Annotated in this window: 46 protein-coding genes (2 of these 46 running past the window's edge); 28 read left to right on the forward strand and 18 right to left on the reverse strand. The window is 72.5% G+C overall.

What is annotated here, in order from left to right; genetic code table 11:
* Nucleotides 1–338, forward strand: the 3' portion of a protein-coding gene (locus IEV65_RS04375; RefSeq protein WP_188428345.1) for a winged helix-turn-helix domain-containing protein. Its footprint begins 880 nt before the window's first position; only the last 338 of its 1,218 coding nucleotides appear in the window; the start codon falls outside the window, past its left edge; its stop codon occupies nt 336–338.
* Nucleotides 339–341: 3 nt separating this feature from the next.
* Here IEV65_RS04375 and IEV65_RS04380 read toward each other — a convergent pair whose 3' ends face one another.
* Nucleotides 342–1,502: a GNAT family N-acetyltransferase gene (locus IEV65_RS04380; protein WP_188428346.1), complete on the reverse strand. Its 1,161-nt coding sequence runs from the start codon at nt 1,500–1,502 to the stop codon at nt 342–344.
* Nucleotides 1,503–1,520: 18 nt separating this feature from the next.
* Here IEV65_RS04380 and secA point away from each other — a divergent pair, with 18 nt between their 5' ends.
* The gene (secA, locus tag IEV65_RS04385) at nt 1,521–4,211 is read left to right on the forward strand and encodes a preprotein translocase subunit SecA (RefSeq protein WP_188428347.1); all 2,691 of its coding nucleotides are present in this window, start codon (nt 1,521–1,523) and stop codon (nt 4,209–4,211) included.
* A 48-nt stretch (nt 4,212–4,259) separates the two neighbouring features.
* Here the strand turns inward: secA and IEV65_RS04390 are convergent, their stop codons facing one another.
* Nucleotides 4,260–4,781 carry an Rv3235 family protein gene (locus IEV65_RS04390; protein WP_188428348.1) on the reverse strand — a complete coding sequence of 174 codons (522 nt, stop codon included), beginning with the start codon at nt 4,779–4,781 and terminating at the stop codon, nt 4,260–4,262.
* Nucleotides 4,778–5,632, reverse strand: a complete 855-nt coding sequence (locus IEV65_RS15570) for a LysM peptidoglycan-binding domain-containing protein (protein WP_229734883.1) — start codon at nt 5,630–5,632, stop codon at nt 4,778–4,780. Before IEV65_RS15570 ends, IEV65_RS04390 begins: the two co-directional genes overlap by 4 nt.
* 128 nt (nt 5,633–5,760) lie before the next feature.
* On the opposite strand from IEV65_RS15570, the gene IEV65_RS04400 reads away from it, so the two are divergent.
* Entirely contained in the window at nt 5,761–6,324 is a 564-nt protein-coding gene (locus IEV65_RS04400) for a hypothetical protein (protein WP_188428349.1), read from the forward strand.
* Nucleotides 6,325–6,353: 29 nt separating this feature from the next.
* Here IEV65_RS04400 and IEV65_RS04405 read toward each other — a convergent pair whose 3' ends face one another.
* Nucleotides 6,354–6,575 carry a helix-turn-helix domain-containing protein gene (locus IEV65_RS04405; RefSeq protein WP_188428350.1) on the reverse strand — a complete coding sequence of 74 codons (222 nt, stop codon included), beginning with the start codon at nt 6,573–6,575 and terminating at the stop codon, nt 6,354–6,356.
* A 147-nt stretch (nt 6,576–6,722) separates the two neighbouring features.
* Here IEV65_RS04405 and IEV65_RS04410 point away from each other — a divergent pair, with 147 nt between their 5' ends.
* The 4 genes from IEV65_RS04410 to pruA all read left to right on the forward strand — a co-directional run bounded on the left by IEV65_RS04410 (nt 6,723) and on the right by pruA (nt 11,073).
* Nucleotides 6,723–7,436 (forward strand): CpaB family protein, encoded by a 714-nt coding sequence (locus tag IEV65_RS04410; protein WP_188428351.1) that lies wholly within the window; start codon nt 6,723–6,725, stop codon nt 7,434–7,436.
* Nucleotides 7,433–8,875, forward strand: coding sequence for a CpaE/TadZ family protein (locus tag IEV65_RS04415; RefSeq protein ID WP_229734884.1), 1,443 nt, complete (start codon nt 7,433–7,435; stop codon nt 8,873–8,875). Before IEV65_RS04410 ends, IEV65_RS04415 begins: the two co-directional genes overlap by 4 nt.
* A 74-nt stretch (nt 8,876–8,949) precedes the next feature.
* The gene (locus IEV65_RS04420) at nt 8,950–9,387 is read left to right on the forward strand and encodes a DUF6912 family protein (RefSeq protein ID WP_188428352.1); all 438 of its coding nucleotides are present in this window, start codon (nt 8,950–8,952) and stop codon (nt 9,385–9,387) included.
* Nucleotides 9,388–9,444: 57 nt separating this feature from the next.
* Nucleotides 9,445–11,073 carry an L-glutamate gamma-semialdehyde dehydrogenase gene (gene pruA / locus IEV65_RS04425; RefSeq protein WP_188428353.1) on the forward strand — a complete coding sequence of 543 codons (1,629 nt, stop codon included), beginning with the start codon at nt 9,445–9,447 and terminating at the stop codon, nt 11,071–11,073.
* Nucleotides 11,074–11,155: 82 nt separating this feature from the next.
* Here pruA and IEV65_RS04430 read toward each other — a convergent pair whose 3' ends face one another.
* Nucleotides 11,156–11,656, reverse strand: a complete 501-nt coding sequence (locus tag IEV65_RS04430) for a DUF2505 domain-containing protein (protein ID WP_188428354.1) — start codon at nt 11,654–11,656, stop codon at nt 11,156–11,158.
* A 61-nt stretch (nt 11,657–11,717) separates the two neighbouring features.
* Nucleotides 11,718–12,176, reverse strand: a complete 459-nt coding sequence (locus tag IEV65_RS04435; protein ID WP_188428355.1) for a hypothetical protein — start codon at nt 12,174–12,176, stop codon at nt 11,718–11,720.
* 141 nt (nt 12,177–12,317) lie between these two features.
* On the opposite strand from IEV65_RS04435, the gene IEV65_RS04440 reads away from it, so the two are divergent.
* Both IEV65_RS04440 and IEV65_RS04445 read left to right on the forward strand, forming a co-directional pair.
* Complete coding sequence (locus tag IEV65_RS04440) at nt 12,318–17,102, forward strand: NAD-glutamate dehydrogenase (protein WP_188428356.1); 4,785 nt, start codon at nt 12,318–12,320, stop codon at nt 17,100–17,102.
* Between the two features lie 32 nt (nt 17,103–17,134).
* Complete coding sequence (locus IEV65_RS04445) at nt 17,135–18,640, forward strand: sensor histidine kinase (protein WP_188428357.1); 1,506 nt, start codon at nt 17,135–17,137, stop codon at nt 18,638–18,640.
* A gap of 30 nt (nt 18,641–18,670) precedes the next feature.
* Here the strand turns inward: IEV65_RS04445 and IEV65_RS04450 are convergent, their stop codons facing one another.
* Nucleotides 18,671–18,919 (reverse strand): WhiB family transcriptional regulator, encoded by a 249-nt coding sequence (locus tag IEV65_RS04450; protein WP_188428358.1) that lies wholly within the window; start codon nt 18,917–18,919, stop codon nt 18,671–18,673.
* A gap of 319 nt (nt 18,920–19,238) precedes the next feature.
* Between IEV65_RS04450 and IEV65_RS04455 the strand changes: the two genes are divergently transcribed.
* Genes IEV65_RS04455 through IEV65_RS04470 form a run of 4 tightly spaced genes read left to right on the forward strand, consistent with a single transcriptional unit; the run spans nt 19,239 to nt 24,043 of the window.
* Nucleotides 19,239–20,447, forward strand: coding sequence for an amidohydrolase (locus tag IEV65_RS04455; protein WP_188428359.1), 1,209 nt, complete (start codon nt 19,239–19,241; stop codon nt 20,445–20,447).
* A gap of 53 nt (nt 20,448–20,500) precedes the next feature.
* The gene (locus tag IEV65_RS04460; protein WP_188428360.1) at nt 20,501–22,396 is read left to right on the forward strand and encodes a polysaccharide pyruvyl transferase family protein; all 1,896 of its coding nucleotides are present in this window, start codon (nt 20,501–20,503) and stop codon (nt 22,394–22,396) included.
* Between the two features lie 13 nt (nt 22,397–22,409).
* Nucleotides 22,410–23,195: a hypothetical protein gene (locus tag IEV65_RS04465; protein ID WP_188428361.1), complete on the forward strand. Its 786-nt coding sequence runs from the start codon at nt 22,410–22,412 to the stop codon at nt 23,193–23,195.
* Nucleotides 23,192–24,043 carry a glycosyltransferase gene (locus tag IEV65_RS04470; protein ID WP_188428362.1) on the forward strand — a complete coding sequence of 284 codons (852 nt, stop codon included), beginning with the start codon at nt 23,192–23,194 and terminating at the stop codon, nt 24,041–24,043. Before IEV65_RS04465 ends, IEV65_RS04470 begins: the two co-directional genes overlap by 4 nt.
* Before the next feature lie 41 nt (nt 24,044–24,084).
* Here the strand turns inward: IEV65_RS04470 and IEV65_RS04475 are convergent, their stop codons facing one another.
* The 4 genes from IEV65_RS04475 to IEV65_RS15575 form a co-directional block, all read right to left on the reverse strand.
* The gene (locus IEV65_RS04475) at nt 24,085–24,903 is read right to left on the reverse strand and encodes a (2Fe-2S)-binding protein (protein WP_188428363.1); all 819 of its coding nucleotides are present in this window, start codon (nt 24,901–24,903) and stop codon (nt 24,085–24,087) included.
* Nucleotides 24,900–27,563: a pyruvate, phosphate dikinase gene (gene ppdK / locus IEV65_RS04480; RefSeq protein ID WP_188428364.1), complete on the reverse strand. Its 2,664-nt coding sequence runs from the start codon at nt 27,561–27,563 to the stop codon at nt 24,900–24,902. Before ppdK ends, IEV65_RS04475 begins: the two co-directional genes overlap by 4 nt.
* 78 nt (nt 27,564–27,641) lie before the next feature.
* Nucleotides 27,642–28,481, reverse strand: coding sequence for a pyruvate, water dikinase regulatory protein (locus IEV65_RS04485; protein WP_188428365.1), 840 nt, complete (start codon nt 28,479–28,481; stop codon nt 27,642–27,644).
* Nucleotides 28,482–28,537: 56 nt separating this feature from the next.
* Nucleotides 28,538–28,819 carry a hypothetical protein gene (locus tag IEV65_RS15575; protein WP_229734885.1) on the reverse strand — a complete coding sequence of 94 codons (282 nt, stop codon included), beginning with the start codon at nt 28,817–28,819 and terminating at the stop codon, nt 28,538–28,540.
* 18 nt (nt 28,820–28,837) lie between these two features.
* Between IEV65_RS15575 and miaA the strand changes: the two genes are divergently transcribed.
* The gene (miaA, locus tag IEV65_RS04490; protein ID WP_229734886.1) at nt 28,838–29,776 is read left to right on the forward strand and encodes a tRNA (adenosine(37)-N6)-dimethylallyltransferase MiaA; all 939 of its coding nucleotides are present in this window, start codon (nt 28,838–28,840) and stop codon (nt 29,774–29,776) included.
* 11 nt (nt 29,777–29,787) lie between these two features.
* Here the strand turns inward: miaA and IEV65_RS04495 are convergent, their stop codons facing one another.
* Nucleotides 29,788–30,447, reverse strand: coding sequence for a class I SAM-dependent methyltransferase (locus IEV65_RS04495; RefSeq protein ID WP_188428367.1), 660 nt, complete (start codon nt 30,445–30,447; stop codon nt 29,788–29,790).
* Nucleotides 30,448–30,670: 223 nt separating this feature from the next.
* On the opposite strand from IEV65_RS04495, the gene hflX reads away from it, so the two are divergent.
* The 7 genes from hflX to fdhD all read left to right on the forward strand — a co-directional run bounded on the left by hflX (nt 30,671) and on the right by fdhD (nt 41,310).
* The gene (hflX, locus tag IEV65_RS04500; RefSeq protein WP_188428368.1) at nt 30,671–32,176 is read left to right on the forward strand and encodes a GTPase HflX; all 1,506 of its coding nucleotides are present in this window, start codon (nt 30,671–30,673) and stop codon (nt 32,174–32,176) included.
* Nucleotides 32,177–32,214: 38 nt separating this feature from the next.
* Entirely contained in the window at nt 32,215–34,920 is a 2,706-nt protein-coding gene (locus tag IEV65_RS04505) for an MGH1-like glycoside hydrolase domain-containing protein (protein WP_308642555.1), read from the forward strand.
* Nucleotides 34,921–35,061: 141 nt separating this feature from the next.
* The gene (locus IEV65_RS04510; RefSeq protein ID WP_188428369.1) at nt 35,062–37,422 is read left to right on the forward strand and encodes a nitric-oxide reductase large subunit; all 2,361 of its coding nucleotides are present in this window, start codon (nt 35,062–35,064) and stop codon (nt 37,420–37,422) included.
* A complete protein-coding gene (locus IEV65_RS04515; protein WP_188428370.1) occupies nt 37,419–38,165 on the forward strand; it encodes a hypothetical protein in 747 nt (248 codons plus the stop codon). Before IEV65_RS04510 ends, IEV65_RS04515 begins: the two co-directional genes overlap by 4 nt.
* 40 nt (nt 38,166–38,205) lie before the next feature.
* Complete coding sequence (locus tag IEV65_RS04520; protein WP_188428371.1) at nt 38,206–38,970, forward strand: slipin family protein; 765 nt, start codon at nt 38,206–38,208, stop codon at nt 38,968–38,970.
* A complete protein-coding gene (locus IEV65_RS04525) occupies nt 38,967–40,433 on the forward strand; it encodes a glycosyltransferase family 39 protein (protein ID WP_188428372.1) in 1,467 nt (488 codons plus the stop codon). The genes IEV65_RS04520 and IEV65_RS04525 overlap by 4 nt, the downstream gene beginning before the upstream one ends.
* Nucleotides 40,434–40,437: 4 nt before the next feature.
* Nucleotides 40,438–41,310 (forward strand): formate dehydrogenase accessory sulfurtransferase FdhD, encoded by an 873-nt coding sequence (fdhD, locus tag IEV65_RS04530; protein WP_188428373.1) that lies wholly within the window; start codon nt 40,438–40,440, stop codon nt 41,308–41,310.
* A gap of 69 nt (nt 41,311–41,379) precedes the next feature.
* Here the strand turns inward: fdhD and IEV65_RS04535 are convergent, their stop codons facing one another.
* Genes IEV65_RS04535 through IEV65_RS04545 form a run of 3 tightly spaced genes read right to left on the reverse strand, consistent with a single transcriptional unit; the run spans nt 41,380 to nt 43,543 of the window.
* On the reverse strand, nt 41,380–41,781 hold the full coding sequence (locus IEV65_RS04535) for a PIN domain-containing protein (protein WP_229734887.1): 402 nt from the start codon (nt 41,779–41,781) through the stop codon (nt 41,380–41,382).
* 3 nt (nt 41,782–41,784) lie between these two features.
* On the reverse strand, nt 41,785–42,024 hold the full coding sequence (locus IEV65_RS04540; protein ID WP_188428374.1) for an AbrB/MazE/SpoVT family DNA-binding domain-containing protein: 240 nt from the start codon (nt 42,022–42,024) through the stop codon (nt 41,785–41,787).
* A 37-nt stretch (nt 42,025–42,061) separates the two neighbouring features.
* Nucleotides 42,062–43,543 (reverse strand): outer membrane protein assembly factor BamB family protein, encoded by a 1,482-nt coding sequence (locus IEV65_RS04545; protein WP_188428375.1) that lies wholly within the window; start codon nt 43,541–43,543, stop codon nt 42,062–42,064.
* 115 nt (nt 43,544–43,658) lie between these two features.
* Between IEV65_RS04545 and IEV65_RS04550 the strand changes: the two genes are divergently transcribed.
* The 3 genes from IEV65_RS04550 to holA are packed head-to-tail and all read left to right on the forward strand — an operon-like array spanning nt 43,659 to nt 47,262.
* A complete protein-coding gene (locus IEV65_RS04550) occupies nt 43,659–45,863 on the forward strand; it encodes an ATP-dependent DNA helicase (protein ID WP_188428376.1) in 2,205 nt (734 codons plus the stop codon).
* Nucleotides 45,860–46,291 carry a DUF952 domain-containing protein gene (locus IEV65_RS04555; protein ID WP_188428377.1) on the forward strand — a complete coding sequence of 144 codons (432 nt, stop codon included), beginning with the start codon at nt 45,860–45,862 and terminating at the stop codon, nt 46,289–46,291. Before IEV65_RS04550 ends, IEV65_RS04555 begins: the two co-directional genes overlap by 4 nt.
* Nucleotides 46,288–47,262 carry a DNA polymerase III subunit delta gene (gene holA, locus IEV65_RS04560; RefSeq protein WP_188428378.1) on the forward strand — a complete coding sequence of 325 codons (975 nt, stop codon included), beginning with the start codon at nt 46,288–46,290 and terminating at the stop codon, nt 47,260–47,262. The genes IEV65_RS04555 and holA overlap by 4 nt, the downstream gene beginning before the upstream one ends.
* Before the next feature lie 92 nt (nt 47,263–47,354).
* Here holA and IEV65_RS04565 read toward each other — a convergent pair whose 3' ends face one another.
* A complete protein-coding gene (locus tag IEV65_RS04565; protein WP_188428379.1) occupies nt 47,355–48,758 on the reverse strand; it encodes a cell wall-binding repeat-containing protein in 1,404 nt (467 codons plus the stop codon).
* 283 nt (nt 48,759–49,041) lie between these two features.
* On the opposite strand from IEV65_RS04565, the gene rpsT reads away from it, so the two are divergent.
* The 4 genes from rpsT (at nt 49,042) to IEV65_RS04585 (ending at nt 54,323) form a co-directional block, all read left to right on the forward strand.
* Nucleotides 49,042–49,308, forward strand: a complete 267-nt coding sequence (gene rpsT, locus IEV65_RS04570; protein WP_188428380.1) for a 30S ribosomal protein S20 — start codon at nt 49,042–49,044, stop codon at nt 49,306–49,308.
* A gap of 230 nt (nt 49,309–49,538) precedes the next feature.
* Complete coding sequence (leuS, locus tag IEV65_RS04575) at nt 49,539–52,451, forward strand: leucine--tRNA ligase (RefSeq protein ID WP_188428381.1); 2,913 nt, start codon at nt 49,539–49,541, stop codon at nt 52,449–52,451.
* Between the two features lie 7 nt (nt 52,452–52,458).
* A complete protein-coding gene (locus IEV65_RS04580; RefSeq protein WP_188428382.1) occupies nt 52,459–53,316 on the forward strand; it encodes a DegV family protein in 858 nt (285 codons plus the stop codon).
* A 44-nt stretch (nt 53,317–53,360) separates the two neighbouring features.
* On the forward strand, nt 53,361–54,323 hold the full coding sequence (locus IEV65_RS04585) for a LysR family transcriptional regulator (RefSeq protein ID WP_188428383.1): 963 nt from the start codon (nt 53,361–53,363) through the stop codon (nt 54,321–54,323).
* A gap of 26 nt (nt 54,324–54,349) precedes the next feature.
* On the opposite strand, the gene IEV65_RS04590 is transcribed toward IEV65_RS04585, so the two are convergent.
* Nucleotides 54,350–56,830 carry a ComEC/Rec2 family competence protein gene (locus IEV65_RS04590; RefSeq protein ID WP_188428384.1) on the reverse strand — a complete coding sequence of 827 codons (2,481 nt, stop codon included), beginning with the start codon at nt 56,828–56,830 and terminating at the stop codon, nt 54,350–54,352.
* A protein-coding gene (locus IEV65_RS15580) for a helix-hairpin-helix domain-containing protein (protein WP_229734890.1) crosses the window boundary here: on the reverse strand, nt 56,823–57,671 show its 3' portion. 144 nt of this gene lie beyond the right edge of the window; 849 of the gene's 993 nt are visible here — the last part of the coding sequence; the start codon falls outside the window, past its right edge; the stop codon is at nt 56,823–56,825. The genes IEV65_RS04590 and IEV65_RS15580 overlap by 8 nt, the downstream gene beginning before the upstream one ends.

The following is a 57,671-nucleotide window of genomic DNA, read 5'->3' on the forward strand; positions in this document are numbered from 1 at the left end:
ACGTGCCCGGTGCCGCACTGCTCAGCCCGTTCGACTCGCTCGTCTGGCAGCGGGAGCGGACCGAGGCGCTGTGGGGGATGCGCTACCGGCTCGAGATCTACGTGCCGGCCCCGCAGCGCGTGCACGGCTACTACGTCCTGCCCTTCCTCCTCGACGAGCGGCTCGTGGCGCGGGTGGATCTCAAGTCCGACCGGGCAGCGGGCGTGCTCAGGGCGCTGTCGGTGCACTGGGAGCCCGGCGCAGACGTGGCCCGCGGCGCCCCGGCCCTGCAGACCGAGCTGGAGTCGATGGCCGGCTGGCTCGGGCTCGGTCGCGTCGACCTCGCCCCGCCACGCTGACGGTCAGAGCGGGGTGATCTCCCCGGCGAGCAGGTCGAAGCGCACCATGTCCTCCACGGTGCCGTCGCCCAGCCGCTCCGCGCGGCGGTCACGGCCCGTCTGGGTCATCCCGACGGCAAGGGCCACCTTGCGGCTCGGTGCGTTGCTCTCCGCGGCGCGGAGCAGGAGTCGGTCCAGACCGAGCCCGCCCGCGGTCAGCGACGTCAGGGCGTAGCGGCAGGCGCTCTGCACCGCGACGGTCAGCAGCCCCCGTCCCCGGACCTGCGGGTGCGCCAGGTAGCCGACCTCCGCCTGGCCCGGCTGCGTGCCCAGCCCGAAGAGCGCCACCGACCCGACGCAGACGTCGGCGCCGGTCTCGGTGACGCACCAGGCCAGCTCGGTGCCGCGCGCGGCGCTGTCCCGGACGCGGTCGACGTAGGCCATCGCCTCGCCGATGCCGTAGGGCCGCGGAAGCGCGGGCAGGTATCTCTGGGACACCGGGTCCTGGCAGGCTTCGACGATCCGGCCCGCGTCCGTGTGGCGCCAGGGCCGCAGCACCACGCCGCCGGCCTCGAGGGTCGGCACCACGAGCCAGGGGTATGCCGGGGTCCGCGCCTCGTCGTGGCGCAGGCTGGCCACCCAGCCGTCCCTGGGTCGCCGCTCCTGGCCGTGGCCGGGCAGCAGGCCGCGCACGGTCAGGGGCGCGCTGAACCCGAGCCGCCAGGCGACGCGGCGCGAGGCCCAGTTGCCCACCTCCGCCCGCCAGCGGGCGGTGTCGACGTCGTCCTGGGTGAAGGCGTGCTCCAGGGCCAGGTCGAGGGCGCGCACGGCGACGCGGTTGTCCCGGAAGGCGGGGTGGACGGCATACCCGACCTCGGCCGCGCCGTGCCCGTCGGGGCGGTACTCGACCGTCCCGGCCGCGCGCCATACCCCCTCACGCAGCACCTCGACGACCCACTGCCGGGGGGAGTAGGGCAGACGCTCGGACCATCGCTCGGCCGCCACGGCCGTCCAGCTCCGCGCCTGCGTGGGCGCGCCGGTGGGGGAGGCGTCCCCCCAGCGCAGGCACTCCTCGTCCCGCCCCAGCTCCACGAGCATCTGCTCGTGCGCCGGTGCCGGGGCGACCAGCCTGAGATCACCCGACACGAGCCGGGGAGCGGCCGTCGGTGCGGCGTGCGCGGACATGGCGGTTAGCCTAGACGCGTGCCCAAACTCTTCGAGAAGATCCTGCGCGCCGGCGAGAAGACCGCGCTGCGCCGGCTTGAGACGATCGCCAAGCAGGTCAACGCCCTGGAGCAGGACTTCGAGGGCCTGACCGACGCGGAGCTGCGCGCGGAGACCGACACGTTCAGGGCGCGGCTCGCCGACGGCGAGACGTTGGACCGGCTCCTGCCCGAGGCCTTCGCCGCGGTGCGCGAGGCAAGCAAGCGCACCATCGGCAAGCGTCACTTCGACGTGCAGCTGATGGGCGGCGCGGCTCTGCACCAGGGCAACGTCGCGGAGATGCGCACCGGTGAGGGAAAGACGCTCGTGGCGACCCTGCCGTCCTACCTCAACGCCCTGACGGGCAAGGGCGTGCACGTCATCACCACCAACGACTACCTCGCGCAGTACCAGTCCGAGCTGATGGGCCGCGTGCACCGTGCGCTCGGCCTGGAGACCGGCTGCATCCTGTCCTCGATGACTCCGGCGCAGCGGCGCGAGCAGTACGCCATGGACATCACCTACGGCACCAACAACGAGTTCGGCTTCGACTACCTGCGCGACAACATGGCGTGGTCGCTGAGCGATCTCGTGCAGCGGGGCCACAACTTCGCGATCGTGGACGAGGTCGACTCGATCCTCATCGACGAGGCCCGCACGCCGCTGATCATCTCCGGCCCCGCCGACCAGGCCACCAAGTGGTACACCGAGTTCAGCAAGCTGGTCCGCCGGCTCAACCGCGGCGAGGACGGCCAGGGCGACTACGAGGTCGACGAGAAGAAGAAGACCGTCGGCGTGCTGGAGTCCGGGATCGAGAAGATCGAGGACTACCTCGGCATCGACAACCTCTACGAGTCGGCCAACACCCCGCTCATCGGCTACCTCAACAACGCCATCAAGGCCAAGGAGCTGTTCGACCGGGACAAGGACTACGTCGTCATGGACGGCCAGGTCATGATCGTCGACGAGCACACCGGTCGCATCCTGCCGGGCCGCCGCTACAACGAGGGCATGCACCAGGCCATCGAGGCCAAGGAGGGGGTGGAGATCAAGAACGAGAACCAGACCCTGGCGACCGTGACGCTGCAGAACTACTTCCGCATGTACGACAAGCTCTCCGGCATGACCGGCACGGCCCAGACCGAGGCCGCCGAGCTCCACCAGATCTACAAGGTCGGCGTCATCCCGATCCCCACCAACCGCCCGATGGTCCGTCAGGACCGCGCCGACAAGGTCTACCGGACCGAGGAGGCGAAGTTCAGCGCCGTCGTGGACGACATCGCCGAGCGGCACCGTGCCGGGCAGCCCGTCCTCGTGGGCACGACCTCGGTCGCGAAGTCGGAGTACCTCTCCGAGCAGCTGCGCCGACGGGGCGTCAAGCACGAGGTCCTCAACGCCAAGCACCACGAGCGCGAGGCCGCGATCGTCGCCGAGGCCGGACGCAAGGGCGCCGTCACCGTGGCCACCAACATGGCCGGCCGCGGCACCGACATCATGCTGGGCGGCAACCCGGAGTTCCGTGCCGTGGCGGCGCTGAAGGCGCAGGGACTGGACCCGCACGAGACCCCGGAGGAGTACGAGGCCGCCTGGGACGGCACGCTGCGTCGGGCCGAGGAGTCGGTGGCCGTGGAGCACGAGGAGGTCACCGCGCTGGGCGGGCTCTACGTCCTGGGGACGGAGCGCCACGAGTCCCGACGCATCGACAACCAGCTGCGCGGCCGCTCCGGGCGCCAGGGCGACCCCGGCGAGTCCCGCTTCTACCTCTCGCTGCAGGACGACCTGATGCGGATGTTCAACGCCGCGATGGTCGACCGGGTGATGTCCATGACGGGGCTGTCCGACGACGTCCCGATCGAGGCCAAGATGGTCACGCGGTCGATCGCCAGCGCCCAGTCGCAGGTGGAGGCCCAGCACTTCGAGACCCGTAAGAACGTCCTCAAGTACGACGACGTCCTCAACCGGCAGCGCGAGGTCATCTACGCCGAGCGGCGCCAGGTGCTGGAGGGTGTCGACCTGCAGGAGCAGGTGCGGGGCTTCATCAACGACGTGGTGTCCGACGTCGTCACGGCGTTCGCAGGTCAGGGCCTGACCGACGGGCTCGACCTCGAGTCCCTCTGGAGCGAGATGGGCCAGCTCTACCCCGTCGGGCTCACGGTGGACGAGGCCGTCGCCTCCGCCGGCGGGCGCGGCGCGCTGACCACCGAGCACCTGGTCGAGCTGCTCACCTCCGACGCGCAGCACGCGTACGACGCACGCGAGGACTCCGTGGGCCACGAGGTGATGCGTGACGTGGAGCGCCGGGTGGTGCTGCAGGTGCTGGACCGCAAGTGGCGCGAGCACCTCTACGAGATGGACTATCTCAAGGAGGGCATCGGTCTGCGGGCGATGGCTCAGCGCGAGCCGCTCGTGGAGTATCAGCGCGAGGGCTACCAGCTCTTCCAGGCGATGATGGAGGCGATCAAGGAGGAGTCCGTGCGCTTCCTCTTCAACGCCGAGGTCAAGCCGGCCGAGCAGGCCGAGCCGGTGGAACCGCCGGCGGCCCAGCTGACCTTCGTCGCCCCCAGCGAGGACGGCGGCGCCGAACGCCGCCCGGTGCGTGCCGACGGCAGCCTGCCCGCCGAGGAGACGGCGGCGCCGGCGGCCACCGAGGGCAACCGGGCCGAGCGCCGGCGCGCGCGCCGCAACACCTGAGACGTGCCAGAGCCTCGGGGCCGCCCGGCCGTGGGCGGCCCCGAGGCGCTAGCCGAGCTCCCAGGCCGTGATGAGCCACCGACCGTCGGTGCCGCACATGCGCAACGCCAGGGCCCGGACGCGGCCGTCCGCCCAGACGACGGCGGACACCTCGCAGACCCCTTCGGCAGGCAGACAGGTGAGGATGGTCTTCACCACGGGCGGTCGGTGCGCGCGCCTGCCCCTGCGTCTGGCCAGCTGACCCCGGCGTCGGATCCGCTCCTTGATCTCAGGTGTGACCCAGCGGCCGAGCTGGTCGGCGGGTCGGGTCCCGTCGGAGGCCTCGAGCACGACCTGGATCATGCCGCGCGCCCACGCGCCAGGCTCCGGGAGCTGGACCGTCGGCGTGGCCTGCGGGCCGAAGAAGCTGTCGTCCCCGGCCCCCCTGAAGTCGACCGCCAGGCTGCCCTGGACGTAGCGCTGCGCGGGCGTCCGCGCCGTGGTCTCGCCCCAGTCAGGCCCAGCGCTCTCCGGTTCGCAGCGGGGCGCGGGCAGGAGCCGGAGCACCTCCGGAGCGGCGGCGGCGCTCACCGGTGCGCCTCCGGAGCCGGCGCCACGAGCTGCTGACCCGGCCGGAGCAGGTGCGGGTCGTCGCCGATGACGTCGCGGTTGGCGGCATACCAGAGCGGCCACTGCTCGGCGACGTCCTGGTCGGTGGCCTGCTGCCCGAGGTGACGCGCGGTGATGTCCCAGAGGGTGTCTCCGCGGTGCACCACGACATGGTCGAGGGGCTCCTCTCCGTGCGTGGTCGCGCTGACCAGACCCACGTCGGAGGACGGCCTCGGTGCCGTCGGCACGGGTGTGGGCGTCCAACCTGGCCGGGGCAGGGTGCTCCCGATGCCCTCAGCGGCGTCGGAGGTCGCTTCGGCCGTGGTCCCGGCGGCAGTCGCTGTGACCTCGGTCGCCGTGATGTCCATCGCGTCGACCTCGGTCGCCGTGGTTTCCGTCGCCTCGACCTCGATCGCGACGACGGTCTCCGTGGCACCCGCGACGACGGGCGCCGCCAGGAGGGCGCCGACCGTGAGCAGGCCGGTCGCGACCTGGCGCACCACCGGCGACGGACCTCGTCGGGTGGTCCTCCCCGTGGTCGGTGCGGCGACGACCGAGTCACCTCCGAGCAGAGCCTGGTCGGTCAGCAGGCACAGCACGGCCCTGGTCAGCAGCACCGCGACCCAGCCGCTGGAGATCGCAGCGGCCCCCGTGGTGAGGAAGCCCAGGCCGTCGGCGACCTGGGCCACCTGCCAGCCCGGCCACTGTCCGATCGCCCACCTCGTCAGCACCACGGCGAGGGCTCCAGCGCCCAGCGAGCCCACGCCGCCCAGCACCAGGGCGGCGCGCGCCCCGCTGCGGGACCGGCGCGCGTCCATGTCGTCCTCCGTCATCGCCCCTCCACGGATCATATGTGTTCGTTTGCGTGCGTTTGCGTCACTCTACGAGTGATTGCCGCGCGACGGCAAGGCCCTGTGGACAGCTGGGTGACGGGGATCCTGGGGCTGGCACGATGGGCCGCATGCGGTGGCACCGGCTCTTCGACGACCTGGAGGCTCAGCTCGCCCGTCAGGCCAGGCAGGAGCTCGAGGCCGAGATCGTCGAGCACACCCGGGCGGAGCGGGGGCAGGTGACCCTGACCGACCGGCTCACCGCCGGGCTCGGGAGTGCGGCGCGCCTGAAGGTGTGGGGTCTTGGCTGGCTCGACGTGCGGGTCGTCGACGTGGGGGACGGCTGGCTCCTGTGCGAGGGCGAGGGAGGTGTCGTGGGGCGGGCCCGTGAGCTGCTCGTCCCGTCCGCCGCGGTGCTCGGCGTGGAGGGGGCGGCGGAGGCCGCGGACACGCGGCGGTCGGTCGCGAGCCGCAGGTTCGGGCTGACCCACGCCCTTCGGGCGATCAGCCGGGACCGTGCCCCGGTGAGGGCGCACGACCGGGCCGGGGACCACCTCACGGGAACCATCGACCGCGTGCTCGCCGACCACCTGGACCTGAGCCGGCACGCCGACGACGAGGCACGCCGCGCCGTGGCGGTGCGCGGTGTGGTCAGCCTTCCCTACGCCGCACTGGCTGCGGTGCGCCGCCTCTGAGCCGCCGCGGACGGTCAGAGGCCCTCCCCTCAGTCGAGGTCGGTCGCGCCCTGTCGGATGCTCTCGCGCGTCTGCGCGTACATGCGCTGGATGTAGGCCTCCAGCTCGCTGTCCTCCACGCGCCACACGCCGCGGCCCCCCAGCTTGACGCCGAGCAGGTCACCGGAGCGCACGAGCGCCTTGACCTGGGACAGGGAGACGTTCAGGACCTCCGCCACGTCGGTGAGCGTGAGGAAACGGGGAGTGGCCACCGACGGCTCCTTTCACAGGGGGATTACCAAGATTTTACGCAATCCTGGCCCACTCTTGACCTGCCTGTGGACAAGATGGGGTGCCGGCCGGCGGCGCGGTAGCGTGTGCGCGGGCGGGACAGATCACGCGGCAAGGGGAGAACACACATGGGGACGTCGACGCTGACGACGCGAGCGGTGCCCGCTCGCGCCACGACCGCGGAAGGGACGCGTCGGGCTCGGCGGCTCGAGGCGCCGAGCTGGCGCGACCTGCGGCTCGTCGTCGGCGCACTGCTGGTGCTGCTCTCGGTCGCCGGCGGGACCCGCCTCGTCGCCTCCCTCGACGACACCACCCCGGTCTATGCAGCGGCCCGAGACCTCCTCCCGGGACAGCCCGTCCGTGAGGGGGATCTGGTGCCGGTCGACGTCCGCCTCGGCGACACCGCGGTCAGCTATGTCGACGGCACCTCACCCGTCCAGCCGGGCACCCATCTGGTGCGCCCCGTCGCCGCGGGTGAGCTGGTGCCGGCCGCTGCGCTCGGCACCGCCCGTCAGGCCCTCGACAAGACGGTCAGCGTGCCCGTGGACGCTGTCGCGGCGCGGTCGCTCGTCCAGGGCTCCGTCGTCGACGTCTGGGTGAGTCGCCGCGACGACGAGGGGGTGGGCGAGAGCTACGAGGACCCCGAGCTCCTGCTGGAGGGAGCCGTCCTCGACCAGGTCCCGGCCGAGAACGGCGGTCTCGGCGCCGGGCTGGGCCGCACGGCCGTGCAGGTGGTCGTCCCGGCCGACCGGGTGGGGGACCTCATCGCCGCGGTCGACCAGGAGGCCAGGGTCACGCTGGTGCCCGCACCCCGAGCCGTGCCGACGGAGGGCCGCAGGTGAGGCTCCCTGCGCTGACCGCGGTGGCCCCGCGCTGGGAGGTGGACCTCGTCGCGGCGCTGGCCCCGTCGGACCACGTGCACGTGGTCCGCCGCTGCGCGGACGTCGCAGAGCTGCTCGGCGTGGCGGCGGCGGGTCTGGGACGCGTCGCCTTCGTCTCCTCGGACCTGCGCGGCGTGGATCGGTCGGTGCTCGACGCGCTCACCCTGCGCGGGGTGATGGTGGTCGGTGTCCACCCGCCTGACGACGACGCTGCGGCGCGCACGCTGACCCGCTGGGGCTGCCCCGTGGTGGTGCCGGCGGACACCTCGTCGCCGCAGCTGGACGATGCTCTGGAGGAGCTGCTCCGTGGGGCGGACGCCCGCGAGCGGTCGGCGTCTGCCGGGGTCGGCGCCGTCCAGGAGGAGGGGCGGTCAGGACGCGGGCCGGGTGTCCCCGGCGCACCGGCCAAGGACCGGCCCGCCGGCCTCGACCCCGACGGCCTCGACGAGGAGCTGGAGCAGCTGCTGGACGAGGCGGGCGGAGGCGCCCGGGGTCAGGGGCTCGGCCCGGACGCCTCGCTGGACGATCAGGGCGGCGGCCGGGAAGGGGAGGTCGTGGTGGTCTGGGGCCCGACCGGCAGCCCCGGCCGCACCACGGTCGCGGTCAACCTGGCCGTGGAGCTCGCCGACCCGCTCGGTCCGGTCGTGCTCGTCGACGCGGACACCTACGGGGCGAGCGTCGCGCAGCATCTCGCGGTGCTGGACGAGGTCCCCGGGGTGGCAGCGGCTGTGCGCGCCGCGGACCAGGGCACCCTGGACCGCGTGAGCCTGGCACGCCTTGCCCCGGAGCTGAGGCCCGGCCTGCGGGTGCTCACCGGTCTCCCACGCGCGGACCGCTGGCCCGAGCTGCGGGACGTGGCGCTCGCGGATGTCCTCCAGGCCTGCCGGTCGCTGGCCCGGTGGACGGTGGTCGACGTCGCCGCCTACCTCGAGCAGGACGAGGAGCTCTCCTTCGACACGCTCGCCCCTCGTCGCAACGGGGCCACCCTCACGGCGCTGGAGGCTGCGGACCACCTGGTCGTCGTCGGCTCCGCCGACCCGGTGGGGCTGCAGCGCCTCGTCCGTGGCCTCGACCTCCTCCGCGAGCAGGCGGTGGACCCGACGCTCATCGTCGTCAACAGGGTCCGGTCCGGGGCCGTCGGCCCTGAGCCCGGGCGGCGCATCACCGAGGCCCTCCGTCGCTTCGCCGGGGTCGAGCCAGCCGTGCTGGTCCCTGACGACGTCGACGCGATGGATGCGGCGATGCTCCAGGGGCGGGCCCTGGCGGAGGTCCGACCGCGGAGCACGGCGCGGACCGCCCTGGTCGACCTCGCGAACCAGCTCTCCGGTCGTCCGGCTCAGGGGTCGGGTCACGGCCGTCGGCACTGGCCGCGACGCCACCGACGCGCCGCCCGGACCTGAGCGTGCCGCGGGCGACATCTGGGACGATGGGCTCGGGCGCGCCAGGTGCCCGTCCTTGCACAGGAGGCCTGTTGATGACCACCGTCCGCTGCTACGTGCCGATGACCCCTGACCGCCTCCGGACGCTCCTTGAGGAGCGGCGTGTCGCCGGGCCGCTGTCGGCGACCACGGTGACGGCCTCGGTGCGCGCGGCGGACCCGGCCGGCGAGGTCGAGGAGTGGGAGCACGCGGCGCTGCAGGCCGCGGCGCAGGATCAGCTCGAGGCCGGTCTGCCGGTCGTGGTGGCCGCCGTGGATCTCACCGAGGACCACGTGAGCGCCGACGACGGAGCATCACCCGCCGTGACCGTCGGTGACGTGGACCTCCCGCGCGTGGCCGCTCTGCTTCTGGGCGACGACGTCGTCACCGGGGACCGGACCGACCGCCCCTCGCCCGGTGAGGAGGTGGAGCTCTCCTGGTACGACACCACCGAGCTGGCCCACGTCGTGGAGCTGACCAGCCGAATCGGGTGATCGGCGGTCGGCGGCATACTCTGGATGGTCGAACCCCACAGTCACGGACGGAGAACCATGGACGCCATCGTCGACGTGCCCACGCCGCTCAACGAGCCGGTGCACGGCTACGCCCCCGGCAGCCCTGAGCGGGCCGAGCTCGAGTCGGCCCTCGCCGAGATGGCAGCCACCGCGGTGGACCTGCCGCACATCATCGGCGGGGAGGAGGTCACCGGGGCGGGCGCGGAGATCCAGGTCGTGCAGCCGCACGCCCACGGCGAGGTGCTGGGCACCCTGCGGGACGGGACCCGGCAGGACGCCGAGGCGGCCATCGCCGCCGCCCTGGCGGCGGGGGAGAGCTGGCGCGCCCTGCCGTTCGAGGAGCGGGCGGCGGTCCTGCTGAAGGCGGCGGACCTGCTCTCGGGGCCCTGGCGCGCGCGCATGAACGCCGCGACGATGCTGGGCCAGAGCAAGACGGCCCAGCAGGCGGAGATCGACTCCGCCTGCGAGCTCGCGGACTTCTGGCGCTTCAACGTGCACTACGCCCGACAGCTGCTGGCCGAGCAGCCCATCCGCAACGCCCCGGGCACCTGGAACCGCATCGACCAGCGTCCGCTGGAGGGGTTCGTCTACGCGGTCACCCCGTTCAACTTCACCGCGATCGGGGGCAACCTGCCCACCGCCCCCGCGCTCATGGGCAACACGGTGCTGTGGAAGCCCGCACCGACCCAGCAGCGCGCCGCGAGCCTGACCATGGAGCTGCTCCACGCGGCCGGGATGCCGGCCGGGGTGCTCAACATGGTGACCGGGACGGGCCCGGCCATCAGCGAGGCGGTGCTCGACCACCGCGACCTCGCCGGCATCCACTTCACCGGCTCGACCGCGGTGTTCAACATGCTCTGGCGAGAGATCGGCGCCAACCTCTCCCGCTACCGCTCCTACCCGCGGGTCGTGGGGGAGACCGGCGGCAAGGACTTCGTCGTCGCCCACCCGAGCGCGGACCTGGACGTCCTGCGCACCGCCCTGGTCCGTGGCGCGTTCGAGTACCAGGGCCAGAAGTGCTCCGCGGCCTCGCGCGCGTACATCCCGGCGTCGCTGTGGAAGCAGCTGCGCGAGCCGCTCGTCGGGGAGACCGAGTCGCTCACCGTCGGTGACGTGCGCGACCTGTCCAACTTCATGGGCGCCGTCATCGACGAGCGCGCGTTCGCCAAGCACAAGAAGGTCATCGACGCGGCCCACGACGACCCCAAGGTCGAGATCGTGGCGGGCGGGACGTACGACGACTCGGTCGGCTACTTCGTCCGTCCCACGGTCGCGGTCGTGGAGGACCCGTCCCACGAGATGGTGACGACCGAGTACTTCGGCCCGATCCTGACCGTCCACGTCTACCAGGACGGCGACTGGTCCTCGATGCTCGACCAGATGGAGTCGGTCGCCCCCTACGCCCTGACCGGTGCGGTCATCGCCCAGGACCGCCACGCCGTCGTGGAGGCCACGGCCAAGCTGCGCTTCGCCGCTGGCAACTTCTACGTCAACGACAAGCCGACCGGCGCCGTCGTCGGGCAGCAGCCCTTCGGCGGTGCCCGCTCCTCCGGCACCAACGACAAGGCCGGCTCGGCGGCGAACCTGCAGCGTTGGGTCAACACGCGGGTCATCAAGGAGACGTTCGTCCCCCCGACGGACTACCGCTACCCCCACATGGGCTGAGCGAGCACCCGCGGCGCTGCCGCGGCCGAGGCGGGGGCATCCGTGCGGATGCCCCCGCCTCGCTGCGTGTCGCGGTCGCGGGTCAGCGGGTCGAGAGCCACTCCCGAGCGACCTGCGCCTCCAGCTGGACGACCTCGCGGATCTGAGGAGCCACCGCCTCCTCGATCTTCCTGCCGAGCAGCGGGATGTTGGCCTCGAGGTCGCCGTCGACCACGTGCTCGGTCGCACCCGGCTCGGCCGCCGAGCGCAGGTGCACGCCGCCGAGGAAGTGCACGGGCGTGCCGGGCATGTCGATGGACATCGCCCCCTCGCGCTCACCGTCGGCGTCGGCCGGGCCCCACCGCACAGTCTCGACGACCAGCAGCTGCGGACCGACGAACGCCCGTGCGACGTCAGGCAGCCCGGTCGTGGGCAGGTGGCGACGCACGGTGACCACGGTCGCGTCACCCTCCTCCTCGACGGTGACCGTCTCGTCCGTCGCGCCCGAGCGCTCGCAGCGCAGCTGCTGGTATCTGGGATCGCGAAGCATGTCGAAGGTGCGCTGGAGGTCGGCGGGGTGCACGACGGTCTCGGTGATCCTCATGTGGGTCAACCTACGCCCAGGGCGGCCACGGGGACCGAGACGGGCCGGGCCCGCCAGGTCGTCAGGTCAGTCCGTGGAGACGTCGCTGGAAGGAGAGCAGGCGCCGCACGACCACGCTCTTGGCGCCCGGCCGTAGCCTGCGCAGCCGCTCCTGCTCGACGCACTCCTCCAGCAGGTCGGCGAGGTCCAGAGCGACCTCACCCGCCCCCGGTGCCCAGCTCGTCGATCCTCGGAGCAGTGCCGCGCCCGTCCGGCGCAGCGCCGACGACGCGGTCCGGCAGGACGCATGGTCCAGAGGGCCGTCCGGCCCACCGATCGCCCCGACGACCTGGGGGTGCGGCCCAGGCTGAGGGCGCTGAGCCGCGGCATCCACCAGGAGGTGGGCCAGGCTGTCGATGAGGGCGTCGACCAGACCGTTGGCCTGGCTCCACCCAAGATCGGCGGCCGTGCCCTGGAGGTCGTCCACCAGTGCGGCGACGGCGGCGCTGGTCGGCGTCGTCGGCTCGCGGAGCTGGGGCATGGATCAACTCTAGAGGTGTCTGGCAGCCGAGACGGCAGTTGTCCCCAGCCGGTGAGGAGCACCCGTGCGCCGCGGGTACTGTGAGGTCGGCGCACGAAGGGGTGCGCGACCGGCCACGACACACAGGAGTGCTTGATAGCGATGGGGACCCCCGACACGCTGATCGACCGCTTTTTCCACCACGCGACGGACGAGACGGCCCGACGCGACCCCGCCCAGCTCGCGGCCATCGCCGGCTCGGTGGCCGAGCTGGCCGCGACGCGCGTCCCCGGACGGGCAGCGGTCCGGGTGCTGAACCCCTCGGCCGACACGCAGGGCTGGTCCAGCCGGCACACCGTCGTCCAGGTCGTGACGGACGACATGCCCTTCCTCGTGGACTCCGTGCTCGGAGAGGTGGCTCAGCACGGCCTCACCGTGCATCAGCTGCTCCACCCCCAGCTCGTCGTCGACGCGAGCGGCGAGGTCCAGGACCTCGACCCGCGGGAGCTCACCGCTGGCCAGCGGGCCGAGTCGTGGATCCTCGTCGAGGTCGACCGGGTGCGTCGACCCGAGGACCGGGAAGCCCTGCAGGCCGGTCTGCAGCGCGTGCTCGAGGACGTGCGGAAGGCTTACGAGGACTGGGGGGCGATGCGTCAGCGGGCGCAGGCCATCATCGCCGAGCTCGAGCAGTCGCCGCCGTCGACCGTGGACCCGGAGAGCGTGCAGCCGGTCGTCGACTTCGTCACCTGGCTGGACGACCACCACTTCACCTATCTGGGCTACCGCTCCTACGACCTCGTCGACGGGGAGGAGCCGGGCACGGCATACCTGCGCGCAGTGCCGGGCAGCGGGCTGGGGATCCTGCGCGAGGCACCGGGCGAGGAGGCCTCGATCAGCCCGCTGCGTCCGGAGGCCGTGGAGACCGCGCGCGAGCCTCGGCTGCTCACCGTCACCAAGGCCAACACGCGCGCCACGGTGCATCGTCCGGTGCCGCTCGACTACGTCGGCATCCGACGTTTCGACGCCGAGGGCCGGGTGATCGGGGAGCAGCGCTTCCTGGGCCTGTTCACCCAGGGCGCCTACGCCGAGTCCACGACCCGGCTCCCGGTCGTCGGGGCCAAGGTGAACCGCATCCTGGCGGACAGCGGTTTCGCCCCCGACAGCCACTCCGGCAAGGACCTGCTCAGCGTCCTGGAGGCCTTCCCCCGGGACGAGCTGTTCCAGGCCCCGGTGGAGCAGCTGGAGGAGACCGTCTTCGACGTCCTCCGTCTGCAGGAGCGACCTGCCTCGCGGGTCTACGTCCGTCGGGACGAGTTCGGCCGCTTCGTCAGCTGTGTCGTCTACCTGCCGCGCGACCGCTACAACACCACCAACCGGCTGCGCATCCAGCGCCTCCTGGAGGAGACCTTCGGCGGCGAGATGGCCGACTACGCCACCCGGGTGGGCGACACCCCGCTCGCGCAGCTGCACTACACGATCCGCCTCCCCAAGGACCGTCCTGCACCGCAGGTCGACCTCGAGGCGCTGCACGCACGCCTGGCCGCGGCGACCACGACGTGGACCGAGAGCCTGACCAGCGCCCTCTCCGAGCACCTCGACGACGAGTCGGAGGTGGGCGACCTGGTGGCGCGCTTCGGGCCCGCCTTCCCGGAGGCCTACAAGGAGGACTTCGACGGGGAGACGGCGTATTTCGACATGACCAGGCTCGCGGACCTGGAGCACGGGGCTGCACGCCCCCGCCTCTACCGCGCCGAGGGCGACGACCCCGAGGAGCGGCGTCTGAAGGCCTACCGCTCGGAGGAGATGTCGCTGTCCGACGTCCTGCCGGTGTTCTCGCACCTCGGGCTGGAGGTCACGGTCCAGCGGCCCTACGAGCTCGACGGGGCAGGCAGCGGCCGGAGCTACATCTACGACTTCGGGCTGCGCGCACCGTCGGAGGCCTTCTGGACCGGCGGCGAGGCCCGGCCGGAGGCAGAGGTCGCGACCGCCTTCGAGGACGCCTTCACGGCCATCTGGAGCGGCGCTGCCGAGTCCGACTCGCTCAACGCCCTGGTGCTCACCGCAGGGCTCGACTGGCGTCAGGTGGTCATCCTCCGCACGCTCGTGCGCTACGTCCGCCAGATCGGCACCTTCAGCCTCGAGTACATCGAGGAGGCGCTGGTGGCCAACCCCGCGATCGCCGGCCTGCTCGTCGAGCTCTTCACCGTCCGCTTCGACCCGGACTCCACCCTCACGGGCGAGGAGCGCGGCGCCCGCGAGGAGGAGGTGGCGGCCCAGGTCACCACGGCCCTGGACGAGGTCGCGAGCCTGGACCAGGACCGCATCCTGCGCACTCTCGTCGCGGTGGTGCGCGCGGGCCTGCGCACCAACTACTTCCAGCGCGACGCCGACGGCCAGCCCAAGTCGCACGTCTCTCTGAAGCTGCTGCCGCGTGAGCTCCCGATGCTCCCCGAGCCCAGGCCCGCCTTCGAGATCTGGGTCTACGCCCCCAGCGTCGAGGGTGCGCACCTGCGCTTCGGCGCCGTCGCCCGAGGAGGACTGCGGTGGAGCGACCGGCGGGAGGACTTCCGCACCGAGGTGCTCGGCCTGGTCAAGGCCCAGATGGTCAAGAACGCCGTCATCGTCCCCACCGGCTCCAAGGGCGCCTTCTTCGCCAAGCAGCTGCCTCCGGCCACGGACCGGGCTGCGTGGCTGGCGGAGGGCAAGGCGGCCTACACCGTCTTCATCTCGGGGCTGCTGGACATCACGGACAACCGGACCACCGACGGGGTCGTGCCCCCGGCGCAGGTCGTGCGCCACGACGGTGACGACCCCTACCTGGTGGTCGCGGCGGACAAGGGCACCGCCACCTTCTCGGACCTGGCCAACGGCATCGCCCGCAGCTACGGCTTCTGGCTGGACGACGCCTTCGCCTCGGGCGGTTCTGCCGGGTACGACCACAAGGAGATGGGCATCACCGCCCGCGGCGCGTGGGAGTCGGTCAAGCGCCACTTCCGCGAGCTGGGCCTGGACACCCAGACCGAGGACTTCACGGTCGTGGGCATCGGTGACATGAGCGGCGACGTCTTCGGCAACGGCATGCTCCTCTCGGAGCACATCCGGCTGCTGGCCGCGTTCGACCACCGGCACATCTTCCTGGACCCCGACCCCGACGCGGCGGTCAGCTTCCGTGAGCGGCAGCGGATGTTCGAGCTGCCCGGCTCCAGCTGGGCCGACTACGACACCAGCCTGATCAGCGAGGGCGGTGGCATCTACCCGCGCAGCGCCAAGTCCGTGCCCGTGAGCCCGCAGGTGCGCCAGGCCCTGGGCCTGGAGGAGGGCGTGACGTCGCTGACCCCGGCCGAGATGCTCCGCGCGATCCTGCTCGCGCCGGCCGACCTGCTGTGGAACGGCGGCATCGGCACCTACGTGAAGGCCTCCACGCAGACCGACGCGGAGATCGGGGACCGCGCCAACGACCCGATCCGGGTGGACGGCCGGGACCTGCGCGTGCGGGTCGTCGGCGAGGGTGGCAACCTCGGCCTGAGCCAGCTCGGCCGCGTCGAGGCCGCCCTCGCGGGCGTCCACGTCAACACCGACGCCATCGACAACTCGGCCGGTGTCGACAGCTCGGACCACGAGGTCAACATCAAGATCGCGCTGCAGCCGCTGGTGCGCGACGGGCAGATGTCCCTGGACGCCCGTGACGAGCTGCTCCGGTCGATGACCGACGAGGTGGCCGGCAAGGTGCTCCGCCACAACTACGACCAGAACGTGCTCATCGGCAACGCCCGCAGCCAGCGCGAGGTGATGGCCCCGGTCCACCGGCGGCTCGTCCCGTGGCTCACCGAGCACGCCGGGCTGGACCCGGCCCTGGAGTTCCTGCCGGCGCGCAAGGAGTGGGACCGCCGGGAGAAGGAGGGCCTGGGCCTGACCAGCCCCGAGTTCTCCGTGCTCGTGGCCTACGCCAAGCTCGGGCTCAAGGAGGCCCTCAACGACAGCGGCCTCGCCGACGACCCGGCCATGACCGAGACGCTCCTGGGCTACTTCCCCGAGGCGCTGCGCGAGCAGGCGCACGCGCAGATCCTCGAGCACCCGCTGCGCACGCAGATCGTGGTCAACGAGATCGCCAACGCTATGGTCAACCGCGGAGGCGTGACCTTCGCCTTCCGGGCGGCCGACGAGACGGGCGCGACCCTGACGCAGATCGCCCGCGCCTTCCACGTGGTCCGGGCCGTCTTCGACCTGCCCGGCTACATGGCGAGCGTGGAGGAGCTGGACAACGTCGTCGAGACCGACACCCAGACGGCGCTCTACCTCGAGTTCCGGCGGTTGATCGACCGGAGCGTGCGCTGGTTCCTCAACAACCGGTCGCTGAGCGGCGGGATGGACGAGGAGATCCGGCGCTTCGCGGGCAGCGTGCAGACGCTCGTGCCGGAGCTGGGCCGTCTGCTGCAGGGAGCCGAGCGGGCGCGCTGGCAGGCGCGGGCCCAGTGGGCGCAGGATCGCGGCGTGCCGCGCGACCTGGCCGAGGGCTACGCCTCGCTCCTCGACAGCTTCTCGCTGCTGGACGTCGTCGAGCTCGCGGCGGACATGGACCGTGACGTCGAGGAGGTCGCCGAGGTCTACTTCGCGGTCTCCGAGGGCTTCCAGCTGGACGTCCTGCTCACCCACGTGTCCGGGCTGCCCCGCGACGACCGCTGGTCCTCGCTGGCCCGCGGCGCCCTGCGTGACGACATCTACGGCGTCATGCGGGGCCTGACCCGCACGGTCGCCGAACGCACCACGCCGGGCTCGGACTCGGTCGAGCGGGTCCGCGACTGGATGGTGGAGAACCGCGCTGCCCTCGACCGCACCAGCCAGGTGCTGCGCACGGTGGGCGAGATGGAGCAGGCCGGGCTGGCCCCCATCTCGGTCGCCCTGCGCACGCTGCGCGGCCTGGTCAGGCAGGGCGCGGCCAGCGCCTGAGCCGCGACAAGGTCCCGGTCTAGAGTTCGGACGTGCCGTCCTTGCGCGAGACCCTGTCCCGGAGCACCCTGTCGCCTGCTGACGTCGACTGGCTCCACCGTCTGGTCGGCGACTGGCAGATGGTGGCCGACCTCTCCTTCGCCGACCTGACGCTGTGGCTGCCGGTGCCGGTGGAGGAGACCGACGGGCCGGAGATGTCGTGGTTCCTCGCAGCTCACGCGCGCCCGTCCACGGGGCCGAACTTCTACCACGACGACGTCATCGGACGGCAGCCCGACCCGGGTCGGCTGACCTGGCTCACCCAGGTCCAGCAGACCGGGCACAGCGTGACGCCGGACGGCACGGGCTACGTCCGGGAGCAGTACGTCCCGGTCGTGCGCAGGGGCCGCACCATCGCGGTGCTCATCCGGCACACGGACCTGCAGAACATGCGGCAGCAGGGCGGTCTGGAGGTCAACTACCTCCAGATCAGCCAGCAGCTGTTCTCGATGATCAGCGAGGGCGCCTTCCCGGTCGAGGGCGCCGCCACCGGCGTGGGCCGAGGGACGCCCCGCGTCGGAGACGGCGTCATCCGGCTCACCGCCGACGGGGTCATCGACTACGCCAGTCCCAACGCCGTCTCGGCGCTGCGCCGGCTGGGGCACACCGGCCAGGTCAACGGCGCGGACCTCTCGGAGATCGTCACGGCGCGCCTGGTCGAGGGCACCACCGTCGACGAGACCGTGCCCCTGGTCCTGACGGGTCGTGCGCCCTGGGGGACCGAGCTGGAGACCGGCGGCATCAACCTGACGCTGCGGGCCGTCCCGCTGCTGCGTGGGGGCGCCCGGGTCGGCGCCCTGCTCCTGCTGCGGGACGTGAGCGAGATCCGCCGACGCGAGCGCGAGCTGCTGAGCAAGGACGCGACGATCCGGGAGATCCACCACCGGGTCAAGAACAACCTGCAGACGGTGGCCGCCCTCCTCCGTCTGCAGTCGCGCCGGCTCGACGACCCGACCGCGCGGGCCGCGCTCGCCGAGGCCGGACGCCGGCTGGCCACGGTGGCGCTGGTCCACGACACCCTCAGCCACGCCCTGACCGAGCAGGTGGACTTTGACGGGATCGCGTTGCGGATCCTCCGTGCCACGGTCGAGGTCGCGGCGACGCGGACGGTCGTGGCCACCGAGCTCGCGGGCAGCTTCGGGCAGCTGGCCGCCGAGGACGCGACCCACGTGGCGATGATCCTTGCTGAGCTGGTGCAGAACGCCGTCGAGCACGGGTTCGAGGAGGGGCCTCCGCAGGCGGACGCGGAGAGCGTCCAGCCCCTCGTGCGGATCGAGGCCGAGCGCCGCTCCGAAGGCTCTCCCCAGGAGCTGGAGGTGGTGGTGCGCGACAACGGTGCTGGCCTGCCGGAGGGGACCACGAGCCCGGACCGCTCCGGGCTCGGGGTCCAGATCGTCGAGGCGTTGATCTCCGACCTACGCGGTCACATCACCTGGGAGACAGCAGAGCCGCACGGGACCGTCGTGCGGTTCACCGTGCGGCTGCGGTGCCCGGGCTGAGCCCGTCGGGTATGCGGTGGGGGAGGCTGGTCAGCCGGCGCGGCGGGCGCGGGCCTTGCGTCGCTTGAGAGCGCGACGCTCGTCCTCGGAGAGGCCGCCCCACACGCCGGCGTCCTGCCCGGTCTCGAGTGCCCACTTCAGGCAGGTGTCGATGACGGGGCAGGTGCGGCAGACGGCCTTGGCCTCTTCGATCTGCTGGAGGGCTGGTCCGGTGTTTCCGATCGGGAAGAAGAGCTCGGGGTCCTCTTCCAGGCAGGCTGCGCGGTCGCGCCAGTCCATCAGTCGTACTCCTCCGTGTCCCTGCCCGTCGGGCAGCTCGTGTGTCGTCGTGCCGGGGGCCGGGGCGCCTCCGGAAGGGCGACGACGTCTTAGGTCGCCGGTGTCCGTGCTGGTGTAGGCCTCAGGTCAACTCTCGCGATCAGGGATCGGCGGAAGAGGGGCGCCGGCTACGTCAGCTCGTGTGGTGCCAACGACGGTCGTCGGCACAGTGTTCCCATCCTCCCAGAGGCAGCGTGCAGGCACAAGACTCTCCGACAGGTCGTCGTCGAGGCAGGGTGAGGCGTCAGTCACACCCGGAGCGCTGCATAAGGTGGCGACCATGACCGAGACCACCACCTTCGCGCTCGTCGGCGCTCGTGTCCTGCCCATCGACTCCGCACCTCTCGAGTCCGGGACGGTCCTCGTCCGGGACGGACGGATCGAGGCGGTCGGGCCCACGGAGGCCGTCGCTGTGCCTGACGGGGTCGAGCGGATCGACGCCGCCGGACGATGGGTGCTGCCGGGGCTGATCGACGCCCACGTCCACCTCGGGGTCTGGGAGGAGGGGGAGGGCTGGGCCGGCCAGGACACCAACGAGATGACCGACCCGGTCATGGCCGCCGCCCGCGCCATCGACGCCATCAACCCGCGCGAGCAGGGTTTCGACGACGCCCTCCAGGGCGGGATCACGACCGTCAACGTCAACCCCGGGTCGGGCAACCCGATCGGCGGCCAGGCGGTCGCGCTGAAGACCTACGGGCGCTACGTGGACGAGATGGTGCTGCGCAACCCCTCCGGCGTGAAGGCGGCCCTGGGCGAGAACCCCAAGCGTGTCTACGGCGAGCAGAAGAAGACGCCGTCGACGCGCCTCGGCGTCGCGCTCGTGCTGCGGAAGGCCTTCTCGGCCGCCCGCTCCTACCAGGCGCGGGTCTCCGCCGCCGACGGCGCGCCCGTCGATACCGACCTCGTGAGCGAGATCCTGGTCAAGGTCCTCGAGCGGGAGATCCCGTGGCGTCAGCACTGCCACCGGGCTGACGACATCGCCACGGCGGTCCGGCTGGCCGAGGAGTTCGGCTACGACCTCGTCCTCGACCACGGCACCGAGAGCTACCTGCTCGCCGACATCCTTGCCGAGAAGCAGATCCCGGTCCTCTACGGACCGCTCATCGTCAGCCGCTCCAAGGTGGAGGTGCGGGAGCGCTCGCTGCGGGCGCCCGGGATCCTGGACCGTGCCGGCGTCCCGGTCTCGCTCATCACCGACCACCCCGTGGTGCCGATCGAGCACCTCATCACCCAGGTGGCCCTGGCCGTCCGTGAGGGCATGGACCGGGACGCGGCGCTTCGCGCCGTCACCGTCAACCCGGCCCGCGTGCTGGGGGTGGAGGACCGCGTGGGCTCCCTGGCACCGGGCAAGGACGCCGATCTCGTCGTGTGGTCCGCAGACCCGCTCGACCTGCAGTCCCGGGTGCTGCGGGTGTGGATCGACGGGGTCGAGGTCTACACCTACGACGAGGCCGCCAGCAGCGGCAGGGTGCGCCCGCGCGTCTGAGACGGCCCTACACTGGTTCGTCATCTGACCCCCGACAGGACTGATCAGGCACCATGACCTTCACCCCTGAGACCGACCCCACCACAGCACCGGGGGTCGTCGTCGAGACGCCGGCCCGGGACGCGTCCGCGAGCGACGTCCCCGCGCTCCGCGAGGACATCGTCGTGTGCTCCTTCTACACCGACGACGACTACTACCGCGGTCACGCTGCGACGCTCCGGAGCACCCTCGACCGGCTCGGGCTCGCGCACGAGCTCGAGGAGATCCACAAGCCGGAGGGTGCCGACTGGGCCGACATGACGCGGCGCAAGATCGGCATCCTCGCCGAGGCCTGCGAGCGCCACCCCGACAAGAAGGTCTTCTGGATCGACGTCGACTGCTCGCTGCTCTCCCTGCCGGAGCAGGTCGCGAGCTTCACAGCAGACATCGTCGGTTTCCAGCGCGGCTTCAGCAACCCGCTGTCGATCGGCTACGCCAACCGCACGCGTTTCTGGGAGCCCTGCTTCTTCGGGATCAGCACCTCCGCGGCGGCCCGTCGCTTCATCTCCGACGCCTACCGCTTCGAGCAGGACGCGACGATCAAGGCCACCGACGACTACTTCTTCGAGGAGTCCTGGCGGGCCAACGCCGAGCGTCTCTCCTTCCAGGTGCTGCCCAGCGCCTCGGTGCTGAGCAAGGCCAACGCCGAGTCGGGCGTCATCCCCTTCTTCTCCTTCGGCTCGAGCGGCAACGTGGAGGAGTTCAAGCACAAGGTCGTCCAGCACAAGGGCGTCGACGGCGTCGGTGGCGTGGCCGCCGCGACCCAGCCGCTGCGCAAGCCCCTGCGCACGGCGCTGCGGGGCGCCAAGAGGGTCGAGCGCGCGCTGCCCCCGACCATCCGCCGTCCGGCCCGGCGGCTCGCCGACCAGGCCGGCCTGACCCACCTGCTCACCCGGGGCGGCGCGGTCGGCCAGTCGGGGAGCCCGACCGCCCAGCGCGCCCGGCTCGTGCGGCACATGATCGGCGCGTCCCAGCGCGGCGACCTCACGGCCGTCTACGACGCCTACGACCGGCTGCAGGCCAGCGGCATACTGACGCCCGGCGAGACCGCGGCGAAGCAGGTGGCCGACGCCTTCGGCCACTACGCCACTCTCGCGCCGGGGCAGGACCCGATCCGGCTCACCTGGTGGGCGCGGCCGTTCCCCGGCAACTTCGGTGACTGGCTCAGCCCGTTGGTGATCAGCCAGGTCTCGGGCAGGTCGGTCCACTACGTGCCGCCGACGGCCCCGACGCACTCGAGCCACATCGTGTCCGTGGGCTCCATCGGCCGCTTCATCATGCCGCGCTCGATCGTCGTCGGCACGGGTGTGAGCAGCACCGACATCGAGCTGGACACCAAGGCCCGCTACCTGTCGGTCCGCGGCCCCGTCACGGCGCAGCTGCTCCGGGACAGCGGCGGTCCCGACGTCGAGTCCTTCGGCGACCCCGGCGCCCTGCTGTCCCGGCTCCTGCCCGTCGAGCGCTCGCAGACCAACGGGCGCACGCTGCTCGTGCGCCACTTCAAGCACGCCAACGTCCCCCTGGCGCTGCCGGAGGACATGGACGAGACGAGCGTGCAGATGTCCCACCCGGGCGACATCGAGGAGCTGGTCCGCACGCTCAACCAGTACGACCGGGTCGTCACGAGCGCGATGCACGTGATGATCGCCTGCCACTCCTACGGCATCCCGGTTGCGCTCATCGGCTTCGAGGGGCTCGAGGGTGCCGTCCACGGCACCGGCGTGAAGTACGGCGACTACTGCCGCGGCGTCGGCCTCAGCGCGGTCTACGAGCCGCAGCGGGTCGGCTTCGACCTGCGGACCATCGACCTGGACAACCTCACCTCCCAGGAGCGGATCTCCGAGTCCGTCCTCGACGACATCGAGCAGGCCGTGCGCTCCGGCGTGGCGGCCTACCTCGAGGACGCCTGAGGGCTGAGGCGCCGTGCTGGGTCACCTGGCCCGGGCCCTGCGCCGGCTCTTCCCCTCCCGCTGGGCCCGCGCGGAGGTCGTGGGTCTGATCCTGGTCATGGCCGCGGTGCCGGTCGTGGAGATGCTCGTCATCCGGATGTTCTCGGTGCTCGTCATCGAGGGACCTGGTGAGTGGGCCGCAGGCGACCGGTCGCTGGCCTGGCGCGTCGCGTTGTTCTTCGTGCTGCTCGGCGGTGCGCGGGGCATGCACCACCTGATCCGGATCGTGCGCGTGGCGGTCTTCCGACGGCGGTTCGAGCAGCTCGAGGCGACACGCAGCGCCAGCCGGCAGAGCTGGGACTGGGCGCTGGCCCTGGAGCTGTCCGGCGTGCTCGTCTCGGTCGTCCAGGTCGTGGCGTTCAGCGTGCTCTTCGTCTTCCTGGACCTCTGGGTCGCCGCGGTCAACGCCGTCCTGGTCGCGGCGGTCCTCGTCCTGCAGGGCCACCTCTACGCCGGTGAGCTGGCCCGGCAGCACTCCTACGTCGCGATGGGCAGCAAGCCCGGGACGGTGCCGATCAACGACCGCGTGGGGGGCCGCATCCGCACGGCCGAGCTGGGTGCCCTCCTGGGCAGCCTGGGTATGGCGATCGTGCTCGGCGTGGTGCTGTGGCGGGCCCTGGGCGGTGGCGTGCCGAGCAGCGACGCCGTGGTCTTCTTCCTCGGGCTGCGGCTGCTCTACGGCCAGCTCGGCAACTTCTCGGCCGGGATGATGCGCTTCGCCCGTGCGGCGGCGCGCACGGACCTGGTGGAGGCGGCGTGAGCGCGCCGTCGACGGGCGCCGGTGCAGCGCCGGTCGATCTCACCGTCGCCTTCTCCAGCCTGGCGGAGCGTGTGCCCCAGATCCGCCCGCCTCGTCACCCGGGCGTGCGCGTCGTCGTGCACGTCCAGGGTCCGACGCAGGACCTGGAGGTCCCGGAGGGGGTGGACCGCGTCGTGCCGGTCCCGGGCCGCGGGGTGGCGCGCAGCCGCAACGCCGCCATCGAGGAGTGCCGGACGCGGTACCTGCTGTTCTGCGACGACGACGTCGACGTCGACCTGGACGGCGTGCTCGCCGCCGTGGACCACCTCCGGGTGACCGGGGCGGCGATCGCGCTCGGACGCGCCGTCGACCCCGACGGACACCTGCGCAAGCGCTACCGCACCGACCGACCCACCCCGCTGTCCCTGCTCAACTCCGCCAAGGCGGCGACCTACGAGATGCTCGTCGACGTCGCGCAGGTGCGGCAGGCGGGCGTGCGCTTCGACGAGCGCTTCGGGGCCGGCGCGGAGACGTATCTCGGCGACGAGTACCTCTTCATCGCCGAGCTCCTCTCCGCGGGTCTGAGGGGGTATGCCGTCCCGTTCGTCTTCGGGGTCCACCCCCGCACCAGCTCGGGCAGCCGGTGGGGCGGGCGGGACCTGCACGTGCGCGCGGTGGTCATCAACCACGCCTTCGGTCGTGCCGCTCCGGTGGCCCGGCTGGTGTTCGGGTGGCGCAACAGGCGCAGCATCGGGGACCGTCGGCGGTTGGCGCAGTTCGCGGCCGACGGCAGCACGCTGCACGGGCAGGTGCCGCGGCGCCGTGGTGCGGCCCGTGCCATCGACCCGCCGGGCCCGCCGCCGGCCTGAACGGCGTCGGGCAGCCCGGGTGGCCCGGCACGCTCGCGGGCTCAGTGGTCCCCGGTGACCTCGTCGGGCCGCGACGGCGCGAGCACGCAGTCGGGGCACAGGCCGTGCCCGGGCAGCCGGTAGAACACGCAGCAGCCGGACCGCAGGAAGGCCTCGTCGCGGCGCTCCATGGCACCTCCGACGCAGTGGTGCAGGTCCGCCTTGGGCAGGACCTCACCGCCGGCGGCGACGGCGTCGACCAGGAGCAGCTCGCGCACCAGCTCCCAGGCCTGGCCCGCGGAGTCGGGACGCTGTCCCGCGAGCACCCGCGCCGCGCCGACGAGCGCCGAGGAGCTGTTGCTGACCAGGACGCGCTCGGGGGTGCGCCCCACGCTCGCGCACGCCTCGTGCAGCCGCGCCAGCGAGCTCTCCACGACGGTCCGGGTCAGCACGGCGACGGCCTCCGAGAGGCTGGGCACGGCATACCCCTCCTCGGGGCGCGCCACGCCCAGAGGCACCGCGCCACGGTGCACGGGGCTGGCGACCAGCGCGGTGCTCGACAGGTCGGGGACCCACCGGTGCAGGACCGCGGCCGCCAGGGCCACCGACCACAGGCGCGACGCCAGGCCGACCTGGGTGGCCGAGACGGCCACCTTCGGGTCGACCTCGTCCACGGGGAGGCCGCTGCCGGTGGCCAGGGCCTGGCGGACGGTCGCGAAGCGCGCGGTGAGAGCCTCCGGGGCCAGCACGTCCGCCCAGGGCACCGCGTCGGTTCCCGGTGGCGGCGGAGCGAGCAGGGAGAAGAACCCGCCGAGGTCGGCGAGGTCGGGGTAGAGCTCCCCGACCCCGCCGGCCGTCGGCGACTCGCTCGCGGAGGTCACGACCCCTGGGCGTCGAGGACGGCCCGGGCCGCGGCGAACCGGGCGATCGGCACGCGGTAGGGCGAGCACGAGACGTAGGACAGGCCGAGCTCCTCGAAGAGGGCGATCGAGGCGGGGTCACCGCCGTGCTCGCCGCAGACGCCGAGCTTGAGGTCGGGCTTGGTCGACCGGCCCCGCTCGGCGCCGATCTGGACGAGGCCACCGATGCCGTCGCGGTCGATCGACTCGAACGGGTTGGCGGGGATGACCTCCTCGGACACGTAGTCCGACAGGAAGCCCCCCTCGGCGTCGTCGCGGCTGATGCCGATGCCGGTCTGGGTCAGGTCGTTGGTGCCGAAGGAGAAGAAGTCGGCGTGCTCGGCGATCTGGTCGGCGACGATCGCCGCGCGGGGCAGCTCGATCATCGTGCCGACGGTCACGTCGAGCTGCTCGCCCGCGGCCTCGAGCTCGTCGGCGACCGTGCGCTCGACGACGCCGCGCTGGGCCTTGAGCTCGGAGGCGAAGGCGACCAGCGGGATCATGATCTCCACGCCCACCGTCTCGCCCTCGCGCTCGCGGACCGCCAGCGCGGCGCGGATGATCGCTCGGGTCTGCATCTCCGGGATCTCGGGGTAGAGCATGGCCAGACGGCAGCCGCGAGTGCCCAGCATCGGGTTCTGCTCGTGCAGGCGCTTGACGGAGCCGAGCAGCGTGCGGGCGCGGTCGAGCTCGTCGGGGTCGCCGCCGGTCAGCTCGAGACGCTGCACGAGGAGCGACTGCTCCACGAGGTCGGGCAGGAACTCGTGCAGCGGCGGGTCGAGCAGGCGCACCGTGACGGGCAGCCCCTTCATGGCGGTGAAGATCGCCTCGAAGTCCTCCTGCTGCATGGGCAGGATCGTGGCGAGCGCCTCGGCGCGGTCCTCCACCGTCTCGGCCAGGATCATCTGGCGGACGGCCGGGAGCCGGTCGGCTGCCATGAACATGTGCTCGGTGCGGCACAGGCCGATGCCCTCGGCGCCCAGCTCACGAGCCTTGGCCGCGTCCTCGCCGGTGTCGGCGTTGGCCCGCACCCCGAGGCGCCGGATCTCGTCGGCCCAGCCGACGATCGCCCCGAAGTCCTCGTTGACCTGCGGCGGGACGAGCTCGAGGGCCTCGCCGTAGACGTCGCCCGTCGAGCCGTCGAGGGTGATCATGTCGCCCTCGTGGAAGACCTGGCCTCCGACGGTGAGCGTCTTGTCCGAGACGTTGATGCGGATGGCGTGGGCGCCGGCGACGCACGGCTTGCCCATGCCGCGGGCGACCACGGCGGCGTGCGACGTCATACCGCCGTGGGCGGTGAGAACGCCCTGGGCGACGATCACGCCGTGGATGTCGTCAGGAGTCGTCTCGTAGCGCACCAGGACGACCGGCTCGCCGGCCGCGCCGCGCTCGGCGGCGGTGTCCGCGTCGAAGACGACCTCGCCGACCGCTGCGCCGGGGGAGGCGGGCAGGCCCTTGGTGATCGGGGTGCGCCCGTGCTCGGGGTCGATGGCCGGGTGCAGCAGCTGGTCCAGCTGGGACGGCGCGATGTGGCGCAGGGCCTCCTCGCGGCTGAGCACCTGCTCGTCCACGAGGTCGCGGGCGACCTTGAGGGCGGCGGCGGCGGTGCGCTTGCCGTTGCGGGTCTGCAGCAGGTAGAGCGTGCCGTCCTCGACGGTGAACTCGATGTCCTGCATGTCCTTGTAGTGCGCCTCCAGGTCGTGCATCGTCTGCACGAGCTGGGTGTAGGCCTCGGGCAGCACCTGCTCCATCTCGGAGAGCGGGCGCGGCGTACGGATGCCGGCGACGACGTCCTCGCCCTGGGCGTTGACGAGGAACTCGCCGTAGAGCTCCTTGGCGCCGGTGGAGGGGTTACGGGTAAAGCAGACGCCGGTGGCCGAGGTCTCGCCGCGGTTGCCGAAGACCATCTGCATGACGTTGACGGCGGTGCCGAGGTCGTCGGGGATGTCGTTCGCCTTGCGGTAGACGCGGGCGCGCGGGGTGTCCCAGGAGCGGAAGACCGCGTCGATGGCGCCCCGCAGCTGCTCGCGCGGGTCGCTGGGCAGGTCGTGGCCGAGCTCGCGGCGCGAGACCTCCTTGAAGGTCTGGACCAGCTCCTTGAGGTCCTCGGTGCTCAGGTCGGTGTCCTGCTCGACCCCGCGGCGGGCCTTCAGGGCGGTCAGCTCGTCCTCGTAGACGTGGGGCGGGACGCCCTCGACGACGTCGCCGTACATCTGCAGGAAGCGGCGGTAGGAGTCCCACGCGAAGCGCGGATTGTCAGCCTCGGCGCCCAGCGCCTCGACGGTCTCGTCACCGATGCCGAGGTTGAGGATCGTGTCCATCATGCCGGGCATGGAGAAGACGGCGCCGGACCGGACCGAGACGAGCAGCGGCCTGGTCGAGCCGCCGAGGGTCCTCCCGGTGCGCTCCTCGAGCCGGGCCAGCGCGGTCAGGGTGTCCTCCCACAGACCCTCGGGCCACTCGCCGTGGGCGTCCATGGTCGCGACGCAGGCGGCGGTGCTCACCGTGAAGCCGTCGGGGACAGGGATTCCCAGCCGCTTCATCTCGGCCAGGTTCGCCCCCTTCCCGCCCAGGACGGTGCGCATCGTCGCGTCACCCTCCGACATGTCGTAGAGGTACCTCGTGGCAGTCGTCCCGCTCATCCCTTGCGCTCCTCGCCGTGGTCGTGCGCGGCCCCGGCGCCGCGCTACAGGTGGAACTTTATCGACTCCTGCGCCGTGTCAGCGCCCGGTGCTGGTCTCGCGGCGTCGCTCGACCAGCTCGATCACCCGTCCGGCCGCCTCCTCGAGCGCGAGCTCGGTGGTGTCGATGACCGGACAGCCGAGCCCGCGCTGGATCCGCGTGACCTGGTCGAGCTCGTCGAAGATCTTCACGATGTCGGTGTAGCCGTCCCGCTGCACCCCGGCCGCGCCCATGCTGCGGACCCTCCGGCTGCGGATCTGCACGAGCCGCTCGGGGTCGATGGTCAGCCCGACGATCTTCCAGCGCTGCACGTCGTAGAGCTCCTGGGTCACCGGGACCCCCGGGACCAGGGGGATGTTGGCGGTCTTGAAGCCGAGGTAGCCGAGATACATCGACAGCGGCGTCTTGCCCGAGCGGCTGACGCCGATGAGCACGATGTCCGCCTCGCGGAGGTGGTTGGACAGGTTGCCGTCGTCGTTGGCGATCGAGAACTCCATCGCCTGGACACGCTTGAAGTAGTCCTCGCTCACGCCGACGGGCGTGACGATGCGCGAGGGGTCGCGACCGGTGGCCTCCTTGAGCGCGGTGACCGCGGGCTCGAGGAGGTCGGCGTGCGGGAGCCCGCGCTCCTGGCACAGCTGCTGCACGAGATGCCGCAGCCCCTCGTCGACCACCGTGGAGAAGACGACCGTGCGCGCCCGGTCGGGGTGCATCCGGGCGAAGGCGTCCTGCAGACCGTCCGGCGTGCTCTGGCGCGGGTGGCGGATGATCCGCACGTCGTAGCCGACGTACTGGGCGGCGGCGGCCCGCGCCACGCGGGCGGCCGTGTCACCGGTCGAGTCCGCGATGATGTGGACCTCGATGGGCAGCTCGGGCATACGGGCAGGGTATGCCGTTGGAGCCCGCCCTGTCTGGTCCGGGTCCGCCGGGCGACTCAGACGGGCTCGTTGCGCTCGCCGGGGGCCGGCTCGGTGCTGGTGCCCTCGACGTCGCTCGGCGGCGCCTCGCTGCCGGCGGCGGTGACGTACTCCTCGACCTCGGCGGGAGCGGCCGTGAGGGCCTCCTCGTCACCGGCCGCCTGCGCGGCCGCCATCTCTTCCGCGGTGCTGAGCTCGTCCGGGGCGGCGGTCCCGCCGTCGTCGGGGCGGCCGAAGCCCCCGCCCACGTAGGTGCCCTCGGCGTCGTCGTGATCCGGTGTGTTGGTCGTCTCGCTCATGGCTGCCACACTGCCCCAGTGCCCGACCTGCTGACAACCGGAAGCGACCTGCCCGTCGTCGCGGTCGTCGGCGCCACCGCGACCGGCAAGTCGGACCTCGGCGTCGCGCTCGCCCAGCAGCTCGGCGGGGAGGTCGTCAACGCCGACGCCTCGCAGCTCTACCGCGGCATGGACATCGGCACGGCCAAGCTCTCCCGGGGCGAGCGGCACGGCATACCGCACCACCAGCTGGACGTCCTGGACGTGCGGGAGGAGGCGAGCGTCGCGGCATACCAGGAGAGCGCCCGCGCGGACCTCCGGGCGATCCGGGCGCGGGGCGCCGTCCCCATGGTCGTCGGCGGGTCGGGGCTCTACGTGCGGGCGCTGCTCGACCGGCTGGAGATCCCGCCGACCGATCCTGGCGTGCGGGCGCGCTGGGAGGAGGAGCTGGGGCGCGTGGGGGCCGAGGAGCTGCACGCCCGGCTGGCGGCGGCCGACCCCACGGCGGCGGCCGCGATCGAACGCCGCAACGGGCGGCGGGTCGTGCGCGCGCTCGAGGTCATCGAGCTGACCGGCCGACCCTTCAGCGCCACCATGCCGACACGCGAGTTCGTGGCGCCGACGGTGGTGCTCGGTCTGCGCGCCGACCGTGACGTGCTCGACCGACGCATCGCGGACCGGGCCGCCCGGATGTGGAGGGCAGGGCTGGTCGAGGAGGTCCGCGGGCTCGTGGAGCAGGGGCTGCGCGAGGGGCGCACGGCCTCGCGGGCGGTCGGCTACGCCCAGGCGCTGCGCCAGCTCGACGGAAAGCTGTCCGAGGACGAGGCGGTCGAGGACACGGTCGTGGCCACCCGTCGCCTGGCCCGCCGGCAGGAGCGGTGGTTCGGGCCGGACGCGAGGATCACCTGGCTGGAGCACGACGCGCCCGACCTGGTCGAGCAGGCGGTCGCGGCGCTGACCCGCCGGCCGGGGGCGTGACGGCGAGGAGACTAGGGGTTGGCCCCAGGACGCTGCACGCGCAGGACCCGGAAGCCCTTGCTGCTGGCCGACCGGGAGACCTCGACCGGGCCCATGCGGTCGGGCAGCGTGCGCGTCAGCCAGGCCTGCAGGGAATCGGACCCGAGGTTCTTCTGGACGACCAGGTATGCCGTCCCCCCGGGCGTGAGCCGCGGCAGCCAGGTGGTCATCAGCTCGTGGAGGACAGCCTTGCCGACCCGGATCGGGGGGTTGGACCAGATCAGGTCGAAGCTGGTGCCGGGGTCGACCCCGTCGGGTGTGGTGGCCACGACGCCGGTGGCCCCGAGAGCCTGGGCGTTGCGACGGCACAGGTCGAGGGCGCGCTCGTTGACGTCGACCGCGTGGACGACAGCGGCGGGGGACCGCAGGGCCATCGTGAGAGCGAGAGGGCCCCACCCGCAGCCCAGGTCGAGGAACGTGCCGGATCCCGGAGGAGGGGGGACCTCGTCGAGGAGCACGCGCGTGCCCTTGTCGATGCCGTCGGGGGAGAAGATGCCGCCGGCGGTCACGATCTCGACGTCACGGCCGGCCAGCCGGACCGGCACGTGGCGCAGCTCGCCGTCCGAGGCCGGCCTGGCGGTGAAGTAGTGGTCGGGAGGCTGCGTCGAGGGGTCGGGGGGCTGCGTCGTCATCGTCGCCGAGTGTAGTTCCGTGCCTCCCGCCCGGCGTGTCGTGCACAGTGCGCGTCCCGTTGCTGCGTGTCGCGTGTCAGGGCGCGGTTCCGGCAGCACGGATGCTGCACAGCGAGGCGCGGGCAGAAACCGGTGGCCTCAGGCGTTGCACGGTGAGACGCTGGAGGCGGAGCCGACCCGGTCGGCCAGCCGCACGGCATACCCCTCAGACCAGAAGGACTGCATGACCGCCACCCCGAACCCCGAGCGCCGTTCCGCCATCCTGAGCCGCCGCTCCCAGGCCCTCCAGGACGATGCCGACATCGAGCTGCTCGACGACGGCTGGGGCGATGAAGGCTACGACGGTGACCAGCTCGACCGCGAGGAGCGGGCGGCGCTGCGTCGCGTCCAGGGCCTGTCGACCGAGCTCGAGGACGTCACCGAGGTCGAGTACCGCCAGCTGCGGCTCGAGCGCGTCGTCCTCGCCTCCGTCTGGGAGGACAACGGCCGGACCACGCTCGAGGACGCCGAGAACTCCCTGCGGGAGCTGGCCGCGCTCGCCGAGACCGCGGGATCGACCGTGCTCGACGGCGTCGTGCAGCGACGGCTCAAGCCGGACCCGGCGACCTACCTCGGGTCGGGCAAGGCCAAGGAGCTGCGCGACATCGTCGCCGCCGAGGGCGCCGACACGGTCATCGCCGACGGCGAGCTCGGCCCCTCGCAGCGCCGCGCGCTCGAGGACGTCGTCAAGGTCAAGGTCATCGACCGCACCGCGCTGATCCTCGACATCTTCGCCCAGCACGCCAAGAGCCGCGAGGGCCGTGCCCAGGTCGAGCTGGCCCAGCTGCAGTACCTCCTGCCCCGCCTGCGCGGCTGGGGCGAGTCGATGTCCCGGCAGGCCGGTGGCCGGGTCGCCGGCGGTGAGGGCATCGGCTCCCGCGGTCCCGGTGAGACCAAGATCGAGCTGGACCGGCGCCGGATCAACAGCCGGATCGCCAAGCTGCGCCGCGACATCCGGGAGATGAAGACGGTCCGCGACACCAAGCGCTCCTCGCGCAAGGCCAACAAGGTCCCGAGCGTGGCGATCGTCGGCTACACCAACGCCGGCAAGTCCTCCATCCTCAACCGGCTCACCGGGGCGGGCGTGCTGGTGCAGAACCAGCTCTTCGCCACCCTCGACCCCACCGTGCGCCGGCACGAGTCCGCCGAGGGCCGGGTCTACACGCTCACCGACACGGTCGGTTTCGTGCGCTCGCTGCCCCACCAGCTGGTGGAGGCGTTCCGCTCCACGCTGGAGGAGGCGGCCGACGCGGACGTCCTGCTGCACGTCGTCGACGGCTCCCACCCGGACCCGGAGGGCCAGGTGGACGCGGTGCACAAGGTGCTCTCGGAGGTGTTCGAGGAGCACCAGGGGGCGGGGGTCCACGTCCCGGAGATCATCGCGGTCAACAAGGCCGACCTCGCGGACGAGGACACGCTGGACCGGCTGCGCCGGGCGTATCCGCGGGTGGTCGTCGTCTCCGCCCGGACCGGCGAGGGCATCGACGAGCTGCTCGCGGCCGTCGAGGACGCCCTGCCCCGTCCGCAGATCCTGGTCGACGTGCTCCTGCCCTACTCCCGGGGCGACCTGGTCGCCCGGCTCCACGACGAGGGAGAGGTCCTCGGCGAGGAGCACACGGCCGACGGCACCCGACTGCAGGCGAAGGTGTCGGAGGACCTGCACGGGCACCTGGGGCAGTACGCCGTCTGACGAGCCCGCGCCGGGGATGCTGTGGCAGGGTGAGCCGCGTGGACGACGTGACTGCCGAGCACCCCGACACGACCCTCGACCAGCCCCGGGAGGCCGGGCCCGCCACCGCCGAGCACCGTCGGCTGGCGGAGTCCGACGACCCGAAGGCGCCCTGGCGCCGCTGGGGGCCCTACGTCTCCGGCCGTCAGTGGGGCACGGTCCGCGAGGACTACTCCGCCGACGGGGACGCGTGGGCCTACCTGCCCTTCGAGCAGTCGCACCTGCGCGCCTACCGCTGGGGCGAGGACGGGCTGGCCGGGCTCTGTGACGTCGAGGGCTTCCTCAACCTCGGCCTGGTCCTGTGGAACGGCCGCGACGACCGGCTGAAGGAGCGCTACTTCGGCCTCACCAACCCGCAGGGCAACCACGGCGAGGACGTCAAGGAGTACTGGTGGGCCGTCGAGGGCACGCCCACGCACAGCTACGCCCGTTGGCTCTACCGCTACCCGCAGGCCGCCTTCCCCTACGAGGAGCTCGTGCGGGTCAACGGCGAGCGCGGGGTCCACGACGAGGAGTACGAGCTGGCCGACACCGGCGTCCTCGACGAGGACCGGTTCTTCGACGTCGAGGTCGTCCACGCCAAGGGCAGGCCGAGCGACGTCTGCGTCGAGATCACCGCGACCAACCACGGCCCCGAGGCCGCGCCGCTGCACCTGCTGCCCCACCTGTGGTTCCGCAACACGTGGAGCTGGGGCCTGGACGACCGCCGTCCGCTCCTGCGCCAGGTCGGGGCCCCGGGCGAGCAGGTCGCCGTGCTCGCCGAGCACCACGAGCTGGGCCAGGTGCTCGTGCAGGCCGAGGGTGCGCCGGAGGTGCTCTTCTGCGACAACGAGACCAACCTCGCCGCGGTCTACGGCGACGACGCCCTGCCCGCGGACTACACGGCATACCCGAAGGACGCGGTGAACCGCGCCGTCGTCCACGGCCAGACCGACGCCTGCAACCCCGAGCGCCGGGGCACCAAGATGGCGTTCTGGTGGAGGTTCGAGGCCGTCCCGCCGGGGGAGAGCGTCACCGTGCGGCTCCGGCTGACCGAGCTCAGCGGGCGTCCCGACCCGTCCACCGGTTTCGGCGAGGTGCTGGCGCGGCGCGCGGCGGAGTGCGAGGAGTTCTACGCCGCGGTCCTGCCCGAGGGCACCGACCCCGAGGACGCCCTCATCGCCCGCCGCGCCTTCGCCGGCCTGCAGTGGGGCAAGCAGCTCTACCTGTATGACGTGACCCGCTGGCTGGAGGGGGACCCCGGTCAGCCGCCCCCGCCGGCCGAGCGGCTGCAGGGCCGCAACCGCCACTGGACCCACGTCAACCTCGCCGAGGTCATCTCGATGCCCGACGAGTGGGAGTACCCGTGGTTCGCCACCTGGGACCTGGCCTTCCACTGCGTGCCGCTGGCGCACGTCGACCCGTGGTTCGCCAAGTACCAGCTGCTGCTCATGTGCCGCGAGTGGGCGATGAACCCCAACGGCCAGCTGGCGGCCTACGAGTGGAACTTCTCCGACGTCAACCCGCCGGTGCACCCCTGGGCCGCGTGGCAGGTCTACGCGATCGACGGCAACCGCGACCGGGACTTCCTGCAGCGGATCGTGCTGAAGATGCTGCTCAACTTCCCCTGGTGGGTGAACCGCAAGGACCCCGAGGGCTCGAACATCTTCGAGGGCGGCTTCCTGGGGATGGACAACGTCGGGCTCTTCGACCGCTCCGAGACCCTGCCGGACGGGCAGCGGCTGGAGCAGGCGGACGCCACCGCCTGGATGGGCATGTTCTGCCTGCGGATGCTGCGGATGTCCATGGAGCTCGCGCGCGAGGACCCCGCCTGGGACGAGGTCGCGACCAAGTTCCTCGTGCACTTCCTGGCGATCGCGCAGGCGATGGAGGACGTCGGGACGGGCCACATCTCGCTGTGGGACGCCGAGGACGAGTTCTTCCACGACGTGCTCGTGGACGAGCAGGGCCACACCTTCCGGATGCCGGTCCGCTCGATGGTCGGGCTGCTGCCCCTCACGGGCGTCAGCCTGGTGCCCAACTGGGTGGCGCACGAGCTGCCCGACCTGACCGACTTCTTCGACGGCTGGACGCGACGCCGCCCCGAGCTCGCGGACGCGCTGCTGCACACCAACCACCGCGGCTACAGCCTGCGCACGCTGTCGATGTGCGACAAGGGTCAGTGGTATGCCGTGGTCCGTCACCTCCTCGACGAGGGGGAGTTCCTCTCGCCGCACGGCATCCGGTCGCTGTCCGCGGCGCACCGTGAGGGGGTGGAGATCGACCTCCACGGCAAGCACATGTCGCTGCAGTACGTCCCCGGCGAGTCCGACTCCGGCATGTTCGGCGGCAACTCCAACTGGCGCGGGCCCGTGTGGATGCCGGTGAACGCGCTGCTGGTGGACGCCCTGCGCAGCTACGGCCGGGCCGCCGGTGCCGGGCAGACCGTGGAGATGCCCACGGGCTCCGGGCGACGGGTGTCCCTCGAGCAGGTCGCCGACGAGATCGAGGACCGGCTGGTGGGGATCTTCCGCCCGGGTCCGGACGGGCGGCGTCCCTCGACGCCGCGGCACCACCCGGCCGGGCCGCTGTGGGACGCCCACCCGACGTTCAGCGAGTACTTCCACGGGGACACCGGCGCAGGTCTCGGGGCTGCCCACCAGACCGGCTGGACGGCGCTGGTCGCGCACTTCGTCTGCGCCCGGGGGGGCCTGCCGAACCGGTGACGCGCCGTGTGACGAGGCTCATTCCGTCAATTCCTCCAAACAAGTTGCTGGCGACTCACGACAGCGTGTAGTTTGGGGCCGGCCCACGCTCCGGCTGGGCCTTGACGGAGGCGTTTTCGGCAGACCGAGCGAAGGAGCGAGATGGCAACGGGTACGACGGGGAGAGAGGCGGGGACGTCCCTCGAACCCGCTGGGCGGGCGGCGCTCGTCGGGAAGGGCTGGGTCCAGGGCGTCGCCCTGGTGATGCTCTTCGGGTTCTTCGTCATGGGCATCCTGGCCTACCGGACCTACACGGCGTCGATGCCGGAGCCGGAGCAGGTCGTCGCCACCGACGGCACCGTGGTCTTCACCGGTGAGGACATCTCGGCCGGCCAGGAGATCTTCACCGCTCGCGGCCTGCAGCAGTACGGCTCGATCATGGGCCACGGCGGCTATCTCGGACCGGACTTCACCGCCGAGTACCTCCGGCTGGCTACCGAGAACGTCAAGGAGCAGCTCGCCGCCGGCGGTGCCACCGACGTCAGCGCCGAGGTGTCGGAGATGTTCCGCACCAACACCTACGACGAGTCCACCGGGACGGTGACCTACACCCCGGAGCAGGTCGCGGCGTTCGAGGACATCCAGGCGCACTACGCGGCCTACTTCGGCGAGGCCTCCACCAAGTACGGCCTGCCGCCGAGCTTCATCACCGACCCCGAGCAGATCCACGACCTCACCGCGTTCTTCAGCTGGACCGCCTGGGCCTCGGCCGCCGAGCGCCCGGGCCACGACTACAGCTACACCAACAACTGGCCGCCGGAGCCGCGGGTCGACAACACCCCGACGGCCGACCTCGTGGTCTGGTCCGCCCTCTCCCTCGTCGTGCTCATCGGCGGGACCGGCATCCTCTTCGCGATCTACGGCCGCTGGAGCCGCAAGATCGGCTGGCACTCCGAGGAGGCACCGGCCATCAGCTTCAAGCAGCCCGGTGAGGTCAGCCTGACCCCGGGTCAGCGGGCCACCGCCTGGTTCTTCTTCGTGGTTGCCATGCTCTTCCTCGTCCAGGCCGTCCTGGGTGGTCTCGTCGAGCACTACCGCGCGGACCTGTCGACCTTCTTCGGCGTCGACATCGCGCGCTGGCTGCCCTTCAACCTGGCGCGCACCTGGCACCTGCAGCTCTCGCTCTTCTGGACCGCGGCGAGCTTCCTGGCGGCCGGCATCTTCCTCACGCCGTTCATCGCCCGCCGCGAGCCCAAGGGCCAGGCGACCCTGTCCTACGTCCTGCTCGGCGCGGTCGCCTTCGTCGTCTTCGGCTCGCTGATCGCCGAGTTCTTCTCGATCCACGGCTTCGAGTGGGCGCAGGACAGCTTCTTCCTCTCCCAGCAGTGGGAGTACCTCGACCTGCCGCGCTTCTTCCAGGTCCTGCTGACGATCGGCATGTTCATCTGGATCGCGATCATCTTCCGCGGGATCCGGGCCAAGCTCAAGGGCGAGGCGCTGACCAACATGCCGTGGCTGTTCTTCTTCGCCGGCCTGGCGATCCCCGCCTTCTACGCGGTCGGTCTCCTCGCGGGCGTCGAGACCCACCTCACGGTCGCCGAGTTCTGGCGCTTCTGGGTCGTCCACCTGTGGGTGGAGGACTTCCTGGAGCTCTTCACCACCGTCATGGTCGCCTACGTCTTCGTGCTCCTGGGTGTGGTCCGCGAGAAGATCGCCATCGGCATCATCTTCCTGGACGTGATCCTCTACTCCATGGGTGGCGTCCTCGGCACGATGCACCACCTCTACTTCTCCGGCACGCCGGTGGAGCACATGGCGCTGGGCGCGGCCTTCTCGGCCGCCGAGGTGATCCCGCTGACCTTCCTCACCGTCGAGGCCTGGGCGTTCATGCAGCTGGGTGCCCGCCAGGAGGGCCGCAACGACGGGCCGTTCCCGCACCGCTGGGCCGTGATGTTCCTCGTCGCGGTCGGTTTCTGGAACTTCCTCGGCGCGGGCGTCTTCGGCTTCCTCATCAACCTGCCGATCGTCTCCTACTACCAGATCGGCACCGCGCTCACGGCCAACCACGGTCACGCGGCGATGATGGGCGTCTACGGCATGCTCGGCGTCGGCCTGGCGATGTTCGCCCTGCGCTACCTCATCCCGGCGCCGAAGTGGCCGGAAAGGCTGGCCAAGATCTCCTTCTGGAGCCTCAACATCGGCCTGGCCTGGATGGTCTTCGCGACGCTGCTGCCGCTGGGCATCCTGCAGCTCTACCACTCGGTCGGCGAGGGCTACTACGAGGCGCGGTCCCTGGGCTACCTCACCACGCCCGGCAACGCGCTGCTGGAGTGGGGCCGGATGCCCGGCGACATCATCTTCATCGTCGGCGGCTGCGTGCCCTTCCTGTGGATCGCCTGGCTCGGCCTGCGGCACTTCCGTCACGGCACCACCTCCTACGAGGTGCCCGAGAACCCGCTCTACGAGGAGGTCGAGCACACCGCGACCACCCGCTGGGGCGGCGGAGGGTCGACGCAGCGATGACCGTCCCCGGGATCGAGGTCTGGCTGATGGCCGGCTACGGGCTCGCCCTGCTGGCCGTCGCCTACCTCCTCGACCACCTCGGGCGCCGCTCGGCCCAGCGCTCGGCCTCGTGGCGGACGGGCAACTTCGTCTACCACGAGGACCGGGACGCCTGGAAGTGCCACGAGGACCAGTGGCTGTGGCCGGCCGCCTTTGACCCCGAGAAGCGCGTCGTGCGCTACCAGGGGCAGCACGCCATCTGCGGTCGCTGCCCCGTGAAGGACGAGTGCTCGCCCACCCCGGGCCCGCGCGAGCTCACCAAGCCGGTGGACCCGTGGCCGCACTCGGAGACCGGACGCTTCCACCGCGGCATCGCGATCGCGGTGGTGGCGGCCGGCCTGCTCCTCACGGCCGGCTCGCTCATCGCCCACCACGACAGCGGTGACGTCCTCGTGCTCGGCGTGACGATCCTCGTGCAGGTGGCAGCACTGACCCACCTCTACCTCGGCCTGGCCAGGCGTCCCGACAACGCCCCGGAGCACATCCGCCACGAGGTGGGCGGGGTGCGCCGGGTCGGTCCGGCCGAGGAGCCGGAGGACGGTATGCCGTCACCCGGCTCGCCCGCGGTGCGCTACGCCTCCGAGCGACGCTCGGCCCTCGCCCCGGGCGAGCTGGACGACCTCGTCGAGCGCCACCGCACGCGTGGCACCCTGATCGCCGGCGCGCGGCTGCCCGTGCGCCAGCGCTCCGGCGAGCGCGCCTGAGGCGCGCGGACCGGCATACCCGAACCTGAGAAGGAGACCCATGCAGCCCTGGCACGTCGTGCTGATCGCCGTCCTCGTCCTGGTCGTCCTGCTGCTCGTCTACAGCGTGAAGATCATCCCGGAGTACGAGCGAGGGGTCATCTTCCGGCTGGGGCGCCTGCGGCCGTTGGCGGGACCCGGGCTGAAGCTGCTCGTGCCGTTCGTGGACCGCATCGACCGGGTGGACCAGCGCGTCATCACGCTGACCATCCCGCCGCAGGAGGTCATCACCAAGGACAACGTGCCGGCGCGGGTCAACGCGGTGGTGCTCTTCAACGTCGACGACCCGGTCAAGGCGGTGATGACGGTGGAGAACTACGCCGTCGCGACCTCCCAGATCGCCCAGACCACGCTGCGCAGCGTGCTCGGCCGCGTCGACCTGGACACCCTGCTCGCGCACCGCGACGACCTCAACCTCGACCTGCGCCAGATCATCGAGGCGCAGACCCGGCCGTGGGGCGTCGACGTGCAGGTCGTGGAGATCAAGGACGTCGAGATCCCCGAGGCGATGCAGCGGGCGATGGCTCGCGAGGCCGAGGCCGAGCGCGAGCGCCGGGCGAAGGTCATCAACGCCCGCGGTGAGCTGCAGGCCTCGACCGAGCTGAAGGAAGCGGCCGACATGCTCTCCCAGAGCCCCGCGTCGCTCCAGCTGCGCTACCTGCAGACGCTGCTCGAGCTCGGTGCCGACCAGAACTCCACGGTGGTCTTCCCGCTGCCGATGGACATCGTCGGGCCGCTGCTCAACAAGTTCGCACCCCCGGCGTGACGCGGCGCCCGCCCCGGCCTGCCTGGTGGGGGCTCGGCGCCGCCGTGCTGGTCGGCGTGGCTCTCGCGGGCCTGGGCGGGTGGCTCACCTTCCACCGGCTGGGCGTCTCGGGGGCGGCGAGCGACGAGATCGTCTACGTCACCTCGGCGCAGGCCTACCTGCGGGGTGACTTCAGCGCCAACGCCGAGCATCCGCCGCTGGGCAAGTGGATCATCGCGCTGGGCCTGCGCCCCGGACTGGAGGGGCAGGAGCTGCTCGGTGCGGCGCGGCTGCCCGTCGCGGTGCTCGGCTGGCTCACCGGTCTGGTCCTGACGGCGACGGCGTGGCTGCTGACCCGCCGTGTGGTGCCGGCGCTCGCGGCGGGCGGCCTGTGGTGGCTGCTCCCTGGTGCCGCCGGGTCGCCGCACGACCTCGTGCGCGTGGCGATGCTCGACGGTCCGATGATGTTCTTCGTCGCGGTGTCCCTGCTCATGAGCGTGCTGGCCTGGCGGACGCGGCAGCTGAGATGGTGGCCGCTCGCTGCGGCCGCCGCGGGGCTGGCTGCCGCGACCAAGCTGCCTGGCGGGGTGGCCCTGCTCGGGCTGGCGCCCGTGGTGCTGCTGGCCCTGGTCCGGCCCGCCCCCGGTGCTGCGAGGTCGAAGGTCGTGCTGACGGTCCTGGGGTGCGGTCTGGTCATGGGCCTGACGTTCCTGGCGACCTACCTGCCGGCGGGCAGCGGGGCGGTCGCCTGGGCCCGCGAGACCTTCGCCTTCCAGCTCGACCACGCCGCGGACGGTCATCCCGTGGAGATCGCCGGACGGGTGGTGACCGACTCGCCCTGGTGGGCGGCGTGGTGGTGGCAGGCGCGCTACCTGAGGTGGCCCGGAGTGGTCGTCCTGTGGGGCCTGGCCGTCGTCGGGCTGCTGCGCTGGGGGCACCGGGGGGCGTGGGTCCTCGGGGCACCTCTGCTGGCCGGGTCGCTCGCGCTCGCCGTCAGCCCGCTCCAGCTCCCGCACTACCACCTGGTCCTGACGCCGATGCTCGTCGTGGCCGCCGGCGCCGCGCTGGCCGCTCCCGGCCCGAGGGCTGACCGACAGCGACCCCGGGGAGCCTCCGTGGTGGTCTCGGCCGTCGCCTCGCTGGCGCTGCTCGTGCTCGTCCCGATCGTCGTCCAGCACGGCGCAGCCGTCGCACGGACCACGGGCAGCCCCTTCGCGGCGGCGGAGGAGGAGCTGCGGGAGCGCGGGCTGGAGGACGTCACGCTCACCGTGTGGGCCGACCCCTTCGCGGCGAAGTGGTACCTCCCTGACCATCCCCGCACCGCGCGGTCACCCGCACCCGACGGCGTCGCCATCGTCAACGAGTCCTACGCGCGCCGCCGCGGCTTCCCGCTGGAGGAGTGGTGCGCCGCGGAGTGCGGCCGCCGCGAGCGGGTGGACCTGGGCGGCCTCGCGCTCTACCTGCCGGTGCACGGCATACCCTGACCCCATGGCCAGGGTCACCCAGCGGCGCCGCGTCACCCGGCTCACCGCGGACGGCGAGGTGCGCGAGCGTGCCGACGTGCTGGCGGGGGAGGAGCCGCTCGAGGTCCGGGTCAACAGCGAGCCGTTGTCGGTGACGATGCGCACGCCGGGCAACGACTTCGACCTCGCCGTCGGGTTCCTGCACGGTGAGGGGATCGTGTCGGGCTGGGACGACGTGGCGCAGATCGACTACCGCTCGGGCATCGGCGCGGACGGTCAGCGCGACTACAACGTGGTCGACGTGACCCTGGCGGAGGGGGTGCGGCCCCCGGACCCGTCCCTGGAGCGGCACGTCTACACCTCCAGCTCGTGCGGCGTGTGCGGCACGTCCTCCATCGAGGCGGTGCAGCGGGAGAGCCGGCACGACCTCCGCTCGGACACCACCACCTTCTCGCTGACCCGGCTGTTGGCCCTCCCCGACCTGCTGCGCGAGGCGCAGGCCGTCTTCGACCGGACAGGCGGTGTGCACGCCGCAGGGCTGTTCGTGCCCGGCCGGAACGGGCTCGAGCTGACGTGCCTGCGGGAGGACGTGGGACGCCACAACGCCGTGGACAAGGTGCTCGGGTGGGCGCTGCGCGAACGTGGGGTCCCCCTGCGCGGCAGCGTGCTGCAGGTCTCCGGGCGGGCCTCCTTCGAGCTGGTGCAGAAGGCCGCCCTGGCGGGGATCCCGGTGCTGTCCGCGGTCTCGGCGCCGTCGTCGCTCGCGGTCGAGCTGGCGGACGACGTGGGGCTGACGCTCATCGGCTTCAACAGGGGGAGCAGCCTCAACGTCTACGCCCACCGCTCCCGGGTGAGCCTCGACGACGGGTCGCCGGACGCCGAACCTCTGCTGGGCTGACGGCCGCGGTCCCGCGCCGCTACCTCGTGCGTGAGAGCCTCGACATCGCCAGGGATCCGTCGCCGAAGGTCAGTCCAGCATCTCTACCTTCGCTCCGATGCGCGCGTAGGTCGAACCTGCCCTCGCGTCCCGGGACGCCAGCGGGAGCCCGGCGGTGAGAGCCTCCAGGCCGATGACCCCGTCGTAGCTCGCGCCACCGGCGACCGATGCCGTCGCCAGGGTCGAGGCCAGCTGGGACGTCGGGATCGGCTCCTGTGCGGTCAGGGTGAAGTTGGACTCGATCAGCGTGGCTGCGTCCGCGGGCAGAAGTCGGTTCGTGCCCGGGAGCCGCGTGAGGACTGCGTACGTCTCCAGCGTCGCACGGGGACCGAGCGAGAGCTCACGTCCCTGTGCCCACGCCTCCACGGACTCGTGCGCGGGGTGGGTCGTCATGAGCAGGGGGACCGCCAGGCTGGTGTCGACCGCGTGCACCGATCACCTGCGTCCGGCGTCGATGAGAGCCATGAGTGTCTCGTCGTCGATCTCGACGTCCCCGCCGGCCACGAGTCTGCCGCTCGCGGAGCGGCTGAGACGTGCTGTCCGGCCGCCGCGCACGATCTGCAGGCCCTCCCCGTAGGTGCTGATGTCTACGTGGGTCCCGGGCGAGAGCCCGAGCGAGTCCCGGAGGGCCTTCGGGATGACGACCCGGCCCATCTTGTCGACGACAGCCTCCATGGGAGGACGATACCAGCGAGATCCCAGCACGGCGCTCTCACCGCCCGTCGGTCGGGCTCGCCAGCCGGGCGATGCCGTCGGCGTGGGCGACCACCCGGGAGCCGTCATCCATCTCAAGGCCGACGCCGGGCGGCAGGGGCCAGGTGGGCAGCGGACCGCCGAGGGTCAGGTCGAGCCCGTCGGGGAGCCGCCACAGCCCTTCGCCGACGACCTCTCGCCCGTGGTCGCCGGCCCGGTCCACCGTGGGACGGGCCTGGTCCGGGAACCAGACCCTGTCGGCCTCGGTCCGGTGACGGGCCGACCCGTCGCGCACGTCGACGACCTGGTCGAGGACGACGGCGTGCTCCTCGTCCAGGACGCCAGGCACGAAGGTGCCCTCGACGTCGCCCTTGGGCAGGTCCGCGCGCCACAGCGCCTCGCCGGTCCTCGGGTCCAGTCGCACGAGGTCGGCGTCGAGGTCGATCAGCGCGCTGCCCTCGTCCGTCCAGCGATGCACCCCTCCCTTGTAGCGGCAGGCCAGCAGGGGCCCGCTGCCCTCTGCCCAGAGCGTGGAGTTGCAGCCCAGGTCCATGCCGCGGGCGATCCAGCTGGGCCTGCCGGTGGCGGCGTCCAACGCGAAGACCGCCGACTCCGTCAGGTCGAGGTCGGCACCGTCGATGACGTCAGCCAGCCCGACCGTGCCGATGAGCAGGTCGTCCTCGTGGGCCACGAAGGACCAGCCGGTGTTGGTGGACGCGCGCGGGCCCACCAGATCCGCGGTCGACACCTCCCAGACCAGGGTGTCGTCGACGAGCCTCCCGATCCGAGCCCCGCCCGCACGGGCCAGGTCGAGAGGTCCGATGGGCTCGACGAAGTGACCGGCCGTCTGGTGCCCGGCCGGCACCCAGGGGACCGGCTCCCAGGAGGAGGTGACGACGGTGGGCCAGGTCAGGTTGCCGTCGTCGTCCAGCAGGACGGTGCACACGTCGGTCTCGCTGCCCGGGCACAGGTGGGGCTGCATCACGTGAACGCCCCAGGTGCTGCCTGTCCCCTTGGAGGTGCCGGTCCGCGGGTCACGGCTGATCACGTCGGCCGCGTCGTCCGGCAGGTCCGGTCGGACCGTCGGCTGCAGGTAGACCACCTCCCCGTCGATCACCTGCGGCTCGAGGGGCCGCACCACCGGGATCCCCGAGGTCGAGGCGGGCCGGGACCAGAGCTGCTCACCGGTCTCGGCGTCCAGGGCCGTCATCATCAGCCGGTCCGTGCTGCTGAGCGTGTAGAGCGCCAGGACCCCGTCCACCAGGACCGGGCCGCTGACCGGGCGTAGATCGGCGCTCCAGGCGAGGGAGGCGATGGGGGCCGGGGGCGTGGACAGGGGGACGGAGTCCTCGGCCCCTGCCCCGGTCCCGACGGCGACGGCGCTCGTCGACGTGCCGGCTCCCATGTCGGTCGTCGTCACGGCGCCGTCGCGGACGCCCGTGCAGGCGGTGACGAGGGTGAGAGAGATGGACAGTGCGGCGAAGGTGAGTCCCCGGGTCATGGAGCACAGGCAAGCACGCGGCCGCAGCGGACCGCAGGTGTTGTCCACAGGGTCCCCGCTCGACGCTGTGGACGAGGACGCGGGAAGGTGGGCGCGACGGCATACCCTGAACCTCATGCCCGCCACCCCCGAACTCGACGCGCTCCTCCACGCCGCCGTCACGGCGGTCGGGGGCACCGAGCGCCCCGGGCAGGTGACGATGGCGCACGCCGTGGAGCGGGCCGTGGAGCGCGAGGAACACCTGTTGGTGCAGGCCGGCACGGGGACGGGCAAGTCGCTCGCCTACCTCGTCCCGGCGATCGCGCACGCCGTGCGCACCGGCAAGCCGGCCGTGGTCGCGACCGCCACGCTGGCGCTGCAGGCGCAGATCGTCGACCGCGACCTGCCGCGCATCGCCGACGCGCTCGCGCCGCTGCTCGGGCGCCGGCCGACGTTCGCGCTGGTCAAGGGGCGGTCCAACTACCTGTGCGAGCACAAGCTCGTGGGCGGCTTCCCCGACGACGACGAGGACGCCCTCCTGTCGATGGGCTCGGTCGACCGGGAGCGCTCGCGGCTGGGCGACGAGGTCGTCCGGCTGCGCGAGTGGGCCGACCTCACGGAGTCCGGCGACCGCGACGAACTGGTGCCGGGCGTGAGCAACCGCGCCTGGCGCCAGGTCTCGGTCACCTCCCACGAGTGCCTCGGCAGCCGCTGCCCGGTGGTCGCGGACTGCTTCGTCGAGCGCTCCCGCGAGGCGGCCAAGGAGGTCGACGTCATCGTCACGAACCACTCGTTCATGGCGATCGACGCGTTCGAGGGGCGGTTCATGCTGCCCGAGCACGATCTGCTGGTCATCGACGAGGCCCACGAGCTCACCGACCGCATCACCAGCACGATCACCGACGAGCTGACGTCCGGGTCGGTGTCGGTCGCGGCGCGCAAGGCGGGCCGGGGCGAGGCCGCGGGGCGGCTCGGCGACACGGTGGACCTGCTGGCCGACGCCCTCGCCGACCTGCCCGAGGGCAAGCTCACGGCGCTGCCGGAGCGCCTGGTCACCACCCTGCAGCTGGTGCGTGACGCGGCGCGCGACGCGCTGTCCGAGCTCAAGCCCGAGAAGGGGGCGGAGGTCGACGGGGCCAGGCAGGTCGCGCTGGCCGCGGTCGACGAGGTCCACGACAACGCCGCGCGCGTGCTGGAGGAGCGGGACCTCGACGTCGTCTGGGTCACCCACGACCAGCGTCGGGGCGCGGTGCTGCGGGTGGCGCCGATGAGCGTGGCGATGCTCGTCCGGGACAAGATCTTCAGCGACCGGACCGTGGTGCTGACCTCGGCCACCCTCGAGCTGGGCGGCAGCTTCGACTCCGTGGCGGGCACCATCGGCCTGCGGGGCGCCGGGTCACCCGCCTGGGAGGGCCTGGACGTGGGCTCGCCCTTCGACTACCCCCAGCAGGCCATCGCCTACGTCGCGCAGCACCTGCCGCCCCCGGGTCGCGACGGGGCCTCCCCGCAGGTCTTCGACGAGATCGAGGCGCTCGTGCGCGCCGCGGGCGGCCGGACGCTCGGGCTGTTCAGCTCCCGTCGCGCGGCCGAGGCCGCCGCGGAGGAGATGCGCCGACGGCTGGCCGACGACGACATCCGGGTGCTGTGCCAGGGTGAGGACCAGATGCCCACGCTCGTGCGCGACTTCGCCTCCGACGCGCGCTCCTGCCTGTTCGGCACGATGTCCCTGTGGCAGGGCGTCGACGTGCCCGGGTCGGCCTGCCAGCTCGTCATCATCGACCGCATCCCCTTCCCGCGACCGGACGACCCGCTGTCGTCGGCGCGCACCGAGGCGATCTCGCGGATGGGCGGCAACGGTTTCATGGCCGTCTCCGCCACGCACGCAGCGCTGCGGCTGGCCCAGGGCGCGGGCCGGCTCGTGCGGCGCGGCGACGACCGGGGCGTCGTCGCCTTCCTCGACTCGCGGATGATCACCGCCCGGTATGCCGGTTTCCTCCAGCGCTCCCTGCCCCCGTTCTGGCCCACGACCGACCGCGCGCTCGTGCTCAAGGCGCTCGAGCGCCTCGACGCCACCGCGCCCGACGTGGTGCCGGTCGCCGCCCCCGGTGCGCGCGGGATCGGCGGAGCACCCCTCGAGGGAGCCGCCGCGACGGTCCCTGTCGCCCGCTCTCCGCGCACCGCCGTCACCGGCGGGCACGCGTGGACCGACGAGCAGGACGCCGAGCTGCGGGACGGTCTCGACGCCGGTGTCACGCTGACGGAGCTGGCCGAGCATCTCGACCTGGCGCCGGACCTGGTCACCGCCCGCATCAACCAGCTCGGACTGGAGGTCCCGGTATGACGCACGACGACGAGGGCGCGGGGCGGCCGCTCTGGCACCTCGCGGAGCTGGCCCACTGGGAGGCCGCCCTCAGGACCGGCACCTACGAACGGTCGACGCGCGGCGCGACGCTCGCGGAGGTGGGCTTCATCCACGCCTCCTACCCCGAGCAGCTGCCGGGCGTGGCCAAGCTCCTCTACTCACGTGAGGACCTGGCTCCGCTCGTGGTGCTCGAGGTCGACCCCGCGGCGCTCGCCGCCGCGGGGGTGGAGGTCCGCCTCGAGCCCGGCGACCCGGGCGACCCGACGTCGCCGCACTTCCCGCACCTCTACGGCCCGCTGCCCGTGGCCGCAGTCAGCCGCACCCGGCCGGCGGCGGTCGAGAAGGGCTGGCTCGACCTGGGGCCGTGGGAGGACCTGACGAGTCCCGGCGCGGGGTCGGCCCCGTGACCGCGCCACTGACGCTGGCCCTCATCACCGGCCCCGAGGAGATCGCCGCGGAGCGCGGCCTGGCCTCGGTGCTGACGGCGGTGCGTGCCGTGGAGCCGGAGGCGGAGCTGGTGCGACTGCACGCCGGCAGCTACCAGCCGGGTCAGCTGCTCGTGCACGCCAGCCCCAGCCTCTTCGGCGGCTGGACGGTCATCGCGGTGCACGAGGCGGACGAGGCCGACGACGCGCTGGTCGAGGATCTTCTCGCCTACCTCGCGGAGCCGGCGGACGGGGTGACTCTCGTGCTGCACCACCGGTCGGGCAACCGCGGCAAGAAGGTGCTGGACACGATGCGCAAGGGCGGCGCCCGCCTCATCGAGGCCAAGGCGCTGAAGTCGGAGAAGGACAAGACCGACTTCGTCAAGGGGGAGTTCCGCGAGGCCCGGCGGCGGATCACCGAGGAGGCCGTCGCGACGCTGGTCCTGGCCGTTGGCAAGGACGTGCGTGAGCTGGCCGGCGCCTGCGCCCAGCTGGCCCGGGACGTCGAGGGGACCATCGAGGTCGAGGACGTGCACACCTACTACGGCGAGCGCGTCGAGACGACCGGCTTCAAGGTGGCCGAGGCGGCGCTGGCCGGTGACGAGCGGGCCGCGATGGGGCTGCTCCGTCACGCCATGATCGGGGGGCTCGACCCGGTGCCGATCGTGGCCGTGCTGGCCATGCAGCTGCGCCAGGTCGGCAAGGTGGCGGCGGCCGGGCGCGGCAGCTCCGGCCAGCTCGCACGGGATCTCGGTATGGCGCCCTGGCAGGTGGACCAGGCCCGTCGCGTCGCGCAGGGGTGGGACGGTGCGCGGCTGGGCAGGGCCATCGAGGCGGTGGCCCGCGCCGACGTCGACGTCAAGGGCGGCCTGCGCACGGAGGCAGCTGTCCGCAGCCCGGAGCACGCGGTCGAGCGGGCCGTGCTCGAAGTCTGCCGGCTGCGGCACGCCTGACGCGCTGCCAGGCACGCCGCGGCCCCGCCGTCAGGACGGGGCCGCGTCGTCACGAGGCTGGGTGCGTCGTCACGAGGCTGGGTGCGTCGTGCTCACTCCGTGGGGATGTTGCTCTCGGTGAGGGTGCCCGACGGCCGCGAGGCCGGTGCGGCCGCGGAGGAGAACAACGTCTGCAGCTGGGCCTCGACGGACGGGTTCACCGCGACGGGGCCACCGACGATCGTGATCAGCGGGAAGGACACCTCGGCGATGAGCCGGTCGATCTGGGTCATCACCGCGGCGGGCACGCTGTCCGGACGGGTCAGCGCCACGCCGGCTCCGGTGCGGGCCGCGACCGGGACCGAGGTCAAGGAGTCCGGGAAGTCCGCCCCGGTCGCGACCATGACGCGACCCTCGGCCGGGAACTGCTCGAGCACCTGGGCCGCCGTCCCATAGCGGTCCGCACCGGCGTAGCGCGTGACCGGGACGCCGTCAGCGGCATCGGTCAGCACGGCGTCCGAGAGGACCATGGGGCCGCCGGCGGCATACAGGTGGTCGAAGTCCAGAGTGGCCAGCACGGCGGCGGAGGCGCTCGGGATGTCGTCCTGCCGGACCAGGACGAGCGGTGCCTGGTGCCGGGCGGCCAGCGCGCTGAGCACGAGGGCGTCCGCGAAGCCCTGGCCCGAGGCGACGTAGACCTCGGCGGTGCTGTCCTGCAGAACCTGGCCCGCGATCATGGCGGAGGTCTCGTAGCGGCTGGCGCCGCCCACCCGCTCGACGAGGGCACCCGGCAGTGTCGCCGCGACGTCGTCCAGGACCCCCTCACCGAGGGCAGCCTCCCCGCCGATGACGATGACGGACGAGGGCTGCAGCCGGGCCAGTTCTGCCGTAGTGGCCGCCGACAGGCCGGTGGGGTTGCTGAGCAGCAGCGGCGCGCCGAGCTGGGCGGCCCACGGCGCCGCGGCCAGAGCGTCCGGATAGGTGCGGGAGGTGGCGATGATGACGGTGTCGGCGCTGACGAACTTCTGCGCGGAGAGCATCGCGGCGGTCTCCAGACGGGTCTCGCCCCCGATCCGCTCGATGTCGAAGCTGCAGGGTCCGTCGACGTCCTCCGGGTAGAACGGGTCCTCGTAGGCCAGGGTGCCCACCGAGTTGCCTGCGCCGTCGATGTCGTCGATGACGATGCCGACGCCCGGCGCGCCGGTGCCGTAGAGCCCGACGAACGAGAGGAAGGAGTAGATGTCCCGCGAGGTGCCGACCTCCACCTCTCGGTCGCGGGAGTCCTTGAGCACACCGTCGTCCCACACCTCCACCCGGAAGCGGTCGAAGCCGCCCCCGTCGTCGACGGTGCCCGTCACCGAGGTGGTGACCGCATACTCGTTGCGGCTGCAGTCCTCGTTGACGAACTGCACGCCGGTGATCTCGTAGTCGTCGAGCGTGGCTGCCTGCGCCGCTCCTGAGGACGCCAGCAACGTCCCGCCTGCCAGTGCGGTCGCGACGGCGCCGCGCCCGCTCATGCCCCGAGTGAACATCTGTCTGCCTTCCGGTGAGATCCTGCCTGAGTGCCGCGAGTGCGGCACCGTGTCAGAGGGCCGGGGCGCGAGGGAGATACCGCCATCGAGTTGGGCGGGGGCGTGGGGCGCTGCTAATGTTGTCCCTTGCGTGCGCGCCTGGTCGTGCGCGCACGTCGCACCAACCGCGCGCGGCTCAGCCGCCAGGGCCCCCCACGCCTCAATCCTGGACCGCGCGTCTGTCGCCCTCACGACAACCCGACCAACTCAACACGTAGGAAGACACTCCGTGGCAAACATCAAGTCCCAGATCAAGCGCGTCAAGACCAACGCCATCCGCACCGAGCGCAACCGGGCCTACAAGTCCGAGCTGCGCACCTTCATCCGCAAGTTCCGCGAGGCTGCGGCCAGCGGTGACGCGGCCAAGGCGGGCGACGCGCTGAAGCTGGCCTCCAAGAAGCTCGACAAGGCTGTCTCCAAGGGCGTCATCCACGCCAACCAGGCCGCCAACAAGAAGTCGGCGATGGCCAAGCGGTTCAACAGCCTCGGCGCCTGACCGCTCCACGTCGCTCACGAGGGCGCTCACCCGTCAGGGTGGGCGCCCTCGTGCGTTAAACTCGGGCTCACCATGACGATCGGCCGCGTGCTCCTCCTTACGCAGCCGCGCTGACGGACGCACACCCAGCGCGGCTGACCCCTCCTGCGAGAGGGGCTTTTTTGTGCACCGAAGCATCACCGACGAGCAGCAGACCAGCGAGCACGAGCAGACGAAGGACGAGAGGCACGATGAGCGAGCGCATCCCCCAGCACCGCTACACCGCCGAGCTGGCGGGCCAGATCGAGGCCGCGTGGCAGGACCGGTGGGAGTCCGAGGGGACCTTCCACTCCGCCAACCCGGCCGGACCGTGGGCCGAGCCGGACGACCCGCGCCTGACCAACGGCCACACGATGGTCATGGACATGTTCCCCTACCCCTCGGGGGCGGGCCTGCACGTCGGCCACCCGCTCGGCTTCATCGCCACCGACGTCTACGCGCGCTACCTGCGCACGACGGGCGCCAACGTGCTGCACACGATGGGCTTCGACGCCTTCGGCCTGCCGGCCGAGCAGTACGCCGTCCAGACCGGCCAGCACCCGCGGGTGACGACCGAGGCCAACATGGAGATCTACCGGCGCCAGCTGCGCCGGCTGGGCATGGGGCACGAGCGGCGCCGCAGCTTCGCCACGATCGACCCCGACTACTACCGCTGGACGCAGTGGATCTTCACCCAGATCTACAACTCCTGGTATGACGTGTCCGCGCCGGCCCGCCTGGGCGACGGCATCGGCCGGGCCCGTCCGATCAGCGAGCTGGTCGCGCAGTTCGAGTCGGGCGAGCGGGCCATCCCGGACGGCCGTGCCTGGGCCGGGCTGAGCCCCGCAGAGCGCGCCGCGGTGCTGGACGGCTACCGCCTGGCCTACGTCTCGGCGGCCCCGGTCAACTGGTGCCCGGGCCTGGGCACCGTGCTGTCCAACGAGGAGGTCACCGCCGACGGCCGGTCCGAGCGCGGCAACTTCCCGGTGTTCAAGCGCAACCTGAGCCAGTGGATGATGCGCATCACCGCCTACGCCGACCGGCTGGTGGACGACCTGGAGCGGCTGGACTGGCCGGAGAAGGTCAAGCTCATGCAGCGCAACTGGATCGGCCGCTCGCACGGCGCGACCGTGACCTTCGGCCCCGTCGAGCGGGTCGAGGGCGGCACCACCGGCATCGACGTCTTCACCACCCGACCCGACACGATCTTCGGCGCCACCTTCATGGTGGTCGCCCCGGAGCACCCGGTGCTGGACGAGATCGTCCCGTCGGCCTGGCCCGAGGGCACCGACCCGACCTGGACCCTGGGCGAGCCGGACCCGCGGACGGCAGTGGCGGCATACCGGACGGCAGCGAGCCGCAAGAGCGACGTCGAGCGGCAGGCCGACGCCAAGGACAAGACCGGAGTCTTCGCCGGCGCGTTCGCGACCAACCCGGTGACCGGCACGAAGATCCCGGTGTTCGTCGGCGACTACGTGCTGATGGGCTACGGGACCGGCGCGATCATGGCGGTCCCGGGCCAGGACGAGCGGGACTGGGACTTCGCGACGGCCTACCACCTGCCGATCATCCGCACGGTCCAGCCGACGCCTGACCACCCCGAGGACAAGGCGTTCACGGGCGAGGGCCCCGCGATCAACTCCTCGATCGAGGGGCTCAGCCTGGACGGCCTGGGCGTGGCCGAGGCCAAGGAGCGGATGATCGAGTGGCTCGAGGCGCGCGGCGCCGGCAGCCGCCGGATCACCTACCGCCTGCGCGACTGGCTGTTCAGCCGGCAGCGTTACTGGGGCGAGCCGTTCCCGATCGTGTGGGACGAGGACGGCGTGGCGCACACCGTGCCGGACGACATGCTGCCGGTCGAGCTGCCCGAGGTCCCGGACTACAGCCCGCGCACCTTCGACCCCGAGGACGCCGGCAGCTCGCCGGAGGCGCCGTTGGCCCGCGCGACGGAGTGGGTCGAGGTCGAGCTCGACCTGGGCGACGGTCGCGGCCTGCGCACCTACCGGCGCGAGACCAACACGATGCCCAACTGGGCGGGCTCCTGCTGGTACTACCTGCGCTACCTGGACCCGGCCAACGACGACGCGCTGGTCGACCCGGCCGTCGAGCGCTACTGGATCGGGCCGCGCCCGGCCCCCGTCGCGGACGCGCCCGCCGGCGCGACCGACCCGGGCGGTGTGGACCTGTATGTCGGCGGTGTCGAGCACGCGGTGCTGCACCTGCTCTACTCCCGCTTCTGGCACAAGGTGCTCTTCGATCTGGGCTACGTCTCCTCCGAGGAGCCGTTCCGCCGGCTGATCAACCAGGGCATGATCGAGGCCTACGTCTACCGCGACGACCGGGGCTTCCCGGTGCCCGCCGCCGAGGTGGAGGAGCACGCCGGGCCGGGCGGGACGACCTACACCTGGAACGGCCAGGCGGTCACCCAGGAGTACGGCAAGATGGGCAAGTCGCTCAAGAACGTCGTGACCCCGGACGAGATGTGCGAGCAGTACGGTGCCGACACCTTCCGGGTCTACGAGATGTCGATGGGCCCGCTGGAGCAGTACCGCCCGTGGGAGACCCGCGCCGTCGTCGGCTCGCAGCGCTTCCTGCAGCGGCTGTGGCGAAACGTCGTCGACGAGGAGACCGGTGAGGTCACGGTGGTCGACGTCGAGCTGGACGCCGAGACGGACAAGGCCCTGCACCGCACGGTCGACGGGGTCCGAGCCGACCTCGAGGCGCTGCGGACCAACACCGCGATCGCCAAGATGATCGAGCTGAACAACCACCTGACCAAGCTGGACGCCGTGCCGCGTGCGGCGGTCGAGCCGCTCGTGCAGATGGTCGCGCCGGTGGCCCCGCACCTGGCCGAGGAGCTGTGGCAGCGGCTCGGGCACACCGAGTCGCTGGCCTACGCGCCCTTCCCGGAGGCCGACCCGGCCAAGCTGGTCGAGGACGTCGTCACCTGCGTGGTCCAGGTCAAGGGCAAGGTGCGTGACCGCCTGGAGGTGCCGGCCGACGTCGACGAGGCGACCCTGGAGGGGCTGGCGCTGGCGAGCCCGCGGGTGCAGGCGAGCATCGACGGTGCCCCCGTGCGCAAGGTCATCGTGCGCGCGCCGAACCTCGTCAACATCGTCGTCTGACCCGCCGATGCCGGTCCACGTCGTCACCGACACCACCGCCTGCCTGAGCGTCGACGCGGCGCGTCGGGAGGGGGTGACGGTCGTCCCGCTACACGTCAGCGTCGGGGGCCGCGGGTCGGTGCCGGCGCGCGAGATCACGCCCTCGGAGGTCGCCGACCTGCTCCTCCAGGGGCGGGAGCGGCTCTCGACCTCCAGGCCGTCACCGGGAGAGTTCGCGGAGGCCTACCGCGAGGCGGCGCGGGCGGGGGCGAGCGGTGTGGTGTCCGTGCACCTGTCGAGCAGGGTGAGCGGCACGGTCGAGGCCGCCGAGCTCGCCCGCGACCAGCTCGCCGGGGAGCTCGCGGTCGAGGTGGTCGACTCCGGCGTGCTCGGGATGGCGCTGGGGTATGCGGTGCGCGCCGCCTCCTCGGTCGCTGCCGGCGGCGGGTCGGCCCGTGAGGTCGCGGACGCGGCCCTGCGGCGTGCTGCGGAGAGCCGGACCTGGTTCTGCGTGGACACCCTGGACCACCTGCGCCGCGGGGGACGGATCGGGCTGGCCCAGGCCCTCGTCGGCTCGGCGTTGGCCATCAAGCCGATCCTCACCGTGCGCGACGGCGAGGTCCACCCGCTCGAGCGGGTGCGGACCCGGGCCAAGGCGCACCAGCGGCTCGTGGACCTCGCGGTCGAGGCCGTCGAGGGCGCCCGGGCCGAAGGGCGGGAGGTCGAGGTGGCGGTGCAGCAGCTGGGTGCGCAGGAGGCTGCCGAGCGGATCTCGGGCGAGCTCCGCGAGCGGACCGGCCTCGTCCCCGAGCTGACCGAGCTGGACCCGGTGATCAGCGTGCACGTCGGCCCCGGCACCGTGGGGGTGACGGTCGCTCCGGTCTGAGCCCGGCGCTCTGGCTGACCCATTACGGAGGGTTACAGTGAGGCATGCTCGATGCTGCCGGCCTCAGGGTCATGAAAGCCATCGCTGACGAGGGGACCTTCACCGCGGCGGCGCAGTCGCTCGGGTACACCCAGCCGGCCGTCTCGCAGATGGTGCGTCGGCTCGAGGAGCGGACCGGCACGGTGCTCGTGGAGCGCTCCGGCCGGGTCGTCCGGCTGACCGAGGCGGGGGCGCTGCTCGCCCGTCATGCCGAGCAGATCCTCGGCGCGCTGGACCGCGCCGAGTCCGAGATCTCCGCCATCGCGGGGCTGCAGAGCGGCCGGGTGCGGCTGATGGCCTTCCCGTCGTCGTCGGCGACGCTCGTCCCGCGGGCGCTGGCCAAGCTGCGGCGCGAGCACCCCCACGTGACGGTCCAGTTCACCGAGGCCGAGCCGCCGGAGTCGATGGCGGCGCTGCGCGCAGGCAGCGTGGACCTGGCGGTCGCCTTCTCCTACGAGGGCACCGACGCGGGCCGCGGCGAGGACGACCTGGCCGGGCTCGAGGTGATCGACGTGCTGACCGACCCGGTGATGCTGGTGCTCCCGAAGGACCACCCGCTCGCGGGCGAGGACGAGGTGCTGCTCGCCGACCTCGCTGCGGACACCTGGATCGCGGGGTGCCCCCGGTGCCGCGGCCACCTGCTGACGCTGTCGCGCAACGCGGGGTTCGAGCCCGACGTCACGTTCGAGACGGAGGACTACGTCGCGGTGCTCGGCCTCGTCGCCGCAGGGCTCGGTGTCGCCCTCGTGCCCGAGCTCATCCTGCACACCGTGTCCCACCCCGATGTCGTCGTCCGGCCCGTGTCCCCGCCGTCGCGCCGGGTCGTCCAGGTGGTGACGACCACGGACCTGCGTCGCGTCCCCGCCGTGGCCGCCATCCTCGAGGCCCTCTGCGAGAGCGCCCGCGAGCTGGGCCGGCCCACCACGGCCATGACCGGGTCCTCGGGCGGCCACGACACGTCGAGCTGATCTCACCCAGGGCGTGCCCGCGGGCGTCACGGGTCCTTGTGCACGAGGAGCCGCCCCCTCTGTCCGGACACCGCCACGTCGCCGTCCGTGTCGGTGCGCAGCACGACCATGCCTGCGCTGCGCAGCAGCTCGAGCGTCCGCGGGGCGGGGTGGCCGAAGTCGTTGTCGGCACCGACGCCCATGAGGGCGACCTCCGCGCGCGTGCCGCGCACGAGAGCCTCGTCCTGCCGCGCGGAGCCGTGGTGCGCGACCTTGAGGACGTCGAAGTCGCGCCCGGCGAGCGCGGCCCGGAGCGGTCGGGCCCCCTCGGGCTCGATGTCCCCGCTGAGCAGGACGGCGATGCCAGCGACCCGCGCGTCCACGACCAGGCTGCCGTTGTTGGCGGCCGACTCCCCGACGACCGGGTGAGGCCCGGGGGAGAGCACCTCGAGCGTCAGCGCACCGGCGGTCACGACGTCGCCGGCCCTGAGCTCGCCCACGGGCACGCCGTCGGCCGCCAGGACGTCGAGCGTCCTCGCAGAGGTCTCCGCCGGCTCACGGACCGGACTGATGAAGGCCGCGTCCGCCCCCGCCACCGCGAGCGCGCCGGGCAGACCGACCACGTGGTCGGCGTGGAAGTGGCTGAGCACCACGGCGTCAAGATGTGACACGTCCGCAGCCCGCAGGCAGCGGCGGAGCGCGTCCGGCTCGGGCCCGGCGTCCACGAGGACGGCCGAGGAGGGGCCCGACCTCAGCAGGACCGCGTCGCCCTGACCCACGTCGCAGCCGATCACGACCCAGTCCGGCGGGGGCCAGGCGGAGAGCCGTGGCACCGGCCAGACGAGGGCCAGGGCCCCGAGCCCGGCGGCCCACCCCCACGACGGATGACGGCGCAGCTGGTGGCGCCACCACGGCCCCGTGACCAGGCAGATCACGGTCAGGACCGTGAGGAGCCAGGCGCCGGCCGCTCCGTCGACCCAGTCGACCGTGCCCCAGGGCACGGGCGCGAACGTGCGGGCCACCCGCCCCAGCAACCAGGCGGGGACCGCCGCGGCCCAGGCGACGGCGCGCGCCAGCGTCACCGACAGCGGCGCCAGCACCGCCGCCACGACGCCGAGCACCGTCGTGGGCGCCACCAGCGGGGCCGCGAGCAGGTTGGCCAGCACGGCGACGACGGTGATGCTTCCCTGCAGGAGCACGATCACCGGTGCGCAGGCCACCTGGGCGGCCAGCGGCACCGCCAGCGCGTCCCCCAGGAGGCGCCACCGCGCGGGCAGGCGCGCCGAGATCGCGTCGCCCCAGGGCCGTGACCACAGCACGAGGCCGAGCGTGGCCAGGGTGGACAGCGCGAAGCCGTAGGACCTCGCCAGCCACGGGTCCACGCACAGCAGGCCCACCACGGCCACCGCGAGCGCCGGCAGGCTCACGCGCCGACGGCCCGACGAGAGCGCGAGCAGCCCGACCGAGCCCATCACGGCCGCGCGGAGCACCGAGGGCTCGGGGCGGCAGAGCAGCACGAAACCCGCCAGCCCGACCAGCACCAGCGGCGTGCGCCATTGCCTGCCGACCCCGGCGCGGGCGACCAGCACCGCCAGCGCTCCGCAGACGAGGGCCACGTTGCTGCCCGAGACCGCGCTCAGGTGGGTCATGCCGGTGGCCCGCATCGCCTCGGTGAGGTCCTCGGGGGTCAACGAGGTGTCGCCGATCACCAGCCCGGGCACCAGACCGCGGGCGTCGGCCGGCAGCGGGTCGACGGCCTCGCGGAACCTGGACCGGACGTGCTCGATGCCGCGCAGCAGACCGCCGGTGGCGGTGACCTCCCGCGGGCCTCCGACGGGCGAGAGGACCGCGACGTGGCGTTCGCCGTCCTCGGCCGGACGCAGCCGACCGGTCAGGCTCAGGCGTTGCCGCCACCCGAGCTCCTCCCACCCCTCGCCCGCCGCGGTGAGCAGCAGGACCGGTGTCGAGACGTCGGCGCCCGACCCACGACCCTCGACCCGGAGGAGGCGCAGGTGCACGACCACCAGTGGCTCGCGTTCGTCGCCCCGGGTGACGACGCGCGGCTCGCCCGTGACCACGGCGCTCGCCGACACCACAGCTCCCTCGGCGGCCCAGCCAGCCACCGGGCCGGCGCGGTCGGTCGCCAGGTGGGTCGCGGTGGAGGTGGCCACCAGGCCGGTGGCCGCGAGCGTGAGGGCCACGACCCCACGCAGGTCCGTCCCCCCGGGCCGAGCCCGATGACGGGGCGGCGACCGGGGGGTCCGGCGCCAGAGGACCATCGCCGCCGCCGCCGAGAGACTGGCCACGCCGACCACCAGACACGTGGCTGACGATCGGGGGAGCAGCGCGACGAGCGCCGCCCACGCGGTCAGCGCGGGGACGAGCAGCCGGCCGTCCAGCTGACGGCCCCCGGTGCTCGCGGCCTGGGCTGTGCGCCCGCGCTCGCCGCCCTGCCCGATCCCCCAGCGCTCGCCGCCCTGCCCGATACCCTCGCGCTCCCCGCCCACCGTCCTGCGGCGCTCAGCCACTGACGGTCACGAGGGGTTCGAGCTGGGCGAGCGTGCGCTCACCGATGCCGCTCACCTCGAGCAGCTCGTCGACGGAGGTGAACCGGCCGTGCGCCTCGCGCCACGCCAGGATGTGCCCGGCGGTCACCGGGCCGATGCCGGGGAGCTCCTCCAGCGCAGCCTGGTCCGCGGCGTTGAGGTCGAGCAGGCCGGCCGGGGCACCAGCGGTGACGGTGCCGGGAGCGGACGAGGACGGCATACCTGGGCCCGGGACGACCGCCCCGGCCGGGGGTGCCTCGCCTGGCCGACCCACCCACACCTGCTCCCCGTCCACGAGCGGACGGGCCAGGTTGAGCGCACCCTGGTCCGCCTCCTGCGCGAACCCGCCGGCCGCCTCGACCGCGTCGATCACCCGTGAGCCCGCGGGCAGGTCGACGACCCCGGGAGAGGCGACCTGACCGGCCACGTGGACGAGCAGCCGCGCCGGCCTCGGCGCCGGAGCCTGGGCGGTCGAGCTCGTGGGATCGACCGCAGCCACCGGGGCCGACGGGCCACCCTCTTCGGGACGCGAATCCGCCTCGTCCGAGGCGTGCTCGACCCCAGGCGCACCGTCGCGGCCTGCGGAGACCGCGACCGGTTCGGGCGCCGCCCGGAGGGTCGCCCACCCCCACCTCCCGGTCAGCACCAGCACCACGACGAGCGCGACGACGAGCAGACCGCGCACCGCGGCCGGGCGCACGGTGAGGTCCACCGACCGCACCGACTCCGGCACGGACACCACCGGCACGCGACCTCGCCGGTGGCGGCCGTCGGGCACGGCCCAGCCCTCGTCCTCACCGATGCTGTCGTCGACGTGCGGGCC

Origin of the sequence: Ornithinimicrobium tianjinense, assembly GCF_014636495.1 — a bacterium.
Lineage (GTDB): Bacteria > Actinomycetota > Actinomycetes > Actinomycetales > Dermatophilaceae > Ornithinicoccus > Ornithinicoccus tianjinensis.

Excerpts from the sequence above, each read along its gene's own strand:
- IEV65_RS04380 (WP_188428346.1), bottom strand. The coding sequence starts at position 1,502 with ATGTCCGCGCACGCCGCACCGACGGCCGCTCCCCGGCTCGTGTCGGGT.
- IEV65_RS15570 (WP_229734883.1), bottom strand. The coding sequence starts at position 5,632 with ATGACGGAGGACGACATGGACGCGCGCCGGTCCCGCAGCGGGGCGCGC.
- IEV65_RS04400 (WP_188428349.1), top strand. The coding sequence starts at position 5,761 with ATGCGGTGGCACCGGCTCTTCGACGACCTGGAGGCTCAGCTCGCCCGT.
- IEV65_RS04410 (WP_188428351.1), top strand. The coding sequence starts at position 6,723 with ATGGGGACGTCGACGCTGACGACGCGAGCGGTGCCCGCTCGCGCCACG.
- IEV65_RS04420 (WP_188428352.1), top strand. The coding sequence starts at position 8,950 with ATGACCACCGTCCGCTGCTACGTGCCGATGACCCCTGACCGCCTCCGG.
- pruA (WP_188428353.1), top strand. The coding sequence starts at position 9,445 with ATGGACGCCATCGTCGACGTGCCCACGCCGCTCAACGAGCCGGTGCAC.
- IEV65_RS04430 (WP_188428354.1), bottom strand. The coding sequence starts at position 11,656 with ATGAGGATCACCGAGACCGTCGTGCACCCCGCCGACCTCCAGCGCACC.
- IEV65_RS04435 (WP_188428355.1), bottom strand. The coding sequence starts at position 12,176 with ATGCCCCAGCTCCGCGAGCCGACGACGCCGACCAGCGCCGCCGTCGCC.
- IEV65_RS04440 (WP_188428356.1), top strand. The coding sequence starts at position 12,318 with ATGGGGACCCCCGACACGCTGATCGACCGCTTTTTCCACCACGCGACG.
- IEV65_RS04450 (WP_188428358.1), bottom strand. The coding sequence starts at position 18,919 with ATGGACTGGCGCGACCGCGCAGCCTGCCTGGAAGAGGACCCCGAGCTC.
- IEV65_RS04455 (WP_188428359.1), top strand. The coding sequence starts at position 19,239 with ATGACCGAGACCACCACCTTCGCGCTCGTCGGCGCTCGTGTCCTGCCC.
- IEV65_RS04460 (WP_188428360.1), top strand. The coding sequence starts at position 20,501 with ATGACCTTCACCCCTGAGACCGACCCCACCACAGCACCGGGGGTCGTC.
- ppdK (WP_188428364.1), bottom strand. The coding sequence starts at position 27,563 with ATGAGCGGGACGACTGCCACGAGGTACCTCTACGACATGTCGGAGGGT.
- IEV65_RS04485 (WP_188428365.1), bottom strand. The coding sequence starts at position 28,481 with ATGCCCGAGCTGCCCATCGAGGTCCACATCATCGCGGACTCGACCGGT.
- IEV65_RS15575 (WP_229734885.1), bottom strand. The coding sequence starts at position 28,819 with ATGAGCGAGACGACCAACACACCGGATCACGACGACGCCGAGGGCACC.
- IEV65_RS04495 (WP_188428367.1), bottom strand. The coding sequence starts at position 30,447 with ATGACGACGCAGCCCCCCGACCCCTCGACGCAGCCTCCCGACCACTAC.
- hflX (WP_188428368.1), top strand. The coding sequence starts at position 30,671 with ATGACCGCCACCCCGAACCCCGAGCGCCGTTCCGCCATCCTGAGCCGC.
- IEV65_RS04510 (WP_188428369.1), top strand. The coding sequence starts at position 35,062 with ATGGCAACGGGTACGACGGGGAGAGAGGCGGGGACGTCCCTCGAACCC.
- IEV65_RS04515 (WP_188428370.1), top strand. The coding sequence starts at position 37,419 with ATGACCGTCCCCGGGATCGAGGTCTGGCTGATGGCCGGCTACGGGCTC.
- IEV65_RS04520 (WP_188428371.1), top strand. The coding sequence starts at position 38,206 with ATGCAGCCCTGGCACGTCGTGCTGATCGCCGTCCTCGTCCTGGTCGTC.
- fdhD (WP_188428373.1), top strand. The coding sequence starts at position 40,438 with ATGGCCAGGGTCACCCAGCGGCGCCGCGTCACCCGGCTCACCGCGGAC.
- IEV65_RS04540 (WP_188428374.1), bottom strand. The coding sequence starts at position 42,024 with ATGGAGGCTGTCGTCGACAAGATGGGCCGGGTCGTCATCCCGAAGGCC.
- IEV65_RS04545 (WP_188428375.1), bottom strand. The coding sequence starts at position 43,543 with ATGACCCGGGGACTCACCTTCGCCGCACTGTCCATCTCTCTCACCCTC.
- IEV65_RS04550 (WP_188428376.1), top strand. The coding sequence starts at position 43,659 with ATGCCCGCCACCCCCGAACTCGACGCGCTCCTCCACGCCGCCGTCACG.
- IEV65_RS04555 (WP_188428377.1), top strand. The coding sequence starts at position 45,860 with ATGACGCACGACGACGAGGGCGCGGGGCGGCCGCTCTGGCACCTCGCG.
- IEV65_RS04565 (WP_188428379.1), bottom strand. The coding sequence starts at position 48,758 with ATGAGCGGGCGCGGCGCCGTCGCGACCGCACTGGCAGGCGGGACGTTG.
- leuS (WP_188428381.1), top strand. The coding sequence starts at position 49,539 with ATGAGCGAGCGCATCCCCCAGCACCGCTACACCGCCGAGCTGGCGGGC.
- IEV65_RS04580 (WP_188428382.1), top strand. The coding sequence starts at position 52,459 with ATGCCGGTCCACGTCGTCACCGACACCACCGCCTGCCTGAGCGTCGAC.
- IEV65_RS04585 (WP_188428383.1), top strand. The coding sequence starts at position 53,361 with ATGCTCGATGCTGCCGGCCTCAGGGTCATGAAAGCCATCGCTGACGAG.